The 57,671-nt window shown below is 35.7% G+C and carries 55 protein-coding genes, 3 pseudogenes and 1 riboswitch (2 of these 59 only partly in view); of the genes and pseudogenes, 13 read left to right on the top strand and 45 right to left on the bottom strand.

All coding sequences use genetic code 11. The annotated features are described in order from the left end of the window. The 11 genes from ABM34_RS02470 to ABM34_RS02420 all read right to left on the bottom strand — a co-directional run. Positions 1-91 carry the start of an HU family DNA-binding protein gene (locus ABM34_RS02470; RefSeq protein ID WP_048702990.1) on the bottom strand. It extends 185 nt beyond the left edge of the window, so only the first 91 of its 276 coding nucleotides appear in the window; the start codon lies at positions 89-91; the stop codon falls past the left edge of the window. Between the two features lie 188 nt (positions 92-279). Beyond that, the gene (gene der / locus ABM34_RS02465; protein ID WP_048702989.1) at positions 280-1,593 is read right to left on the bottom strand and encodes a ribosome biogenesis GTPase Der; all 1,314 of its coding nucleotides are present in this window, start codon (positions 1,591-1,593) and stop codon (positions 280-282) included. A gap of 12 nt (positions 1,594-1,605) precedes the next feature. After that, positions 1,606-2,265, bottom strand: a complete 660-nt coding sequence (cmk, locus tag ABM34_RS02460) for a (d)CMP kinase (protein WP_048702987.1) — start codon at positions 2,263-2,265, stop codon at positions 1,606-1,608. Between the two features lie 63 nt (positions 2,266-2,328). Further along, positions 2,329-3,363: a LysM peptidoglycan-binding domain-containing protein gene (locus ABM34_RS02455; protein WP_048702984.1), complete on the bottom strand. Its 1,035-nt coding sequence runs from the start codon at positions 3,361-3,363 to the stop codon at positions 2,329-2,331. Positions 3,364-3,448: 85 nt separating this feature from the next. Next, on the bottom strand, positions 3,449-4,003 hold the full coding sequence (locus tag ABM34_RS02450) for an ECF transporter S component (protein WP_048702981.1): 555 nt from the start codon (positions 4,001-4,003) through the stop codon (positions 3,449-3,451). A gap of 70 nt (positions 4,004-4,073) precedes the next feature. Beyond that, positions 4,074-4,194: riboswitch (FMN riboswitch) on the bottom strand. A 29-nt stretch (positions 4,195-4,223) separates the two neighbouring features. Beyond that, positions 4,224-4,952 carry a pseudouridine synthase gene (locus ABM34_RS02445; protein WP_048702980.1) on the bottom strand — a complete coding sequence of 243 codons (729 nt, stop codon included), beginning with the start codon at positions 4,950-4,952 and terminating at the stop codon, positions 4,224-4,226. A gap of 143 nt (positions 4,953-5,095) precedes the next feature. Then, positions 5,096-5,653, bottom strand: coding sequence for an SMC-Scp complex subunit ScpB (scpB, locus tag ABM34_RS02440; protein ID WP_048706327.1), 558 nt, complete (start codon positions 5,651-5,653; stop codon positions 5,096-5,098). Between the two features lie 20 nt (positions 5,654-5,673). Then, positions 5,674-6,399 carry a segregation and condensation protein A gene (locus ABM34_RS02435; protein WP_048702979.1) on the bottom strand — a complete coding sequence of 242 codons (726 nt, stop codon included), beginning with the start codon at positions 6,397-6,399 and terminating at the stop codon, positions 5,674-5,676. Next, the gene (locus tag ABM34_RS02430; protein WP_048702976.1) at positions 6,400-6,783 is read right to left on the bottom strand and encodes a hypothetical protein; all 384 of its coding nucleotides are present in this window, start codon (positions 6,781-6,783) and stop codon (positions 6,400-6,402) included. It abuts the gene before it with no gap. 9 nt (positions 6,784-6,792) lie between these two features. After that, positions 6,793-7,680 (bottom strand): site-specific tyrosine recombinase XerD, encoded by an 888-nt coding sequence (gene xerD / locus ABM34_RS02425; protein ID WP_048702975.1) that lies wholly within the window; start codon positions 7,678-7,680, stop codon positions 6,793-6,795. A gap of 44 nt (positions 7,681-7,724) precedes the next feature. Then, positions 7,725-8,591 carry a CvfB family protein gene (locus ABM34_RS02420; RefSeq protein ID WP_048702973.1) on the bottom strand — a complete coding sequence of 289 codons (867 nt, stop codon included), beginning with the start codon at positions 8,589-8,591 and terminating at the stop codon, positions 7,725-7,727. Positions 8,592-9,646: 1,055 nt separating this feature from the next. Here ABM34_RS02420 and ABM34_RS02415 point away from each other — a divergent pair. Then, positions 9,647-10,780, top strand: a pseudogene (locus ABM34_RS02415) (IS110 family RNA-guided transposase); the annotation flags it as partial. Between the two features lie 245 nt (positions 10,781-11,025). On the opposite strand, the gene rhaD reads toward ABM34_RS02415, so the two are convergent. The 5 genes and pseudogenes from rhaD to ABM34_RS02390 all read right to left on the bottom strand — a co-directional run bounded on the left by rhaD (position 11,026) and on the right by ABM34_RS02390 (position 16,296). Beyond that, complete coding sequence (gene rhaD, locus ABM34_RS02410) at positions 11,026-11,856, bottom strand: rhamnulose-1-phosphate aldolase (protein ID WP_048702971.1); 831 nt, start codon at positions 11,854-11,856, stop codon at positions 11,026-11,028. Positions 11,857-11,886: 30 nt separating this feature from the next. After that, on the bottom strand, positions 11,887-13,167 hold the full coding sequence (locus ABM34_RS02405) for an L-rhamnose isomerase (RefSeq protein WP_048702969.1): 1,281 nt from the start codon (positions 13,165-13,167) through the stop codon (positions 11,887-11,889). Positions 13,168-13,198: 31 nt separating this feature from the next. Next, positions 13,199-13,513, bottom strand: coding sequence for an L-rhamnose mutarotase (rhaM, locus tag ABM34_RS02400; protein ID WP_048702967.1), 315 nt, complete (start codon positions 13,511-13,513; stop codon positions 13,199-13,201). After that, positions 13,510-14,982 (bottom strand): annotated as a pseudogene (gene rhaB, locus ABM34_RS02395) (rhamnulokinase). Before rhaB ends, rhaM begins: the two are co-directional and overlap by 4 nt. Before the next feature lie 3 nt (positions 14,983-14,985). Further along, positions 14,986-16,296: pseudogene (locus tag ABM34_RS02390) on the bottom strand (MFS transporter). 133 nt (positions 16,297-16,429) lie between these two features. Here ABM34_RS02390 and ABM34_RS02385 point away from each other — a divergent pair. Continuing rightward, the gene (locus ABM34_RS02385) at positions 16,430-17,398 is read left to right on the top strand and encodes an AraC family transcriptional regulator (RefSeq protein WP_048702964.1); all 969 of its coding nucleotides are present in this window, start codon (positions 16,430-16,432) and stop codon (positions 17,396-17,398) included. A gap of 98 nt (positions 17,399-17,496) precedes the next feature. Further along, on the top strand, positions 17,497-18,618 hold the full coding sequence (locus ABM34_RS02380; RefSeq protein WP_048702962.1) for an NAD(P)-dependent alcohol dehydrogenase: 1,122 nt from the start codon (positions 17,497-17,499) through the stop codon (positions 18,616-18,618). Positions 18,619-18,667: 49 nt separating this feature from the next. Here ABM34_RS02380 and ABM34_RS02375 read toward each other — a convergent pair whose 3' ends face one another. The 4 genes from ABM34_RS02375 to dnaE form a co-directional block, all read right to left on the bottom strand. Beyond that, entirely contained in the window at positions 18,668-19,471 is an 804-nt protein-coding gene (locus tag ABM34_RS02375; RefSeq protein ID WP_048702960.1) for a DUF4931 domain-containing protein, read from the bottom strand. A gap of 106 nt (positions 19,472-19,577) precedes the next feature. Then, positions 19,578-21,347: a pyruvate kinase gene (gene pyk / locus ABM34_RS02370; protein ID WP_048702958.1), complete on the bottom strand. Its 1,770-nt coding sequence runs from the start codon at positions 21,345-21,347 to the stop codon at positions 19,578-19,580. 41 nt (positions 21,348-21,388) lie between these two features. Beyond that, positions 21,389-22,348 (bottom strand): 6-phosphofructokinase, encoded by a 960-nt coding sequence (gene pfkA / locus ABM34_RS02365; RefSeq protein ID WP_048702957.1) that lies wholly within the window; start codon positions 22,346-22,348, stop codon positions 21,389-21,391. A 100-nt stretch (positions 22,349-22,448) separates the two neighbouring features. Further along, positions 22,449-25,775: a DNA polymerase III subunit alpha gene (gene dnaE / locus ABM34_RS02360; protein ID WP_048702955.1), complete on the bottom strand. Its 3,327-nt coding sequence runs from the start codon at positions 25,773-25,775 to the stop codon at positions 22,449-22,451. Between the two features lie 102 nt (positions 25,776-25,877). Here dnaE and ABM34_RS02355 point away from each other — a divergent pair, with 102 nt between their 5' ends. Both ABM34_RS02355 and ABM34_RS02350 read left to right on the top strand, forming a co-directional pair. After that, on the top strand, positions 25,878-26,066 hold the full coding sequence (locus ABM34_RS02355) for a YjzD family protein (RefSeq protein WP_048702954.1): 189 nt from the start codon (positions 25,878-25,880) through the stop codon (positions 26,064-26,066). A 29-nt stretch (positions 26,067-26,095) separates the two neighbouring features. Further along, positions 26,096-26,335 carry a VOC family protein gene (locus ABM34_RS02350; protein WP_053084442.1) on the top strand — a complete coding sequence of 80 codons (240 nt, stop codon included), beginning with the start codon at positions 26,096-26,098 and terminating at the stop codon, positions 26,333-26,335. A 29-nt stretch (positions 26,336-26,364) separates the two neighbouring features. Here the strand turns inward: ABM34_RS02350 and ABM34_RS02345 are convergent, their stop codons facing one another. The 7 genes from ABM34_RS02345 to obgE all read right to left on the bottom strand — a co-directional run bounded on the left by ABM34_RS02345 (position 26,365) and on the right by obgE (position 32,741). Further along, the gene (locus ABM34_RS02345) at positions 26,365-27,093 is read right to left on the bottom strand and encodes a hypothetical protein (protein WP_048702952.1); all 729 of its coding nucleotides are present in this window, start codon (positions 27,091-27,093) and stop codon (positions 26,365-26,367) included. Between the two features lie 55 nt (positions 27,094-27,148). Beyond that, a complete protein-coding gene (rpmF, locus tag ABM34_RS02340) occupies positions 27,149-27,337 on the bottom strand; it encodes a 50S ribosomal protein L32 (protein WP_048702950.1) in 189 nt (62 codons plus the stop codon). A gap of 88 nt (positions 27,338-27,425) precedes the next feature. Next, positions 27,426-27,749, bottom strand: coding sequence for a LapA family protein (locus tag ABM34_RS02335; RefSeq protein WP_048702948.1), 324 nt, complete (start codon positions 27,747-27,749; stop codon positions 27,426-27,428). A 15-nt stretch (positions 27,750-27,764) separates the two neighbouring features. Continuing rightward, on the bottom strand, positions 27,765-28,562 hold the full coding sequence (locus tag ABM34_RS02330) for an SDR family NAD(P)-dependent oxidoreductase (protein ID WP_048702946.1): 798 nt from the start codon (positions 28,560-28,562) through the stop codon (positions 27,765-27,767). Positions 28,563-28,577: 15 nt separating this feature from the next. Beyond that, the gene (gene rnz, locus ABM34_RS02325; RefSeq protein ID WP_048702945.1) at positions 28,578-29,507 is read right to left on the bottom strand and encodes a ribonuclease Z; all 930 of its coding nucleotides are present in this window, start codon (positions 29,505-29,507) and stop codon (positions 28,578-28,580) included. A 13-nt stretch (positions 29,508-29,520) separates the two neighbouring features. Then, entirely contained in the window at positions 29,521-31,446 is a 1,926-nt protein-coding gene (locus ABM34_RS02320) for an acyltransferase family protein (protein ID WP_048702944.1), read from the bottom strand. A gap of 20 nt (positions 31,447-31,466) precedes the next feature. Then, positions 31,467-32,741 carry a GTPase ObgE gene (obgE, locus tag ABM34_RS02315; RefSeq protein WP_048702941.1) on the bottom strand — a complete coding sequence of 425 codons (1,275 nt, stop codon included), beginning with the start codon at positions 32,739-32,741 and terminating at the stop codon, positions 31,467-31,469. A 212-nt stretch (positions 32,742-32,953) separates the two neighbouring features. Between obgE and ABM34_RS02310 the strand changes: the two genes are divergently transcribed. From ABM34_RS02310 to ABM34_RS02300, 3 genes are read left to right on the top strand one after another with little or no spacing between them, the layout of a single operon-like run. Then, positions 32,954-33,706: a DeoR/GlpR family DNA-binding transcription regulator gene (locus tag ABM34_RS02310; RefSeq protein WP_048702939.1), complete on the top strand. Its 753-nt coding sequence runs from the start codon at positions 32,954-32,956 to the stop codon at positions 33,704-33,706. Continuing rightward, entirely contained in the window at positions 33,707-34,630 is a 924-nt protein-coding gene (pfkB, locus tag ABM34_RS02305; RefSeq protein ID WP_048702937.1) for a 1-phosphofructokinase, read from the top strand. A gap of 12 nt (positions 34,631-34,642) precedes the next feature. Next, on the top strand, positions 34,643-36,613 hold the full coding sequence (locus ABM34_RS02300; protein WP_048702936.1) for a PTS fructose transporter subunit IIABC: 1,971 nt from the start codon (positions 34,643-34,645) through the stop codon (positions 36,611-36,613). Positions 36,614-36,654: 41 nt separating this feature from the next. Here ABM34_RS02300 and uvrC read toward each other — a convergent pair whose 3' ends face one another. After that, entirely contained in the window at positions 36,655-38,475 is a 1,821-nt protein-coding gene (uvrC, locus tag ABM34_RS02295) for an excinuclease ABC subunit UvrC (RefSeq protein ID WP_048702934.1), read from the bottom strand. Positions 38,476-38,626: 151 nt separating this feature from the next. Between uvrC and ABM34_RS13330 the strand changes: the two genes are divergently transcribed. Together ABM34_RS13330 and ABM34_RS02290 are read left to right on the top strand one after the other, a co-directional pair. Beyond that, positions 38,627-38,779 carry an SPJ_0845 family protein gene (locus tag ABM34_RS13330; protein WP_198141159.1) on the top strand — a complete coding sequence of 51 codons (153 nt, stop codon included), beginning with the start codon at positions 38,627-38,629 and terminating at the stop codon, positions 38,777-38,779. A gap of 194 nt (positions 38,780-38,973) precedes the next feature. Next, on the top strand, positions 38,974-39,801 hold the full coding sequence (locus tag ABM34_RS02290) for an alpha/beta hydrolase (RefSeq protein ID WP_048702932.1): 828 nt from the start codon (positions 38,974-38,976) through the stop codon (positions 39,799-39,801). A gap of 168 nt (positions 39,802-39,969) precedes the next feature. Here the strand turns inward: ABM34_RS02290 and ABM34_RS02285 are convergent, their stop codons facing one another. The 7 genes from ABM34_RS02285 to ABM34_RS02255 form a co-directional block, all read right to left on the bottom strand. Continuing rightward, on the bottom strand, positions 39,970-40,869 hold the full coding sequence (locus ABM34_RS02285) for an IS3 family transposase (protein WP_048702931.1): 900 nt from the start codon (positions 40,867-40,869) through the stop codon (positions 39,970-39,972). Continuing rightward, on the bottom strand, positions 40,866-41,540 hold the full coding sequence (locus tag ABM34_RS02280) for a helix-turn-helix domain-containing protein (RefSeq protein ID WP_157023198.1): 675 nt from the start codon (positions 41,538-41,540) through the stop codon (positions 40,866-40,868). The genes ABM34_RS02285 and ABM34_RS02280 overlap by 4 nt, the downstream gene beginning before the upstream one ends. A gap of 298 nt (positions 41,541-41,838) precedes the next feature. Beyond that, a complete protein-coding gene (locus tag ABM34_RS02275) occupies positions 41,839-42,453 on the bottom strand; it encodes a hypothetical protein (protein ID WP_157023196.1) in 615 nt (204 codons plus the stop codon). A 45-nt stretch (positions 42,454-42,498) separates the two neighbouring features. After that, positions 42,499-43,206: an MgtC/SapB family protein gene (locus ABM34_RS02270; RefSeq protein WP_048702929.1), complete on the bottom strand. Its 708-nt coding sequence runs from the start codon at positions 43,204-43,206 to the stop codon at positions 42,499-42,501. Positions 43,207-43,283: 77 nt separating this feature from the next. Then, a complete protein-coding gene (locus tag ABM34_RS02265; protein ID WP_048702927.1) occupies positions 43,284-43,736 on the bottom strand; it encodes a low molecular weight protein-tyrosine-phosphatase in 453 nt (150 codons plus the stop codon). A gap of 10 nt (positions 43,737-43,746) precedes the next feature. Next, positions 43,747-44,142, bottom strand: a complete 396-nt coding sequence (locus tag ABM34_RS02260) for a helix-turn-helix domain-containing protein (protein WP_048702925.1) — start codon at positions 44,140-44,142, stop codon at positions 43,747-43,749. Positions 44,143-44,712: 570 nt separating this feature from the next. Continuing rightward, complete coding sequence (locus ABM34_RS02255) at positions 44,713-45,591, bottom strand: LysR family transcriptional regulator (protein WP_048702923.1); 879 nt, start codon at positions 45,589-45,591, stop codon at positions 44,713-44,715. Between the two features lie 101 nt (positions 45,592-45,692). Between ABM34_RS02255 and ABM34_RS02250 the strand changes: the two genes are divergently transcribed. Together ABM34_RS02250 and ABM34_RS02245 are read left to right on the top strand one after the other, a co-directional pair. Further along, positions 45,693-47,315 (top strand): malolactic enzyme, encoded by a 1,623-nt coding sequence (locus ABM34_RS02250; RefSeq protein ID WP_048702920.1) that lies wholly within the window; start codon positions 45,693-45,695, stop codon positions 47,313-47,315. 32 nt (positions 47,316-47,347) lie between these two features. Further along, positions 47,348-48,310 (top strand): AEC family transporter, encoded by a 963-nt coding sequence (locus ABM34_RS02245; protein ID WP_048702917.1) that lies wholly within the window; start codon positions 47,348-47,350, stop codon positions 48,308-48,310. Positions 48,311-48,368: 58 nt separating this feature from the next. Here the strand turns inward: ABM34_RS02245 and ABM34_RS02240 are convergent, their stop codons facing one another. Beyond that, entirely contained in the window at positions 48,369-48,656 is a 288-nt protein-coding gene (locus tag ABM34_RS02240; protein WP_048702914.1) for a DUF1828 domain-containing protein, read from the bottom strand. A 69-nt stretch (positions 48,657-48,725) separates the two neighbouring features. Here ABM34_RS02240 and ABM34_RS02235 point away from each other — a divergent pair, with 69 nt between their 5' ends. Further along, positions 48,726-49,457, top strand: coding sequence for an alpha/beta hydrolase (locus ABM34_RS02235; RefSeq protein ID WP_048702911.1), 732 nt, complete (start codon positions 48,726-48,728; stop codon positions 49,455-49,457). Between the two features lie 62 nt (positions 49,458-49,519). On the opposite strand, the gene ABM34_RS02230 is transcribed toward ABM34_RS02235, so the two are convergent. From ABM34_RS02230 to menD, 9 genes are all read right to left on the bottom strand, one after another. After that, entirely contained in the window at positions 49,520-50,725 is a 1,206-nt protein-coding gene (locus tag ABM34_RS02230; RefSeq protein ID WP_048706322.1) for a NupC/NupG family nucleoside CNT transporter, read from the bottom strand. 171 nt (positions 50,726-50,896) lie between these two features. Beyond that, positions 50,897-51,433: a citrate lyase holo-[acyl-carrier protein] synthase gene (gene citX, locus ABM34_RS02225; protein WP_048702909.1), complete on the bottom strand. Its 537-nt coding sequence runs from the start codon at positions 51,431-51,433 to the stop codon at positions 50,897-50,899. A gap of 277 nt (positions 51,434-51,710) precedes the next feature. Then, positions 51,711-52,934, bottom strand: coding sequence for a lipase-like domain-containing protein (locus ABM34_RS02220; protein ID WP_048702907.1), 1,224 nt, complete (start codon positions 52,932-52,934; stop codon positions 51,711-51,713). A gap of 224 nt (positions 52,935-53,158) precedes the next feature. Next, the gene (gene dhaM / locus ABM34_RS02215) at positions 53,159-53,527 is read right to left on the bottom strand and encodes a dihydroxyacetone kinase phosphoryl donor subunit DhaM (protein ID WP_048702904.1); all 369 of its coding nucleotides are present in this window, start codon (positions 53,525-53,527) and stop codon (positions 53,159-53,161) included. Positions 53,528-53,530: 3 nt separating this feature from the next. Next, on the bottom strand, positions 53,531-54,115 hold the full coding sequence (gene dhaL / locus ABM34_RS02210; protein WP_048702902.1) for a dihydroxyacetone kinase subunit DhaL: 585 nt from the start codon (positions 54,113-54,115) through the stop codon (positions 53,531-53,533). 10 nt (positions 54,116-54,125) lie between these two features. Beyond that, positions 54,126-55,118 carry a dihydroxyacetone kinase subunit DhaK gene (gene dhaK / locus ABM34_RS02205; RefSeq protein ID WP_048702901.1) on the bottom strand — a complete coding sequence of 331 codons (993 nt, stop codon included), beginning with the start codon at positions 55,116-55,118 and terminating at the stop codon, positions 54,126-54,128. Between the two features lie 147 nt (positions 55,119-55,265). After that, positions 55,266-56,087, bottom strand: coding sequence for a Cof-type HAD-IIB family hydrolase (locus ABM34_RS02200; RefSeq protein WP_048702898.1), 822 nt, complete (start codon positions 56,085-56,087; stop codon positions 55,266-55,268). Positions 56,088-56,170: 83 nt separating this feature from the next. Continuing rightward, positions 56,171-56,986, bottom strand: coding sequence for a 2-succinyl-6-hydroxy-2,4-cyclohexadiene-1-carboxylate synthase (gene menH / locus ABM34_RS02195; protein WP_048702896.1), 816 nt, complete (start codon positions 56,984-56,986; stop codon positions 56,171-56,173). After that, positions 56,967-57,671, bottom strand: the end of a protein-coding gene (menD, locus tag ABM34_RS02190) for a 2-succinyl-5-enolpyruvyl-6-hydroxy-3-cyclohexene-1-carboxylic-acid synthase (RefSeq protein WP_048702894.1). It continues 996 nt past the right edge of the window; only the last 705 of its 1,701 coding nucleotides appear in the window; its start codon lies off the right edge, out of view; its stop codon occupies positions 56,967-56,969. Before menD ends, menH begins: the two co-directional genes overlap by 20 nt.

Here is a 57,671-nt window from a genome sequence, read left to right as displayed (position 1 = left end):
CAAATACTGCGTCTACTGCTGAAGTAGCGTCTTTCTTTGTCAATCCTGTTTTAGTAGCAACACTATCGATAAGTTCTGCTTTGTTTGCCATATGTGATAACCTCCGGAGATAAAAAAATTTTTTTAGAAACTATGAACAATTGACGTGGTGTTCATCATTCCAATAACAAAAATACCATAGCAATGGGCATTAGACAAGCGTTTAACCGCCAAAAGCTCCAAAATTAAGTATTTTTATTAATATTTTCATCAATTTTCTGAATATCCACTCAAATACTGCTACTTACGCTTTCTTGGTAAAATCTTGATTGGTGTTCCTTCAAAATCAAATGTATCTCTTAATTGATTAATCAAGAATCTTTCGTATGAGAAATGTAATAATTCATTGTCATTAACAAAAACAACAAATGTTGGTGGTTGAATTGCAACTTGAGTCATGTAGTAAATTCTCAATCTTTTACCATTAACTACAGGAGTTGGTGCAATTGAAGTTGCTCTCAACAATAAATCATTTAGCATTGCAGATTGAATTCTACGATGACGGTTATCATAAACTTTTGTAACCAATTCTGGAATCTTTTCTAATCGTTGACCCTTAATGGCAGATGTAAATAGAATTGGTGCGTATGACAAATATTGAAATTGATCACGTATTTGGTTCTCAAAGTCCCGCATCGTGTGAGTATCTTTTTTCAAAGCATCCCACTTATTAACGACAATAATTACACCCTTACCGGCGTTGTGTGCATATCCTGCAACTCGCTTATCTTGTTCACGAATACCCTCTTCAGCATTAAGAACAACACAAACTACATCTGATTTATCGATGGCACTTAACGCACGGAGTACTGAATACTTCTCAGTATTTTCGTAAACTTTACCACGTTTTCTAATACCAGCCGTATCGATCATAGTGAATTCTTTTTCTAAACGCTCATCGTAATACTTTGTATCAATAGCATCACGAGTTGTACCTTCCATATTAGAAACGATAACACGATCGTCACCCAAAATGGCATTTACCAATGATGATTTACCAACGTTAGGACGACCAATAAAACTGAACTTGATTGAATCGTCAACTTCGTGAGTGTCCTCAGTTGGAAACGCCTTTACCACTTCATCCAGCAAGTCACCTAAACCAGTTCCCTGTGAACCTGATACTGGATTTGGATCGCCGAACCCAAGAGAATAGAAGTCATAAATTGTTTGACGTTGCTCAGGATTATCAGCCTTATTAACTGCTAAAATAACTGGCTTTTTTGTACGATAAAGGATCTTAGCAACATCTTCATCTTCTTTGGTTACACTGTTTTGACCATTAACGATAAAGACGATGACGTCTGCTTCATCAATAGCAATTTCAGCCTGATTCTTAATTTGTACTGTCATTGGTTCATCTGACATATCAATACCACCGGTATCGATAAGTCTGAATTCTTTACCCAGCCAACTTGCTCGGGCATAGATTCTGTCACGAGTAACACCTGGAGTGTCCTCGACAATTGATAGTCTTTCATTGATAATTCGATTAAAAATCGTTGATTTACCAACGTTTGGTCTACCTACTAAAGCTACTACTGGAACGGCCATATGCATGCCTCCTTATTTCTTTGAATTTACAATTTCTGAAACTTTATTTACCACTTGTTCAATACTCATATCTGAAGTATCAACTTCGATTGCGTCTTCAGCCTTTTTAAGGGGTGAAATTTTACGATGAGAATCTTTATAATCTCGCGCTTCAATTTCATCCTCCAAAATTTTTAGAGAAGTATTAATTCCACGTTCAACATTTTCTTTATATCTACGTTCAGCTCTAACTTTTACACTAGCAATCAAAAATATTTTGACTTCTGCATCAGGTAAAACTGTAGTTCCAATATCTCTTCCGTCCATAACAATATTTGCATCATTAGCAAGTTTTCTTTGCATTTCAACCAATTGCTCACGAACTTCTTTGATGGCTGATACTTGGGAAACGTTATTCGTAATTACCTCACTACGAATTTCATTGGAGACATTTACATCATCTAATAATACATCTTGACCCTTATCAGTATTAAGGAACTTGATGCTATGTTTGTTCATTAAATCTAAAATTCCAGACACATCACCATAATCTATTTTATGGTTTTTTGCAAGTAACGTCACTGCACGATACATTGCTCCAGTGTCACAATACACGAAATTAAGGTTTTTGGCTATTAATTTTGCGATTGTACTTTTTCCAGCTGATGCTGGTCCATCGATTGCTATTTGCATAATTATTTACACCTACTTAAAAAAAATAAAAAAGACAGGAAATCACCTGTCTTTCATTTTACATTATTTTATGCGTAATTGTGTACCTGGAGCTAAGTTTGTCACACCAGGATTCAATCCTTTAAGTTGTTCAATTGAAAGTCCGTTGTTTACCGCAACACGATACCAACCTTGACCTTGTCCAACTGTGGCATAACTTGCACCACTTTGACCAGAGCCAGATGCTGATCCAGAAGCATTATCAGAAGCAGCAGTTGAAGAACTATCTTGAGTCTGTTGTGCTGAGTTATCAGTTTGTGCAGCTTGGTTAGATTGGTCAGCAGCTGTACTATTATCAGTATTTTCGTTTACAGTACCTGAGCTTGACTTACTGCTAGATTTCTTCTTAGTACTACTAGCCTTTTTCTTAGGAGTTGTCTTTTTAGTAGATGACTTCTTCTTTGAAGTTGACTTTTTTGCAGTATCTTTATCTTGCTTTTCAACTGATTGTTCAGTTTGATCACTACCAAGATTACTTCCATTGTTGTCACCACGGACAAAATACAAAGTAACGGGAATGAACATTAATGCAATCAAAATGATGACTAAGATAGCAACTAATGTGTGATTACCACGCTGTTTGCTTTTACTTACAGCACGAGAAACATGACCTGATTCATCTTCATCAGAATCAAATTTGTTTTCCCATGGCTTTCCACCATCGGCCTCTTCACGTGTATCTGGTTGTGAAGTAGTTGAGTCAGCTTGAGTGTTATTATTCTTGCTCATAGCAGAACCAGCTGCGACTCCGGCACCAACTGCTGCTGCAGTCTTCATTTCGTCATTTTGTTTGCTTGCTTGTAAATGATCGATGTTTTCATCTGAGTTTTGATTAGCCGTATTGGGATTTGAACGAGGAACGTTATTAACAAAATCTGAACTAGTTCCTACATCCTTACCAACAACACTTTCAGTGTTTGCTGGAGTTGTATCACTATCTGAAGGTACTAAATTGTACTTTCTTAAATCCTCCGGGCTGACTGAACCCTTTCGACTCAAACCCTCTGTTGAAGCAGGGACTTTTGAACCGGAAGTATTTTTATTGTTATTCTCGGGCATTAAAATTCAACCTCCTAATTTCTATCCTACTAAGGATAGCATATTAAGTTAAACTTTTTATTAAAAGAATGTTAAAAATGCCTTATTAGTACTGAAAATTCAAATGACCTTTCAGTCTTGGATAAACAATGATCGTACCTGCACAAGCGATTAATGACTTAATGATATTAAATGGAATAACTCCGGTAGCAACATATTGCGGAATACCCATATTTAGTTTCATACCAACAACATTGATGTACAAAGGCATTACGACGAATAAGTTGAGTAATGACATGATGATAGTCATTGTAATTACACTCGAAACTACTGCCATAACTTTTTTGTCACGCTTCCAAAAATAAGTAAAAGGAATTAATAAACTAACTCCACCAACAAAATTTGAAAAATCGCCTATCATCCCTGCGACGCCTTGACCAGTGATGATCCAGTGGCACAAAGCTTTAATGAATGCAATTGCTGTACCGCCAACTGGACCAAATGTTAATGAACCAATAAGCGTCACAATATCGCTTAAATCGACTTTCAGAAATGGTAACCAAATTAATACTGGAAACTCGAAAAACATAATAATGGCAGCTAACGCTGACAATATTGAAACTCCAATTAAATTGTGAAACTTCGTTGTACTTTTTCCCATAACAATCAACCTCTCTCGTTGATCCCCGAAGAAAAAAAGACCCATTTTGGGCGTACCAAAACAGACCTTCCTCTGTTTTCTTCCATCTAGACTTTAACTATCGGTATAGGAGTTTCACCTATTCAACCAGTAAAAACTGGGTAGCGGACTGTACCGCCGGTCGGGAATTACACCCTGCCCTGAAAACCAACTATTTAATTAATAACTTCACTATATCAGATTACTTTCTTTCCTTCAACAGAGCAACTTCTTGACGTGTTAAGTTACGATATCTTCCAGAAACTAAGCCTTCCAAATTCAAGAATCCATATTGCTCACGAGCAAGTTTTGACACTGGATGTCCAACGGCTTGGAACATGTTTTTTACTTGATGATTGTGGCCTTCATGAATTGTCAGTCGAACAATCGAAGTATTCTTTTTAGTATCTTTTGACATCACACGTAATTTAGCTGGTGCTGAAGTATAATCTTTAAATTTGATACCAGCTTCAACCTTTTTGATCTCTTCAGTTGATAAAAATCCCTGAACTTTTGCGACATAGACCTTGTCAACATGATACTTAGGATGCATTAGTTTGTTCGCAAAATCCCCATCGTTAGTCAAGAGAATAATCCCCGAAGTATCATAATCTAGTCTTCCAATTGGATACACACGTTCAGGAACGTCTTCTTTTAGCAAATCGGTAATAACCTTACGATCCTTGTCATCTTTAACGGCCGAGATGACGCCTCTAGGCTTGTACATCAAAATGTAACGTTTTTTCTCAGATCTTATCGGAACACCATTAACCTCAATCTTATCGTGACTATCGACCTTGACGCCCATCTCTCTGACAACTTTTCCATTAACAACTACTTCGCCATCAGCAATCATTTGCTCGGATTTCCTTCTGGATGCAACTCCGGCATCAGACATCGCCTTTTGTAAGCGAACTTTTTCTGTATTCATTTATTTACCCCTCAACGGAAATTTATAATTTAACTTAATTTCTCTTCTGTTTCATTGTATAGATTGCAATCTACTAGTGCAACAATTCCCACCAACTTAAAAACGCCACATCCAAGACTGAATGTCGCGCACTTTTATAAAATTTATTCTTGTTGATCATCTGAATTAGTGTCACCAACATTATCAAACAAATCAATATTACCTTGAGGAGTCTCAAAGTTTTCAATCTTAGGCATTTCATCGAGGCTTTTAATGCCAAAATAATTAAAGAAATAATCTGTCACAACATACAAATTAGGGTGTCCAGGAACATCCTTTTTACCATTTTCTTTAATAAGTTTTCGAGCCACCAAAGTATTGACGCTTCCCGAGCTTTGAACTCCACGAATATCATCAATTTCAATTCTTGTAATAGGTTGCTTATATGCAACAATTGACAACACTTCTAGCGCAGCCTGACTAAGTTTTGTTCCTAATCCAGATTTGAAAAATCTAGTCAGAATATCAGCATATTCACTCTTAGTAACCAGTTTATAGATTTTATTATAGTTAACTAATTTTATTCCTGATGACTTATCGTTTGTAAGCTTAATCTCTAACTGTTCTAAATTTTGTCTAATTGCTGATTTATCTATTTCAATTAGTCCAGCAAGATCACTTTCACTTACACCTTGATCTCCGGCAACAAATAATAATGCCATAATTTCTGCTTGATACACTATTAATTCCTCAATTCAATAATTAACTCACTCTCAAGGCTCTCTTGATGAGCGATTATTTGTTGATTACGAACCATCTCCAAAATCGCCATAAAGTCGGTAACCACTTCTTCAACCCCATGTCCAATTTTGAGTAATGATTTAAATGTAATTCGTCTGTGTTTAGATAATTTCGATAAAATCGATTCTTGAGCTGCCTCAATTGAAATAGTTTCATTTTCAACCATTTCGGTTTTGGGACCGTGCTTGATTTGGTTTTGTAGTAATTCTGAATAAACACTAGCCAAATCAGAAATTGCGACAGAACCTGGCAACAAAAACTGTTCCAATTGTGTTTTAGGAACACTGGGTTCTTTATCATGTAGCTTACTTCTAGAGGCTTCTTTTTCTTCAAAATATTCTGCAACATGTTTGAAGGTTTGATAGGTTAACAACTGTGATACTAACGCATCACGAGGATCTTCGACATCAATATTTTCATCTATCTCATCCGGAGCCTTTGGTAACAAAAGTTTACTCTTAATGGACATCAAAGTAGATGCCATAACCAGATAATCACCAGCGATATCGAGCTGCAGCACTTTCATATTATTTAAGTAGTCCAAGTATTGTTGAGTAATATCAGCAATAGGGATGTCATAAATGTCTATCTTTGATTCTTTGATTAAATGTAATAATAAATCAATTGGACCCTCAAAATCAGTTAATACTAATTTCAATTTTTCCATTTAGTCAGATTCCGTTTCTTCTGATTGGTTATTTTTTTCTGACCAAAGTCTAAGTTGGTCTACTAAACTAAAACTACCAAGAATGGTATATTTTGGAAATTTTCGTTTGATATCATCAAATATCTTGAAAGTATTAGTTTGTGAGCGGTACGAAGGAGTTAATGAAATATAATCGATAAATACAGTTTTGGTTGAAAAAGATAATGCGACTATTCCTGAGTAATCCTCCACATTACTTTTCCATAAATATAACTGGCGATTCTCGTCTTTATCATATAAATTCAGTTCTTTTTCCAGATTATTCATATCTTTTAATTCAGAAATATAAGACATGAATCCCATGGTAATCTTTTTATTTTCATCTTTATTATATTTGGTTAACATTTTTACCTCCTAAGCCCGGGGATGCGCTTGCTCGTACACTTGTTTCATTCTTGTTTGATTGATATGCGTATATATTTGTGTCGTTGATATATCCGAGTGACCTAGTAATTCTTGAACAACCCTTAAGTCAGCACCATTGGCTAATAAATTAGTAGCAAATGAATGTCTCAAGGTATGAGGGGTCACGTCTTTAGTGATTCCAACTTGATTTATATATTTTTTGATCATTCGCCAAATGGATTGTCTAGTCAAATGTTGCCCACGGAAATTTAAAAAGACTTGTGTCTTTTGTCCATACCTCTGAACTAAATCGTTACGAGTATCTGTGAAATACTTTTTGAGCCAATTAATAGCTGTATCACCAATTGGCAACAATCTTTCCTTATCACCTTTACCGACAGTTTTTATTAACCCCAGATCAAGATGAAGATCATCCATTGTCAAGTTGATCAATTCACTAACACGCAAACCAGTCGCATACATCACTTCAAAAATGGCTCGATCTCTGATTCCAAGTGGTTTACTAATATCTGGTGACTCGATTAAAGAGACAACTTCTTCCATTGATAGAACAACTGGTAAATGTTGTGCTTTTTTTGGAGCATCTAATTCAGTCATTGGATTAACATTGATGTTTCCCATTAATTCCATCCACTGATAAAATTTTCTTAATGTTGAAAAAATTCTAATCTCACTCGTTTTTGACTTTCCAGCTTGATCCTGGAACGCAAAAAAATTAGTAATCTGAAAATGATCTTCCGGATATTTTTTCATCCCATCTTTTTCCAAATAATGGCTGAACTCTAGTAAATCTTGTCGATAAGACAAAATTGTATTTTGAGACAATCCCCTATCAAGTCTCAAATACCTCGAATAGTCACTGATTATATCTTTCATATATTGGCAGTTTACTTGTACCTTTTCACTCACTCAAATCATACCTACGACTTTTTTAAATATGTGTATCCATCTTTTTGTTCGATTTTTCTTTGTTTCATTAAATTACCAAGTGCACGTTTAAAACTACCTTTACTAATTCCAAAATAGTCCTTAATATCTTGAGGATCACTTTTGTCAGTATAAGGAATCTTATTATCACGCGCATGTTCTAATACTGCCATAATCATTTCCGCATCTGGTGTAATTTCTTCAAACGCACGAGGACGCATTGATAGATTGAGTCGTCTGTGACTTGAACCAATAACTCTGGTTTTTACTTCCTTACCTATTCTTAATGGTCCGTCTTGTTCACTAGTATAAATGAATCCCATGAAATAACTGTCGGTCATAACAAACGTTCCAGAATCACGAATAGCAATAACATGACCAGTTTCATCACGGTTTTTTTCATTATCACTAGCACTTCTAGCCAGTTGTGTATATAAATTGATATCAGCCAACTTACCCCAGAGACGACCCTTGTGATCAACTTCTAATTCAACCATAACTTGATCGCCTTTTTTAGGCCATTCTGAATGTTCTAGTGGTAATTCATCAAGTGACACAACGATATCTTTGTCCGGAAGACCCGCATCAACAAATACACCCAAGTCAGAACGAACATCCTTAACTTCGGCATAATCCCAAATACCTTCCATAACCTTTGGCATCACAGTAGTAATTTTATTTTTATGGCTTTGAGTTTCATAAACAAAACCACCGATTTCATCCCCTAATTCAGGAAGTTCATCGAGTTCACTTAAGTCCAAAGCAAATGTAATTCCCTCAATTTGAACAAATGCTTCTTCTTTATTTAAGTCAGTAACAGTACCGGATAGCACTTTACCATACAAGTCTGAAGTTTCCATAATTCACCAGTTTTCTATAATTTGCTACTCTATTTTAACAGTAAATTTGGTTCATTTCTCGATTTAACATAAATGTTAGGAGATATTAATAATTAGTGGTTTTTTTGGGGGGTGGAGCACTATTGCCGATTCCGAACGGAAATAGATTTTTTTAGGCTGGAACGTCGCCGGTACATTTGGAGCCTTTTCAAAGGGCGAAAAGTCTCCAAACTGCACCTTATACTAAGTCGAGAAGTTCACTCGACTTAGTATAATTTGGCCACTGAGCCAAAAATCTATTTCCGTTCTCCATCTACGATAGTGCTCCTTGATAAGTTGGTGTCTTTTTCCGTATACGCAGTGTTACATCAATATTTTATTCACTTGTTAGAGTGCTCCTCCATATTTTACGTTCAATGATTAACGAACAATGAGTTAAGAGAACATTGTAAATTGATGGACATTACATACTGTATTAGCAATTTTCAAATACTCAACAAATTCATTACTTGCACCAATTGTTCACTTTTATCGATACAAATGTTCATGGAATTAATCCATCTGATAAATTAAGTGCGAATTAAATCAATATCAATACCATTGTTATTCAAAACTAACCACGAGATAAATTTCTTTATTAAACAACACCAGTCGCAAGAGCTGAGAAATATTCGAAGGCAGTGAAAGTGGCGTTAGGGCGGAAAAGCCACCCTTACACCACCGGGCGAGTTTGAAGACTTTCGCGAACTTCGAAAGGCTCCAAAACAACCTAAGATTAGTTCTGAGTAAATATTCTTTACTCAGAACTTTTTTGTACACTGAAGGTAAAGCTAAGACCGATCATGGGCCTCGGGACATAATAGTCCGCATTCAAAAATGGTCTCCGTTATCTTCATTTCTCTAATCAGGTTTTAGGCTGTGGGACTTCGAGTCCGTGTATAGGAAATGAGATCAGAAGTGTTGATACGGACAGCTTTAGAAAGGTGATAATCATGTCAGATATAATTGCTTTAGATGTTTCCAAAGGACACAGCTATTGTGTCTATTAACGTAATGATAGCTGTGTTACTGAATTTAATTTTCAACACAACAAGTTAGGCTTTGATAGATTACGTGCCACCGTTAAATGTGCAACCAATCCAACATTCTACTTTGAGGCGACAGGTATATATTCCCGTCCCATTGAGAGATTCTGCAGAGAGAACAAAATTCCATATGCCCTTCTAAATCCTCTTGAGCTACATCTTAAAACCGAGAATTTACGTCGGGTTAAAACCGATGATAAAGATGCACATAAAATTGCATTGAGTGCTTTTAATAATCACTATCGGTTGGTTCAATTTCAAGATGAAAAATATTTAAAACTAAGAGAACTGAGTCGGTTCTATGAGAAAGTTGAGAATTCTCGTAAGTTGTATAATTTACAATTACATAATGAAATCCAGCAGACTTTCCCGGAGATAGAGCATTTCTTTGCCAAGAAAACATCGTTTCTAGCACTGATTACAATAAATACATTTCCTCATCCCGATTTGATTTCAGGGCTTTCAAGGACAAAACTAAAGAATGCTTTAATAGGCGAGACCAATAAGTTCATATCAAAAGACAATGCTTTAAAATATGCAGATAAATTATTACGTCTTGCTAAGAACAGTTCCCCTGCAGTACATGTAGACGATATTCAAGTGCAAGAAGTTCAATATTATTCGCGTCTATTAATCAATTTGACTATCCAAAAGAACAAGTTGAAAAAGCAAATGATTGAGATGGCAAAGAAACTTCCTGACTTTGAGATTATTTCTTCAATGCCAGGTATCGGCCAGATGACAGCCGCTATGTTATTGGGTGAGATAGGTGACTTCACTAGATTCGATAATGCGAATCAACTGAATGCATACGTAGGGATAGATCTTATTAGATATCAATCAGGTCAGTATTTGCGAAAGGATCATATAAACAAACGAGGGAATCCTAAAGCACGAGAACTACTATTCATCGCAGTAAGAAACATGATCAAACAACAATCAGCGGCACCTAATCATATTGTGGATTACTATTACAAACTAAAAAAGCAACCCGTTCCCAAGAAGGATAAGGTTGCCACAGTAGCTTGTATGAACAAGACACTGAAATGTCTATTCTCTATGATCGAACATAGAGAGAAATATGCTTACGCATATACGGACTCGAAGTCCACAGAGATAAACTGATATCTCTAAATTGAATATTAACACTTACCTCCATAATTTAAAATGCAAGTTATGAAGTACTATTTGTTATACACTCATTTTTAGATATCCTACTTGACTAATCGTAGGAACCGAGGTCCGAGACCGCACTGAGGCTCTGACCGTCCCGCACAGCCGAAGAATATTTCTCAGCTCTTGCGACGGCATATTTCCCCAACAAAAAAAGACGAAAAACAAGTTTTCGCCTTTCCCTACTATATATAAACCTATTTAACTGTTTCCATCGATAAGAAATCAGGATTAGGTGTTACGCCAAATGACTTAGCCAAATCACGCAAATCATCGTCAGTAATACTTTGTTCAATATTTCCACCTTGTGATTGAATAGCAGTGTAAATCATGCAAGCTTTTTCAACAGTTTCAATCAAGCCATATACTTCATCCATACTATCACCACAAGCGAAGATTCCGTGGTGTGGCCACATAACAACTCTAAATTCATTCATTTTATCAGCAGTTGCTTGTCCAATTTCGTTTGTTCCTGGAGTCATGTAAGGGATAATTCCTACACCTTCTGGGAATACAACTAATGATTCTGCTTGCATCTTCCACAATAAGCGGCTGACACTTGCTTCATCTAATTCATGTGTGAATGACAATGCTACCCAGTTAGTTGGGTGACAGTGCATTACAACTCTTTGATCTGAATCTACTTTTTGACGAGCAATATGTGTCATTAAGTGAGCTGGAAATTCACTTGTTGGTTGTCCGCCATCGTTGAATCCCCAAATCAAATCAACTGAGTTTCCTTCGTCAGTGATACGTACTAATCCAGCATCACGTTCTGGATAGTTGTGAACATTCTTGAAGTAACGCCCTGTACCTGTTACTAGATAATATTGTCCTGCTAGAGGGGATGCATCAAACTTGATAGGAATATTTCGAATGGTACCCTTCAAGTCATCAAATTGATCCACTTCTTCTTGAGTTAATCTAAGACTGACGTTTCCACCATTTCTTTCATCCCAGCCGTGTTTGTATAATTCATTGGTGATTTCTGACATCTTTTCAACGTATTTTGAATCGATAAATTTCATAATAAATTTTTGCTCCCCTTCTATTTTTAACTAAGCATTAATTAGATTTGAACGTTTAAATTGAACATCTTTTTCATATTGGTGAATATTGTTTAACCAATCAGTGCCAACTGGTACATCATTTTGGAGACAGAATTCATCCCAAACAGCACCAAATGGATATGATTTAAGTTCTTCTGTTTCTGCCAATCTTGTTGTGAAGTCAAAGTTTAATTCAGCTTTCTTCAACTGTTCGATTGGTTCAAGCATTGCTTGTAACAATGCCTTTTGTGTAGCACGTGCACCGATTACCCAAGCTGCAACACGGTTAATTGTTGCATCGAAGAAATCAAGTCCAATATTTGTCTTGCTGAGTTCATTATCACGAACAAGTGAACGAGCAATACGTACAAGAGCTTCATCGAAGATAACAACGTGATCACTATCCCAACGAACTGGACGTGAAACGTGAAGCATAAGTCCTTTACCAAATGGTAGGAATGCTGAAAATTTATCAGAGACATCTTCTGTTGGGTGCCAGTGTCCAGCATCAATTGTCCATAGCTTATTTCTGCTAATTGCGTAGTTGTTGTAGAACAAATGTGAACCTACAGTGTATGATTCAATACCTGTACCAAACAACTTACCTTCAAAGGCTTCGATTGTATTCTTTTCGTCATAAGGTTTCTTGATGATTTCATCAAGTGAATCGATTAAACGAAGACGTGGATCTGCTTTGTCGATAGGGTTATCCTTGAATCCATCTGGAATCCAGAAGTTATTAACTGATTGTTGACCTAATTCTTTACCAAAGTAGTTGGCAATAGTACGTGATCTCTTACCATGTTCAATCCAGAAGTCACGAACATCCTTATCAGGACTTGCCAATGTAAAGTTATCTTTAACCATTGGATGTGAGAAGAATGTACCATTCATATCCAAACCAACTTTTTCTTTCTTAGCCCAATCTACCCAGTAACTGAAATCTTCTGGTTCAAGATCGGTTAAATCTTTCTTTTTATCAGTTACAGCGTAAATAGCGTGTAGTTGAACTTTGTGTTGACCAGGAATTAGTGAAAGAGCTTCACTCAAATCACCTGACAACTCATCTGGTGTTCTAGCAATACCAGGATAATTACCACTGACACCAATACCACCTGTTAATTCTTGGTTAGGGAATAAGAATCCATGAATATCATCCCCTTGCCAGCAATGTACTGACAATTTAACTTTCTTTAATTCTTTTAAAGCTGCATCTGTATCAACACCTAATTCAGCATATCGTTCTTTAGCAACCTTATATGCTTGTTCAACAGTTTCTGATTTTGTCATTAGTATTTCCTCCAATTAATTTTCAAAATATTTAATCTAAGTGGAAAAGTTCATCCAGATCAACAGTTACAGGACTCTTATCTGGATTTGTATCCATCAAAGGCTCCATATATGCCCACCATTTCTTGGCAGCATCAGTTTTAGCTATGTCATTGTATTTTTGAATATCATCAACTTCCAAATATGCAAACAACATTCCGTTTTCCTTATTTAAAAAGATCGAATAGTTGTGAGCACCGGCTTCTTTTAAAGCTTTTCTCATATCAGGGAATAGATTGTTGTGTCTCTTCTCATATTCAGCATATTGATCTTTATGTAAATACATCACTTGACCTAATCTTTTCATTGAACTGTTTCCCTTCCACCGTTTTTTAGAAACTCTTGATATTTTTCAAGAATATTTCCATATTTATTGCTTTCAGGAAGGAAAGTTTTTACTCCGAATGAATCTCAAATAAGCTTTCTACCTTCAGCAATATTGTTAACATCATTTTTAGTAATCATTTGAACGATCAAATTACCAATTGCGGTTGCCTCACTTGGACCGGCGTAAACAGGCAAATCGGTTAAAGTACTTGTCAATTGATTCAATAGTTTGACGTTTGAACCACCACCAACGATGTTTAATGCTTGAAGTTTACAATCAAGAATCTTATTTAGCTCTTGAATCTCATTGGCGTAATATAATGCCAAATTGGAATAAATAGCCATTGCTAATTCTCCAGGAGCTTCAGGAACTTTTTGATTCTTCTCGCGACAGTAATCTTTAATTTCATCAATCATGCTATCTGGATTGGTAAATCTGTCATCATTAACATCGATAAATTGTTGAAATGGTGTAACTTCTCCGGCGAGTTGTGCCAAATCAGCAAAACTATACTCATCATTTAATTCATGTTTGAGACATTGAATCATCCACAATCCCATGATGTTCTTGAGGAAACGATAGGTACCATAAGCACCCCACTCATTTGTGTAATTTCCTTTAAATGCTAATTCACCATTTTCTGGCACATTCAATTCAGTCCCAAGTAATGACCAAGTACCTGAGCTTAAGAATGCCCAATTGTCACCTTCACCCGGTGCACCAAGTACTGCAGACGCAGTATCATGGGTCGCCACGGTAACAACTTCAGTTTCCGGCAAGTCATAAAGCATGTGCCACTTGTGTCTGATATTTCCTAAAATCGTTCCTGACTCAACAAGTCTTGGGAATTGATCTTGAGAAACATTAACTTTATCAAGCAAATTCTCATCGAATAATCCTTCACGCAAATTCAACATTTGTGTCGTTGAAGCATTTGTGACTTCCGTAACCGCATTACCTGTCAAAACATAACCTATATAATCTGGAATCATCATGATCTTGTCTGTCTTTTCAAGATCTTTATGACTCTCCTCATATAGTTGATACAAAGTATTAAAGTTTAAAAATTGAATTCCAGTTTTTTTGTAAATGTAACTCTTAGGTAAATCAGATGTTAATTCTTTCATTGCATCCTTTGTCCGAGAATCACGATAGCTAATTGGGTTTTGAATCTTTTCTCCATCCATACCAACTAATACGTAATCAACAGCCCAAGTATCAATACCTAAGTCAACATCGTCATATCCAGCAGCCTTAACTTTTTCAAGGCCCTTAAATATCTCATCAAGAATTGAATCGATTGCCCAACGATCATGACCGTTCTCTTTGGAAAATCCATTTTTAAAACGATGTATTTCTTGCAGCTTTAATTTTTTATTTTCTAATGTACCGAGCATCAAACGTCCGCTTGAGGCTCCAATATCAACTGCTACATATGCTTTTGGCATGAATTAAGCCTTCTTTCCTGAAGAGTTATCACTTAAGTTAGCATCCACTGAACCTTTGTGGTTATATCTCTCATCGGTGATTTCATCCAATGACTTACCACGTGTTTGGGGAGTCCAAATTGTTCCGATTACTAGTGAAATAAGAAGCAATGCTATCATGAACATTCCGGCTGCCTTGAATCCCATAGTTGATAAAATAGTTGGGAAAATAATTGACCAGACACCTGCTGAAGCACGTACAACGAAGAACATAACACCTTGTGAACCTGCACGATATTTAGTTGGGAATAATTCTGTTGCCCACAATGCGTACCATGCTTGTGCACCGATACCAGCTGAAATACCCCAAACTGCAACGAAAATCCAAAGGCTAGTCCAACTCATACCTGTAAATGCAAGAACGATCCATGAAACAACTCCCATTGCTGAACCAACAAAGTAGAAGATTCTGTGGTTAACTTTGTCTCCATACTTAGCAAATCCAAAGTATGTAGCAACAGCGGTAAATATCCAAAGAATAGATTGTAACAAGTTAGCTTGTAGATTTGTTAATCCACCAGCTGTTTCGTATACATATGGCATAAAGAATCCCATAGCACTTGCTACTAAGTTCCAGAACATATATACACCGACTAAGAATAATAGTGATTTAACACTTACTGCACTTGAAAATAGATCTTTGTAAGGATGTGGTTTCTCACCTGTTAACTGTTCCTTAGCTTTTTGCTCTTCCCATTCTTCTGACTCGTGAAGTTTTCTTTGAAGAATTCAAGCAATTAAAGCGACAACGAACAATACTCCAAATAAAATTCTGTTACCTAATAAACCTAATGGTGAAAATGCAACACCTAGTGCGAAGATAATTGCTGGTCCCATTGACCAAGCAAATTGTGAAATACCAATATTCTTTGCACGACTGTTACTTCCAGAAGTCTCGGAAATGTATGTCCATGATGCAGGAACACCAGCACCAACAGCAATTCCGGTAATCGTAAATCCTAATAGAAGCATTGGGAAATTAAATGAAAACATAACGATCAATGCACCTAACATATAAATCAACATGTCCCAAGTATAAATAACTTTACGTCCATACTTATCTGACAGATGACCACCGAACAAGGCACCAATTGCTGCGCCAAACGCATTAGCACTTAAAGCACCCAACAATCCAACTTGGAAACTGGATAAATTAAATTCCTTCGTCCATAAAGTTAACCCGCTGGCTCCGGCAACGATACATCCTGAATCAAGGAAGTTCGTTAACGAAACTGTAAAGGTTGACTTTAAGGAACTCTTTTTTGAATCAGCCATAAATACACCCCATTGTTACGATTTTTGAAGAAAGCGTTACCAACGTTTGCGAGATAAATATAACCGTTTTCATACTCGTGGTACAATGGCAGTTGAACAGTTGTTTAGTAACAAATTTACAGGAGGCATGTTAATGAATTCACGAGTATTAAGTCGTTTGAAGCAACATGAATTAGTAGAAAATGAACAATTAAAAACAGGCCTACACGTTGAAGACCTGCCAATTAAAGCTATTAACAAACAAAGTTCGACTAGGAACTATAAGGTATTAAACAATTACTTTTTCAGAAATAGAAATGTCTATATTAGTAAGCATTTACGTTTTGCCCCATATCCAGAGCATACACATCAGTTTCTTGAAATGAATTATATGTTGAGTGGATCTTGTGATCAAATAGTTGATGGTCACAATGTACATCTAAACAAGGGTGACTTACTGTTATTAGATGTTGGATGTACGCATTCCATCAGTAGGTTGAACGAAAATGACATACTAATTAACTTGTTATTTAGAGACCAATCTATCAGTATCAATTTTTTAGATGATATGCGCAGAAGTAACTCGGTCTTATATGACTTCTTGCTTAACAGTGCCTCTGGGGAAAAGAATTCTCTGAAATATATTGTCTTCAACAATAACGTTGATTCAGATATACAAGATACCATGGAACAAATAATTTCTGAGTATTATTTCAAGCGTGAATTCTCGGACACAATAATCAAATCATACTTATCCATTCTATTAACCAAGCTAGTCCGTCATTATCATGTCCCAACTGATAAAAAGAATCCCCAACAACAACTAATGATTCGAATTCTAAGAGACATCTCAGAAAACTATCAAGATATCGATCTAACGACTTTGGCTAAAAAGTATGGCTACAATAAGAACTATCTCAGTAATTTTATTAAAAAAGAGTCTGGCAAATCATTTAGTACATTAGTCACCAGCCAACGTTTAATTCAAGCACACAGTTTAATTACTACAACTACCCTTCCAATTTCTGAAATAATCGAGAAAATAGGGATGAAAAACGGAACTAGTTTTTATAAAAAATATAAATCCTACTACTTAACTATGCCTGGTGATGAAAGAAAATAGGGAAAACTGGTTTGCATTTTCTGGAAAAATGTGAAATAATACACAACTGAAGAAAGCGATACCATAATTTAATTAAAATTTTGAGGTGGAATTATATTATGAAAATTAAAGCAGCAGTTGTAGACAAGGTTAATGATCCTTTTGTTATTAAGGATGATGTTGAGTTAGCAGGCGTTGAAGATGATGGTCTTCAAGTAAAAGTTGTAGCTTCAGGTATTTGTCACTCAGATGAAGCTCTCAGAAAAGGTGACGCAGCATTTAGTTTCCCTGTTGTTCTTGGACACGAAGGTTCAGGAATTGTTGAAAAAGTTGGTAAAAATGTAACAAACTTTAAACCAGGTGACCACATTATCATGTCCTTCTATTCGTGTGGTGAATGTGACAAGTGTCTAAAAGGTATTCCTACACAATGTCGTAAATATGCCGCATCTAACCTTTCAGGTACTCGTCCTGATGGTTCAGATCATTTTACTGAAGATGGTCACCATGTTAGTGATATGTTCAACCAATCTTCTTTCACTACTCACACAGTAATCAATAAGAGAAATGCCGTTAAAGTTCCTAAGAATCTTGATCTACGTAAGCTTGGACCTTTAGGCTGTGGATATGTTACTGGTTCTGGTACAGTATTCAATACTCTTCAACCAAGACCTGGTGATACAATTGCCGTATTTGGTACAGGTGCTGTTGGTCTAGCTGCTATGATGGCTGGTAAGATTTCAGGTTGTGTTAATGTTATCGCTGTTGATATTGTTGACTCACGTCTTGAACTCGCTAAGAAATTAGGAGCTACAGATGTTGTAAACAGTAAAAATGAAAATGCTGTTGAAGCAATCAAGAAAATCACAGGTGGTCTAGGTGTTGACTGGGCCGTTGACACAACTGGTGTAAAGCAAGTTATGGAAGATTCTATTACTGCACTTACACAAGGTGGAACTAGCGCATGTATCGCTGTTACTCCAAATAACATTGACTTAAGCACATGGAATGACCTCTGTGTTGACGATAAAAAAGTTGTTGGTGTTAATATGGGTGATGCAATTCCTCAAGTTGATATCCCTCGTTTAATCAAATTCTATCAAATGGGTTCATTCCCATTCGACTTAACTGAAAAATTCTATGACTTCGATCAAATTAACGAAGCCGATGCAGATTCAGTTAGTGGTAAGACAATTAAACCAGTTCTAGTTATTGATAAAGATTATCAACCAGAAAACTAAATTTGACACTAAATAAGGCACATCCAGGCGGATGTGCCTTATTTTTTTATTATTTTTCGGATATTTCATTACATTGTGCATGCTCTTGTAAACGTGTTAGGAGAACTTCAGCAATTCCCCTAACCTGTTTGTCACCATCTCTTTGAGAAAGTCTATAACCTACAAAATATGGAGATACAACATATCTTGGAACTACTTTACATATAATTTTTGAATATTGCTTATAAAAGAAAATATTATATGAATCAAATTTACCACCGTAAAAATCGTCAAGTACGTATTTGACTGTCACTCTGGCAAATTCTGCCAAATCATCAATATACTTCGCATCTGTAATGACAATATTAAATTCGACAAATCCCATAATTGGCTTTTTTGAAATATTCAATTCAATTCGATCAGACTTATAAACTTTCATGCCATTAAAGTTTTCCGCTTCAACATGCTTATACCCATTCACTTCATCCAAACCGATAATTTGGAAATGGGGATGACGTAAGCTCCCGCCTGACAACGGACCAAAATTTTTATACATCAGAACACTGTTATATTTCTTACTTTGAATCATTTTATTCCAACACTGATAAATATATTCAAAAACTTCGAGATTCTTCTTAGACGTATACGTAGAAATATCAGCATTATGATCACTAGATTCAATTAAAACTGTTTGATTTGTATCACTTAGAGTTTTGTACTTATTCTCTAACCAAATCATATCCTCCTTTTGATCAATGATATTCTCTAAATGCTCAGTATCACAAAATGGGCAGTAACCTGAAGCATGGTGAATATTTTCTGGCTTTCCTTTAGCTTGCTCTATTTCAAAAACAAGCACATCCTTATTTGACAAGTGCTTCACCTCAAAACGTTTTCAATAAAAAAATCATACCACAAAAAAAACTGAAAAAGACTCGTCAGTCTCTTTCAGTTTATTTTATTACAATTAAATTTAAATATTAAAGTGAACGTGAAGCACCTTTGTAAACTACACCACGTCTTGAATCAACTGTAACTGTTTCGCCATCTGAGATAAGTGATGTTGCGTCTTTAGCGCCAACAACAACAGGAAGTCCCATAGCAATACCAACAACAGCTGCGTGTGATGTCAAACCACCGTTTTCAACAACAACGGCACTAGCTTTTTCAAGTGCAGGAAGGTAATCTTTGTCAGTCATTTCTGTAACAAGGATGTCACCTTCTGAAACTTTTTCGTTAGCTTCTTGTGCTGAGTGAGCAATTACAGTCTTACCAATAACTGCTTCTTCACCAACACCTTGGCCCTTAACTAGTTTAGAACCAATTAATTGAACCTTCATAACGTTTGTAGCACCTGATTCACCAACTGGAACACCAGCAACGATAAGAATCAAATCTCCTTCTTTAGCAAAGCCAAGTTCTTGAGCTTTCTTAGCAGCTAATTCGAACATTTCATCAGTGTTTTCTGGTCTTTCAGTAACGATAGGATCAACACCCCAGTTAACTGTTAAACCACGTTGTGTCAATTCATCAAATGTGATAGCTAAGATATCGGCACTTGGACGATATTTAGAAATCATACGTGCTGTGTAACCTGAAGAAGTAGCAGCAACGATTGTGTTGATGTTTAATTCTTCAGCAGTTCTAACAACGGCTTCACCGATTGATTCTGTGATGTTTGAGCCCTTGTAATCTTCGAAACGTTGGATAGCAAGTTGATTGTTTTGATCAAGTTGTTGTTCAGTACGTTCGTCAATGTTAGCCATTGCAGCAACAGCTTCAACAGGGTAATCACCATTAGCACTTTCACCAGAAAGCATAGTTGCATCTGTACCATCAAGAACAGAGTTAGCAACATCAGTAACTTCGGCACGTGTAGGACGTGGGTTTTCTTGCATTGAGTCAAGCATTTGTGTAGCTGTGATAACTGGTTTACCAAGAGCATTACACTTCTTGATCAAACTCTTTTGTACAAATGGAACGTTTTCAAATGGAATTTCAACACCCATGTCACCACGAGCAACCATTAAACCGTCAGATACTTGCAAGATTGAATCGATATTGTCGATACCTTCTTGTGATTCGATCTTAGGGAAGATTTGTACATATTCACAGTGTTTTTCTTCAAGGATTTCACGAATATCAAGAACATCTTGAGCTTTACGAACAAATGAAGCTGAGATGAAGTTGATTCCATTGTCACAACCAAAACGAATATCTGAGGCATCTTTTTCTGTGATACCAGGGAGACGGATTTCAACACCAGGAGCGTTAACACCTTTTCTTGAACCAATCATACCGTCGTTTTGTACTTCTGTAACTAATTCACGATGTTCGTCATCTTTTTCAGTAATCTTCAAGTCAACAAGACCATCATCGATTAATACGTGACCACCAACATGTGTATCGTCGTATAGACCTGGATATGTAACAGCAATTCTTTCAGGGTTACCAGTCAATGAATCATCCATTGAAATACGGATTGTTTGACCAATTTTTGCTTCGAACTTGTTACCTTCTTGAGGTGTAGTACGAATTTCAGCACCCTTAGTATCTAGAACAATACCAACAGTCTTGCCAGTAATTTTTTCTGCTTCATGAACCATCTTCATACGTGATAAATGTTCTTCATGATCACCATGTGAGAAGTTGAAACGGAAAATGTTAGCGCCGGCCTCGATTAATTTTGTAATTGTTTCGACATCATTACTTGCGGGTCCAAGTGTACTTACGATTTTAGTTCTTTTCATTAGAATCCTCTTTTCAAATTTTTTTAGTTTTTACAACTAAATTATCTACTCAATGATTTGTTAAGATCATATAAATCAAGATCTGGTTTGTGCTTGCCATCAAATAAATCAAGCATGTTATGGTATGTCAACTGGTTGTTTTCGATACCAATAGCAACTCCACCCTTGCCTTCTTCAAGCAAGTCAACAGCATAGGCACCCATTTTACTTGCCAATACACGATCACGAGCAGTTGGAGAACCACCACGTTGAACATGTCCTAGCACAGTAGCACGAGCTTGGAAATCACCATATTGATTAAGTTTTTCCATGAATTCATCAGCGTGCATAACACCTTCTGCCAAAACAACAAGCATATGCTTTTTACCTTTTTCACGACCACGTTTGATACGGTCAGCGATTTCAGCAACATCGAATTCACGTTCTGGAACAACAATTTCTTCGGCACCACCAGCAACACCAGACCATAAGGCGATGTCACCAGCTCCTCTACCCATAACTTCAATAACGAAAGTTCTTTCATGGGAAGTGGCTGTATCACGAATTTTATCGATTGATTCAATAACTGTTGAAACAGCAGTATCAAAACCAATTGTAAAATCTGTGTATGGAATATCGTTGTCAATTGTACCTGGCAAACCAACAGCGTTGTATCCATGTTCTGTTAGACGCAATGCACCGTGGTAAGAACCATCACCACCGATAACAACTAGTGCATCGATTCCAAATTTTTTAAGTTGTTCGATACCTTTTAATTGGCCTTCTTCTTGGGCAAACTCGGGATATCTTGCAGAATACAAGAAAGTTCCACCACGTTGAATACGGTCAGATACATCAGATGCAGTTAATGGGAAGATATCACCAGCAACTAATCCAGCATATCCATAATTGATACCAAACACTTCAAGACCCTTGTCTAGGGCTCGACGTGTGACTGCTCTAATAGCAGCGTTCATACCAGGGGCATCTCCACCACTGGTCAATATACCAATACGCTTCATTTATTCACACTCCAAATTTATTTGTTTCTAAAACAAAACCTAATAAAATATAACATTTTTTTCACATTCTTTGTAGAGCTGAAAACGTTTTAATCAGAAATTAGTCACCTTTTTTTAGGAAAACGTTCTTTTCTCCCAAAAAAGTAGTCAATTTCAACTTAATATCGTCACTAAAATTAATCCATCGATTAGATTTTAATAAAACTGCTTGTTTTTCTGTCTCCCGATAAACGATTACCGGAGTCTTTCCTGGTGACGTTTCAATCAAATCATACAATTGTGTCAATTTATTCGAATCATCCAAGTATTTCGGTACTCGAAGATACAATACAATCTTAGGTAACGTAACCATATATTGACTTGGATTTTTAATTTGATCTGCTATAAACTCCAAATCACCCCTGCGTCCATCATTCGGATTACCGATTATTACCATTATTTGGCCTTCGATAGGATCATTCTCGATTTTTTGATACATCCTCGGGAAAATTGTCACAGAAATTGAGCCGGTTTCATCCTCAACTGTTGCAAAAGCCATTCGCTGACCCTTCTTAGTTCTGATTACACGCATACTTTTGACTAATCCAATAATGTAGACATTCCTACCTTTAAAGTTGCCTAAATGGCTAATTTTTACTGTATCAGTGTTAAGCAATTTTTGTCGATACTTCTCAACTGGGTGTCCAGAAACATAAATTCCCAAAAATTCTTTTTCTTGATTTAATTTTTCTGTTAGCGTGTAATCGTCCATTTGATGTTTCTTTGGTTCTAGTGCATCAAACAACGAAATATTATTACCTGCCAACTGAATGCTTTCAACTAAATCCCGAATGTCGTACAACATCTCTTTACGGTTACGATTGAATCCATCAAACGCACCAGTTAAGACTAGTGGCTCGATGTAATCATCTTTGACAAATCTAACATCTACTCGCTGCAAAAAATTTAATGTGCTTGAAAATTGACCGTGTTGAGCTCTCTCGTTTAGAATTCCTTGAGAAAAATCTCTTCGCATCCCCTTGATACTGAGAAAGCCAAATCTGATTGAATCACCAGAAACTTGAAAATCATAACCACTTTTATTTATATCTACATTCTCAATTTTAATTCCACGATCCTTGGCTGCTTGAACATAACTTGCAGTCTTAGTCTCGTTATTCAAATTAGAATTCAGTAAACAAGTAAAGAAAATACTTGGATAATGTACTTTAATGAATGCTAGCCAAAAAGCAATCATAGAATAAGCCACTGAATGAGATTTATTGAAACCATAATTACCAAAAGTCTCGATATAATCATATACATTCTCTGCTGAGGTTCTATCATGACCTAGCTTAACCGCACCCTCAACAAACTTGATGTGATTCTCGTCCATCAGTTTCTTCTTTTTCTTGCTAATTGCCCGACGTAACAAATCGGCGTCAGCAAGTGAGAATCCAGCCATTTCAGACGATGCTTGCATAACTTGTTCTTGATAAACTAGGATTCCATAGGTTGGACGAAGAATTTTTTCAAGTGAAGGATCTGGATATTCAACAGGTTCCTGACCGTGCTTTCTAGCAATAAATGTAGAAATATTTTGCATAGGACCAGGACGATACAGCGCATTTGTTGCAACGACATCATTAAATGCAGTCGGCTTTAATTGACGTAATACGCTTTTGATACCATCTGATTCAAATTGGAAAACCCCATCGGTATCACCTCTTTGGAACAATTTCAAAGTCTCTTGGTCATCTAGCGGAATTTGCTCAGGTTTAAACTCTTTACCAGTGGTTTCAGAAATAAGCTGAATGGATTTGTCTAGAATCGTTAAGTTTCTCAATCCAAGAAAATCTATTTTCAACAATCCTAAACTTTCAACATTATTCTTAGTTTGTTGAGTAAGATTGATTCCATCTGACTCTAACTGGACTGCGACAATATCAGTCATATTCTTTTTACTGAGGACAATCCCGGCCGCATGAGTGGAATAATGTCTTGGTATTCCTTCAATTCTTCGCGCCACTTTGTAAATCAATTTATTTTCTGCTGAACTGTTCACAAGTTCTCGGAAGCTATCGGACTTCTCATAAGACTCTTTCAGAGAAATATTTAATTCCTTTGGTATTGAATTAGACCACGTTGTTAACTGAAATTGTGTTTGCCCAAATGTTCTTCCAATATCACGCAAAGCCATTTTGGTTGCTAATGTTCCGAAAGTGATAATTTGTGCCATATGATTTTCGCCATATTTATCATGCATATACTGCACCATTTCGTCACGTCGATCATCAGGTAAATCCAAATCAATATCGGGCATATTAACACGTTGAGGATTCAAAAATCTTTCAAAAAGTAAATCATACTTGATAGGGTCAACTTGTGTAATGCCTAACGTATATGAAACCAAAGAACCGGCAGCAGAACCTCTCCCTGGACCAGTCTTTATTCCAACCGAATGTGCATGTTTAATAACATCCCAAACTATTAAGAAATAATCAGAAAAACCCATTTCTTCAATAACACCTAGCTCATAAGTCAATCGTTTTTGGTATTCCTCAGGAACATCATTATTGAGTCTTTTCCTAAGTCCTCGTACTGTAAGACTTTGTAGAAACTGTTCTGAGTTGGTTCCATTCGGAGTTTCAAATTCAGGCAATTCTGTCGATTTGAATTCAACAACAACATTACAATGTTTGGCAATCGTATCAGCATTTTTAACCGGCTCTGGCATATCAACGTTATCAAATTCCGCATCCATGCTGTCTGCTTCGCGCAAATAAAATTCACCATTTTCAGACACTTGGTCAGTATTCTCAATTTTTTTACCAGATCGAACATTGTTCAATACTTGATACGCTAAGTTATCATTTTGATTAATGTATCTAACATCTGACAGAGCAACTAGTGGTGTATTGGTTTCGTCAGCGATACTTTTTATTTGTCTAACATTGTTTATTTGTTCTCCAAATAATCCCACACCTAGATATACCGAATTCTTATCACAATTTTGTTTAAGCAATTGTAAATATCTAACATACTCACCAGTTATGAGAACCTCAGAACCTGCTGCGGGAGTTATCACAAATAAATCTGAAAATCTATCAAACAAATCAGACAGTGGCACAGCTTCTTCGTTGGACATAATTTCAGACGATATTTTAAGAAGATTATCATAACCTACCACCGTTTTTGCCAATAGTATTAAGGGATAGACTTCTTCAGTGTTATTTAAACCCTTTGTATTGATGGTCAAACCAATTATTGGTTTAATTCCAGCATCATTACAATATTTATAAAAATCTATTGATCCATACAAATTATTATTATCAGTCAAAGCAAGCGAAGTATACCCACGCTCTTTAGCACTATTAACTAACTCCGGTAATTTTATGGGACTCTGCAGTAAACTATAACTGCTCATTACTTGTAATTGTGTTTGCAATTTAAAGCCCCCTTCAGTTAAAATTATAACAAAATTGATTGAAACATTATTGGGCAAATTCTTTATTTATGTTAAACTACTCAAGAAAGCGAGATGGAAATGATGAGATATGTTGCTGTTTTATTTTGGGCAATCGTTTTAGGACAAGTCGCAGGATTTATTGGTGGTGCACTAAACCAACAAACATATAATTTCCAAATGACATTAATTGTCTCTATAGTTTTTGCTATTATTTTCACTATTGTTCCACTTATATTAAAAGATAACACTAAGAAGAAAGACGCTAACTAGGCGTCTTTTTTGTTTTAAGGAGATTTGTTTTGAATATTGTTGAATTAGACCATCTGGTCCTTACTGTAAAAAACATCCCAACTCCAGAATCAGGAGATTTATGCTTAATCAGTGATACTGCGATGGATCAAATTATTGCAGAGCTGTCTAACAATAAAGTGAAAGTCACAACTGGACCTCTGAAAAAGAGAGGTGCCAATGGGCCAATTACTTCCGTTTACGTCAGAGACCGTGACCAAAACCTAATTGAAATTTCAAACTATAACTAAAAAGAGACTTTCGATGAAAGTCTCTTTCTCTATTTAGTGATATAGATATAAAATGCATCACTACTCAAATTAATATTAAATTTGATACCACGCGACTCAATTTGCGACATGGTCGTCTTATTTCCATCTTTAGCATCCTTGAGCTGCTTATTTAGATTTTTTAGAACTGATTTACTGTCAGCTCCCGATAATGCTGCTAAGGTTGCTATACTACCTTCAAAACTCTTAATTCCAGCTTTAGTCTTCATCTGTTTAAAAGTACCAACAACAGATATTCCCATTAAGGAAGTTCCCTGAACATTGAAGTACAAAGTCGTACCATTTGGACGTTTGTACTTAAAAATACCATCCTTTGCTACCAATGGAATCTGATCTGTAGGTGCACCTGAAACAAAAGCAGCATAGTTATACTCTTGACCAAACGAAGTGTAATCCCCTATTGGTTTTGCCGCCTTAATTGTCACAATTTTTGTGGAAGTCTCCTTGCCATTATTAGCAACAATTTTCACATCTTGATTATTTGATGACATAGGAATAGAGAAGACGAAATGACCATCATTCATCTTCAACTTTGTTTTTTGACCATTGATTGAATATGTTAACTTACTTGCTTTAGTTGCCTTACCTTTTACAACGGCAACCAAACCGTCTGCGCTATATTCATTTTTTGTAGTATTAACGGAAAGACTTGAACATCCGCTCAATACCATGAAGAAAATTGGAATAAGCAATATCAGAAAATACTTTATCTTTTTCATAGTAATTCCCCATTTATACAAAAAAAGCCAAGCCATTACGACTTGACTTTTTTAATTAAGCTTCTTCATCATTTGTTGTATTGATAACTTTGTTACCTTTGTACATACCTGATGGTGAAACATGGTGACTAATACGATATTCACCAGTAGATACATCAAATTGCATGTTTGGAACTGTCAATTTAATATGTCCACGTCTTGAGCGTTTTCTTTGTTTTGATGTTTTTCTCTTTGGAACAGCCATGTGTAATAACTCCTTTATATTTATATTACTTAATTAAATCTAACGTTTAATATAATACTATCATAATACCCCTACGGCAAGCAAAATTCTAATTTTGTTTATTTTTTGTTGTATTATCCTTTAATGCATCAGCAATTTGATTGTCATTAGAAATTTTTACATTAGATAATTGTTTCTTTGCGGAACGTGATAATTTTTTAGTATCTTTTTCTTTCGTACCAGTATTTGCAAGCAACACTGTAATTAAGGCTCCAAGAATCAAGGTTACTAAAATTAAAACGATTAATGGCAATTTAACATGTGTAAAACCAAAACTAATAGTAACCGGGTTAACATTTAATATTGCAAAAATAACAACAATTAATGCAATTACCAAACCAATAACGAATTTCCATTGTTTCTTTTTATCCATAATAATTTAAATCCCCTATTTTCGATTTCCTAACGTCCCTGCTAAATAGTCTCCCACATATGGTGCCATTTTGTAAAGAACGCTAGCTAGTTCCATATAGCGAGGTCGATTAATCTCACGTTTTCTTCTATTGAATGTATTAACTATCTCAACGGCCAACTTATTTGTATCTAATACAAATTTCTTAACAGAATCCAAGTATGTTCCACCGTGATCGGCAACGTCAAAGAAATGAGTCGCTACTGGACCAGGATTGACCGTAGTAACAAAAATATTGAACGGTTTGAGTTCCAATCTCAAACCATCTGAAAATCCGATCACAGCTGCCTTGGTAGCTGAATAAGCGGCAGACTTTGGAGTTGAAATTTTTCCAGCCATGGAACCCACGTTGAAAATATGTCCATGTCCTTCATTAATCATATGACTCGCAACCAAACGAGTCATAAGCATCAATCCAAGTACATTCACTCGAAACATTTTCTCAACCGTATCAAAATCTGTATCCAGATAATTTGAAAAGTCACCGAATCCAGCTGCATTAACTAATACATCAATATTGTCAAAATCAGCAAAGATAGTTTCAACGCCATCACTTATAGCCTCAGGATTCGACATATCAATGGATAAATAGTAGTGATTCGAATACTCGCTACCAACTGAAATGCACTCTTGTTTAACTTCGGCTAGTTTATCAGAATTTCTAGCAATTAATATTACGTTAGCACCTGAAGCAGCTGCATTAATCGCTACATCACGTCCAATGCCAGAAGATGCACCGGTAACTAAAACATTTTGATCCAACAAATTTACCATGATAATTCCCCTTTTCTATTGATTAAACGGAACTTCATAAATGTCAAAATCATTAACTACTCGACTATTGTCAAAAATTTTACGTGCTTCATTTTGTAATACTAAGGCAGATTTCCCAGTATATCTAGCGGAAATGTGTGTTAACAATAATCCTTTTGCATGACATTTCTTCGCAACTTTAGCGGCTGAAGTTGCTGTTGAATGGAAATAATTATAAGCCAATTTCTTATCATCATCTGAAAAAGTCGATTCATGAACAACTACATCAGCATGATCTGCTAACTTATCAATCTCAGGAGTATAGCGTGTATCAGAAATGATAGCAACTGTTTTACCAGGCTTATCAGGACCAATAAAATCTTTACCATCTAACTCTGTTCCATCAGACAGTGTAACCTTTTCGCCAGCTTTTAGCTTTCCATAAACTGGTCCATTTGGAATATGATACTCAGCCAATTTATCAACTAGTAACTCGCCTGTACGAGGCTTTTCAACTACCCGGTATCCGAAACAAGTAATTCGATGTTCAAGTTTACCAGCGGTTACTGAGAAAGTCTTGTCGTTAAAAATTTCTCCACCATTTTTCAACTCAACATAGTTAATCTTGTATCCTAATTTAGTACCTGTAACTGAAAGTGAGGTTTCGACAAACTTTTTGATCCCTACTGGCCCATATAAATCTAAGGGAGTGTTTCCACCTTGATTTGCACGGCTAGATAACAAACCTGGAAGCCCAAAAATATGATCACCATGCAAATGAGTAATAAATATTTTTGTGATTTTCCGAGGCCTAATAGTGGTCTCTAAAATTTGATGTTGTGTCGCTTCACCAACATCAAACAACCAGACTTCATTACGTTCATCAAGCAATTTTAATGCTGTACTTGAGACGTTTCTTCCCTTTGACGGTACTCCAGCGCCTGTTCCTAAAAATTCTAATTCCATACAAAAATCCTATCTATTTTTTGTCTAAGCCAGTTAATATTTGTTTTACAACAAATGAAGAATAGTACATTGATCCGTCTGGGTTTGGATGAACTTGATCATCATAGAACCAATCCGGATGTCCTTGTGCTTCTTTGTTCCAATTAATCACTGAAAGATTCTTATACTTCTTAGTTGATTTATCAAGCAAACCATTAACTGTCTTTTCCCATGGTCTAGTTGGTACATATGCATTAATCCAGAAAACATGACGTTGTGGTCCAACTAATTTCATTACTTGTGCCAATTGATCTGCATCGAAAGGACCATTGGTACCTAAACCAATCAAAACGTTTGGTGCAAGAACACCCTGGTCTTTGTAATGTTGCAATATATCAATACTTGAAGACAATTGACGGCTAACAGCGGCATCAATAACTACATTCTTGTCGTTAAACAATTTATTAAAATTATCCGAACCATCAGCCATAACCGAATCACCAACACCAGTCAAACGAATGTCCTGAAGGCGTTGTAAATCAAACTGTGAAAGCCCATATTTTTCAAAATCTTTATTAATTGGATGAGACTTAGCGAGTTTCTTATACTTTTTAACTTGATCTGGAGTCATTTCACTACCGTCTGAACCTTTATCTTTGTTCTTTTTAAGGTTCTCAATAGCCTTTTTCTTTCGCTGATCATTGTTTTTAGTATTTTTATTAATTGTTTGGGCAAGCTTGCTACTATTTGCGTCAGGTTTTGGTGCTGTCGTTGCTTTAACGACACCATAGCCACCAGTTACACAAATGATTGCAATGACGATTGCCAAGATACGACTAACAGCCTTTGATGATTTAAAGAAGTTCTTAACATCTTGCCAGTTTGCATGTCCGAGTGGTCTCTCAACAAATCTGTACGAAAGCTCAGATATTAAGAATATGAGAATTACTTCAATGACCGGATACAACACAGGATGATCGGCAACGTTTTTAAATTTAGATTCAAAGAAAATCATCACTGGAAATTGATAAAGATATAATCCATAACTTCTTGAACCAACATAGTGGAACAATTTGTTTGACAAAATCTGATTCCAAAATGCACTTGGATGAGCGACAACACCGATAAAGATACAAGTAACGATAGAAAAGATTAACATCCCTCCACGATACAAGAATGGTGATGAATCTTTAACTGTGAATATCATGAAGATCATTAATGCAAATGATAATAACCCTACAATATTCAAGATTGCCTTGTCACTCTTTACTACGCCCGCTTTTAATTTCTCTGCTGGCCAAATAATTGCTAGTCCACAGCCAAGTAAAATTGAGAACAATCTAGTATCAGTACCATAGTAAATACGGCTAGGATCAACACCTGGTTGGTATAATGCTGCCATTAAAGCAGCAGAAGCGAGTGAAACAATCATTGCAAACCAGAAAATATTGCTCTTTTTAACTCCAAATTTAACAAACAGAATCAATAAGATTGGCCAAACAATATAAAATTGACCTTCAATTGAAAGAGTCCATAAGTGAGTAAATGGAGATTCATTATTCGCAAATCTTTCAAAATAGGATTGACCATTAAAAATTTGCCACCAGTTGTATACATTCAAAACATTTGTAACAAAGATTTGATCTAAGTGGTAAAGCAAATCCTTTAAGAACAATACAATGTACGCAGCTGACCCCAATAATACAAACAGTAATCCTGGATATAATCTGTGAACTCTTTTGACATAAAAATTCTTTAATGAGAATTTTTGACCTGCATCGACAGTATTAAAAAAATGGTCAGTGATCAAATATCCTGATATCAAGAAAAAGATGGGTACACCTAGGTACCCACCAGAAAAGAGCGTCGGATTTAGATGGTACATAATAACGCCAATTACACCTAAAGTCCGTAATCCATCGAACCCGCCGATGAATCTTCTTTTTGGTGACTTATTCATAATATACTTACCCCTAATTACTAAATAAACTCAAACGTGAAATCAAGAATTGTAACAGAATCTCCTGTCTGAGCTCCTGCTTTTAACAAACCATCTTCAATACCCATACTCTTTAACTTACGAGCAAATCGCATGATTCCATCTTGGTGATCTAAATTACTCATCTGTAGCATTCTTTCAACTTCATCACCTGTAACTTCAAAGTCATGTTCACCTGTCTTGGTAATCTGAAACTTATCAGCTTTAGGTTGATAGTTGTACTCAACAGTCTCATCACTGACAACATCGAAGTGAATTGGTTCTGCCTTAGATAGAACTTCACTAGTGTGGTTGAGCAATTGCTGAACACCAGTATGTTGAATACTTGAGATTGCAAATATGTCAGCATCATCTGGCAACTTTTCTTTAAACTCTGCTAAACGTTCATCTGAACCTTCAATATCTAACTTTGTAGGCACAATAATTTCTGGGCGGTTTAAAATATTTTCATCATAAGTTCCTAATTCTTTTCGAATTGCCAAATAATCAGTATATGGATCACGTCCATTTTCAGGATCCATATCAACTAGATGTAACAACACTCTAGTTCTTTCTACGTGTCTTAAGAACTGAATACCTAAACCAACACCATTAGATGCACCCTCAATAAGTCCAGGTAAATCGGCAATAACAAAATCATTACCGTTATCTAGTTTAACCATTCCCAAATTAGGATTTAATGTTGTAAAGTGATATGCAGCGATTTTTGGCTTTGCAGAAGTTGCAACTGATAACAATGTTGATTTACCAACAGATGGGAATCCAACTAGTCCAACGTCCGCAATCAATCGAAGTTCAAGTCTAATATGTTTCTCTTGACCCGGTTCACCATTTTCGGCAACTTCTGGTGCACGATTTTTAGAATTGGCAAAATGAATATTACCTCTTCCACCTTTTCCACCTTTTGCAATAACTAATTCTTGATCATTATCAATGAGGTCGCCAATTAATTTACCATTATCCTCGTCATATACCGAAGTTCCTGTAGGAACGACTATATATACTGGATCTGCCTTTCGTCCATACATTGACTTAATTTGACCGTTTTGACCTGGGTCAGCTTTGAAGATTCGTTTGTATCTGAAATCCATCAAAGTGTTCATACCTTCGTTTGCGCGTAAAATAATATCTCCACCGCGACCGCCATCTCCACCAGCTGGTCCACCGAGAGGAACATATTTTTCATGTCTAAACGCTACTGAACCGTCACCACCCTTACCGGATTTGACAGTAATCTTTACATTATCAACAAACATTTGACCCCTCCTTTCTACCTATTGTTTATAAATTTGATTATCATTTTTAAATTCTAGCACAAAAACACCCCTCATCATACTTCAAAACACAAAAGACTGTCTAGTGATTTAATTCATTAATGAATGGTTTTGAAACATTTTGAATGAATATGAAAGATTTTGGTTGATTTTGAATGATTTTGATGTATTATTATTTCAGGAGGTGAATGTAAGTGCTTACCGAAGAGAGACATCAAATAATTTTGAAGCAACTTAAGCTTCATAATATCGTTAAATTACAAGATTTGATACCCCTCACGGGCGCATCTGAATCTACTTTAAGACGTGACTTACAAGACTTAGAGGAATGTCATAAATTACTACGCATTTATGGAGGAGCCCAAAGTGTGGTTTCCTTCCATGATGAACCTGCATTATCTCAAAAGGCTACTAGCAATACCGATCAAAAAGATCAAATTGGTCGAATTGCTGGGGAATTAGTTAAAGACAACCAAGTAGTTTTCCTTGATGCCGGAACTACCGTTCAGGCGGTTATCCCATATCTTGCAAAACTATCCAATCTTTTAGTAATCACCAATAGCGTTGTTAATGCATCTACATTATCCGACTATTCAATAGAAACTTTTGTACCAGGAGGTCGTTTGAAATCCAGCACTAAAGCACTAGTTGGTTCCACAATGACTAATGCACTTGAAAGTTACCATTTCGACATCGCTTTTATAGGAACAAATGGGTTTTCAGCAAAATCTGGATATACAACTCCTGATCCTGAAGAAGCATCTACTAAGGAAATAGCAATTCAAAACTCCGTTAAGAAATATATTTTAGCGGATAGTTCCAAATGTGGACAAGTTAGCTTCGCCCGATTCGCAAATTTATCAGCAGCAAATTTGATTACAAATGAACTTCCTGGTAAATCAGCAGATCTAATCAAAAAATATACCAATCTTACGGAGGTTAAATAATTGATTTACACAATTACTGCCAACCCTTCCATTGATTACGTGTTACAAGTTGATACGTTAGCCACTGGTAAGGTAAATCGTACTACCACTGATGTAAAGTTACCTGGTGGAAAAGGAATAAACGTTTCGAGAATCCTCAATGAATTACAACTTGATTCAACCGCTCTTGGCTTTGTAGGTGGAGCAACTGGTTCAATGTTCGAAAATCTTTTAAAACAACACAACCTTAAAACTTCATTTACTAAAGTTACAAACGATACACGTATTAACGTGAAAATTAATGCAACTAAGCAAAATGAAGAAACTGAAATAAATGGTACCGGTCCTGAAATCTCAGCCGAGGAAAAACAAAGTTTTCTCAATCAACTTAAGTCTGTTGGTAATGGTGATGTTGTCATCATGGCTGGAAGTCTACCACAACAAGTTGAAACCACATTTTATTTAGACATTGCCAAAGTGATTAAAGATCAAGGTGCTGACTTTGTTATTGATACCACAGGTCAAGCTTTACTTGACACATTGCCACTCAATCCATTGGTAGTAAAGCCAAACAATCATGAACTTGCTGACCTATTCAATGTTACATTCAATAGCGAACAAGACATCGTTGATAATGCTCGTAAATTACTGGACCAAGGCGCAAAACATGCGTTAGTCTCAATGGCTGGTGATGGTGCCCTACTGGTTACTAAGGATCACGTTTACAAAGCAAATGCACCTAAGGGCCAAGTTATCAACTCTGTCGGTGCTGGTGATTCTATGATTGCTGGTTTCGTTGGAACATTCATGAAGACTAAGGATCCAATTGAAAGTTTTCATGAAGGGGCAGCATGTGGATCTGCCACAGCATTTAGTCAAGATATTGCAGTAAAAAATAAAATCGATGATGTTTACAAGAACATCAGTATTAGCCAATTAAGTTAGGGGGAAAAATTAATGGATCTGAACGAATTACTACTAAAAGATGCCATGATCTTGGATCTTAAAGCTACCACTAAAGAGGAAGCCATTGATGAAATGGTCGACAAGTACTACGAAGTCGGCGTTATTGATGATAAGGAGCTTTATAAGGCAGATATTTTAAAGCGTGAAGCAGAAACAAGCACTGGTATTGGTGATGGAATTGCTATACCACATGCACATGACAAGGCTGTTAAAAGAGCTACTGTGCTATTTGCAAAAAGTCAATCTGGTTTAGACTATAAATCATTGGATGGTCAACCAACCTTCCTATTCTTTATGATTGCTGCACCAGAAGGTGCTGATAACCTTCATCTTCAAGCTCTTGCCGCTTTGTCATCATTACTTATTAACCCTGACCTAGTTGCCAATTTAAAAAACGCAAAAACTGCTGATGAAGTACAAAATCTTTTCAGCGATGCCATGGCAAAAAAAGAAGCTAAAGACAAAGCTGACGAGGAAAAAGAAAAGGCTCGGGAAAAAGCTGCAGCACAAGAAGCCGCTCAAACTGCCGCTGCTTCCGATAAAAAGCCATTCATTGTTGCTGTAACTGCCTGCCCTACTGGTATCGCACATACATACATGGCTGAAGCTGCCCTGAAAGAACATGCTGAAAAATTAGGTGTAGACATTAAAGTTGAAACTAATGGTTCAGAAGGTGTTAAACATAAGTTAACCGCAGCTGACATTGATCGCGCAGATGGTGTTATCATCGCTGCCGATAAGAAAGTTGATATGCCTCGCTTCGATGGTAAACACTTAGTTAACCGTCCTGTTACAGATGGTATCAACAAATCTGATGAATTAATCAATCTAGCTGTTGAACAAAAAGCTCCTGTATTTCACGCTCAAGGTGGAGCTGCTTCCGAGGAAGACGACAGTTCAGAGAAGAAATCACTTTGGTCAAAAATTTATGCTGACTTAATGAATGGTATTTCCAACATGCTTCCATTCGTTGTTGGTGGTGGTATTTTAATGGCCATCTCATTCTTACTTGAATCATCAGTTGGCGCCCATTCACAATGGTTCCTGTTCTTTAATAACATTGGTAATTACGCATTTAGCTTCTTAATTCCAATCTTAGCTGCTTATATTGCCGAATCAATCGGTGATAGACCTGCTCTATTACCCGGTTTCGTTGGTGGTTTCATGGCATCTCAAGCATCTGCTTCCGTAATTTCTTCAAAGAGTCCTGCCGGATTTATCGGTGGTCTACTTGCTGGTTTCATCGCTGGTTGGATCGTCGTTGGATTAAAGAAATTACTTCAAGGTTTGCCAAAGACTTTAGATGGGCTTAAGCCTATCTTGCTTTACCCTGTTCTTGGATTACTTGCAACAGGTGCAATTATGTACTTTGCAATAGATCCAGTATTCGCCATTGTTAACCAAGCAATCACACACTTCCTAGAAAATATGGGTACCGGTAATGCCGTTATCTTAGGTACTATTCTCGGTGGTATGATGTCAATCGATATGGGTGGTCCTTTCAACAAGGCTGCTTATACATTTGCAATTGGTACATTTACAGCAACACAAGATGGTGCACTAATGGCTGCCGTTATGGTTGGTGGTATGGTTCCACCTCTAGCAATTGCCATTGCAACAACATTCTGGAAGAGTAAATTTACAGAACAAGAAAGACAAGCTGGCCTTTCAAACTATGTTCTAGGTATTTCGTTCATCACTGAAGGTGCTATTCCTTTTGCTGCCGGAGACCCACTTAGAGTTATCACTTCAAGTGTTATCGGATCTGCAATTGGTGGTGGATTAACACAATTATGGAAAATTAATGTTCCTGCTCCTCATGGTGGTTTATTCGTTACATTACTTGCTAACCACCCATTACTTTATATCCTCGCAGTAATAATTGGTGCTGGTATCGCCGGTGTCATTTACGGATTATGGAAACCCTCAGCTAAGAAAGCTGCATCAGTTGAAGCAAAATAGTCATAAAAAATAACGATATCCGCATGGATACCGTTATTTTTTTACATCTTTTTATATTTTTTATGAGTTTCAATATTAGATAAAGTTATTTTAATTGTCTGTGCGGTTGTCTGAGGAATTCCCAAGCAAATAATTTCATCAACTGGGGCTTCCTTGATTTTCTTAACAGAGCCATACTTCTTCAAAAGTTTGGTTCTGGTCTTTGGCCCAACGCCTTGAATATTATCAAGTTGTGATGACAAGGCGTTTTTACTACGTGTCTTTCTTTGGAAGGTTATCGCAAATCTATGGACTTCATCTTGGATACGTTGCAATAAATAAAAGCCTTGACTCTTAGGATCAAGAGTAACAGCCTGACCATCTTCACCAAAAATCAAATGTGAAGTATTATGATGATTATCTTTCACCATACCGGCGACTGGTAAATTGTCGATTCCAAGTTCATTATGTAAAACATCCATAACTGCCCTCAATTCAATTATTCCACCATCCATTAGAATTAAGTCAGGAAGGTTCTTTTCTTCCTTTAAAAGTCTAGAATAGCGACGATAGATAACCTCACGGGTATTAGCTGCCTCATCAGCACCAGAATGATTTTCTAATTCATCTTTTATTTTATATTTTCGATACATACTTTTCTCAGGTCGACCATCTTGGAAAACGACCATTGCTGAGACTGGGTTCGTTCCTTGAATATGTGAATGGTCAAATGATTCAATGACGTGACCATACGGTAAATTTAATGCCTCAAAAATCTGTTCTTGGGCACCGTAAGTTTGACGATTGTCTAATTCCATTAAGCGAAATTTCTCTTGTAAAACAAGCTTAGAATTTTCCGCAGCCATGTCCATCAGCGCCTTTTTCTGACCACGTTGTGGAGTCCTAAATGGAACATTCAACACTTCAGAAAGTGTATCTTTGTCGATATTGTTTGGAACAAGGATTTCCTTTGGCAACACCTGATTTCGACGATTATAAAATTGCAGGATGAACGTTGATAGTTCCTCCTCAGGAGAATTTACACACGCAAACACTCTTTTTTCTCGTTTCATCAATCTTGCTTGACGAATAAAGAAGATTTGGATTGAAATCCATCCCTTTTCAACATAGTAATTAAAGATATCTCGAGGTGTACTGTCATTTGAAATGATTTTTTGTTTCTCAACGGTTGCTTCAATATATTGTATTTGGTCTCGTAATTCAGCAGCTCGCTCATATTCACGATTCTTAGCTGCATCAAGCATTTTTTTATTCAAATCCGATTTTATCTCACCGACATTTCCTGATAAAAATCGCTTGATTTTTTCAATTTGACTATTGTATTTCTCCTCAGGGACTTCTTTGAAACAAGCTCCCAAACACTGCCCCATATGGTAATACAAACAAGGTCTACCAATATGACCCTGGCAACGTCTCAATGGATATACTTTTTGCAAAAAGTTTAACGTACCAGATGCTGCATAAACATTTGGATATGGTCCAAAATAATATGCGCCATCTTTTTTTATTTGTCCGGTTATTTCCATTTTAGGGTCACGTTCATTAGTTATTTTAATATATGGATATCCCGTACCCTTTTTTAGACGAATATTGTAATAAGGCTGGTGCTTTTGAATTAGAGTTATTTCGAGTAAAAAAGCTTCTTTATCATTCGATGTAATAATTGTTTCAAAATCACGAATTTCAGAAACTAATTTAGCAGTTTTTCCTTCGTGCGAACTTTTAAAATACGATCTAACTCTATTTCTTAAATTCTTAGCTTTACCAACGTAAATAATTTTTGAATTAATATCTTTCATTAAGTAACAACCTGGGCGGGCTGGCAATAAACTTAATTTATGTTCCAAATATTCAGTTGCCATTTAGTTACCTCATTTCTTTATATTTAACTTAAATATGCTTATATTATTTTAATCTTATATTAAAGAGTTGCAAGCAATTGAGATTTTTTTCTAAACGTTTTATAATGAAGTCAAATAAGAATTAAGCCAAACCTGAAAGGGGCTGATACCGATGGGCTTAACAGTGAAACGAGAAAATGATTTTGGAAGTTTATTTGATAAGTTTGCCTCACTTCCCGATGATGTTAAAAAAAATGTAGAACGTGTAGATTCTGCAGATAAGAAATCTTCTAAAAAAACAAAAGATTCAAAAGAAAATAAATAACTAATTCTACTTAGTCATATTAACAACCTGCCTGAATTGTCAATATTTCTAAAGTATGATAATTATCGTTAGTTCTAAACAAAACCCTTTTGATAGTTTTTTAAAGACACCATTCTTTAATTAGAATGGTGTTTTGTTTTGATTAAAATTTGTAGTAATATGGAATTGAAATCGATTTCAGGAGGAGACATAACATGGATTTTGTGGATAGAAATTTAAGTAGACATTTCGAGGAAATGATTGAGTCATCTACTAAGGGAATCAATTTATATCAACATACTGATTTAACTGATTTTCCATATGCCAATATTGTAATTGCTCATGGATTAGCAGAACATTCTGGTCGTTATGAAACACTTGCCAACTTCTTCTTGGCACATCACATGAACGTTTATAGATATGACCAACGTGGCCATGGTAAATCTGAAGGTAAACGTGGAGATCTAACAAATACAGATGAATTACCTGACGATTGTAAAATTGTAATTGATATCGCCAAAGAACAATTTCCTGATCTACCAACATTCTTGTTGGGACACAGTATGGGTGGACACACTGTTTTGAAGGTCGCTACAAAGTATCCAGGCTGCGTTGATGGAATTATTGCTACTGACCCACTTTCAATTGAATTTGGCCAAAAAATTGAAGGTTCTCCTGAATCATACGTTCCCAATAATCTTGGAGACGGAGTTTGTTCCGATCCTAGAGTTACTGCAAAATATGACAATGATCCACTAAACTTGAAGAAGTTCACTGTTCGATTAATGAGTACACTTCAAGATAGTGCAACTGAATTAAAGAATGATTTAAACAAAATTACCGATCCAATACTTTTGCTACAAGGTGCTGATGATGGAATTATTCCGGCTGCTGACACTATGTCTGTCTATCAACAAATTCCTGCTAAAGATAAGGAACTTCATGTTTATCCTTTCTTGATGCATGAAATTCTGAATGAACCATCAAAGAAATGGGAGATTTACGAAGAAATTTTGTATTGGGTAAAGAAACACAGCTATTAGTTTTTGAACTTTGTTACCGATTCCGGAAGGAAATAGATTTTTTCAATGAACGTACACGCCTTCGGCATGTGCGCAACAGTCTTGATGTTGGCTACGCCAACAAACTATCTAGGAAGGGAATGAACTTGCGTTGTCAAGTTGACATTTAAACAATTAAAATATTATAAACTACTTTGCAATGGCTTTATTCCAGCATTCTTCTGGAGTAAGGCCATTTTTTGTTGGCAATCTATCAATGTTATTGAAATAATCAATTCCATCTTGTACTAGCTTAATCAGTGCTTCTAAAGTTGCTGGTCTTGGATGACTATCCATCCAGATTCCCTTAAAATTACTCCACCAGCTCTCCATTGGTGAATTATCATATGGGGTGCCTGGTCTTGAAAAACTTCTTATTACTTTGTGTTCATCCAACAATTTATTAAAGCTAACGGCTGTGAATGCAGGTCCACGATCAGTATGTACCATTGGATGAACGTCGCCCATTTCCTCAAAAGTTTCTTTGAACATCGCAATTTCAGCTTCTGCAGTCTCTGATGGACTTATAAAAGATCCAATTATTTTACGACTGCACAAATCTAGTATTCCACTGAGTTTTACTTTGTGTGTTTCTTTGATTCCAAATTCCAATTGGGTTGAATCAGATAGCCAAACCATGTTTGGTTTTTCCACTTCAAAATTCTGGTTTAATACATTGTCTTTTTCATGCTGATCATTGTCATCTTTACGACTTCGCTTTTTTGCTTTTGATTTACAACTAATACCTTCACTTCTCATTACACGCCTAACTTGGTAGTACGTGACCTCAAAATCTAGAAGGTGTTCCTTTGTAATATGAGAAAGAATCTTTCCCGCACCAATTCTTTGAAAATGATCTTTATATGTCTTAAGAACAACTTCAGTCAATAAATCATTTTTGTGTTCCCAATCTGTCTTCCTATGATGTAAGAACTTATTTAACGCTTGTCTAGAAACACCTATATGGTCTAATAGAATAGATTTCCATCCATGATTACCTTCGCTGACCTCCATTATTGCCTGGTAAGACAGCTTTCGTTGTGAATTCACCCCCTGTGCTGAAGTTCGTTTAATTTTTTTTCAAACGCCGCAATGGCTTCTTGTTCATTCAATTTTGCTTTGAGTTCACGGTTTTCAAGTTTCAATTTCTCTAGTTCACTAATCTCTTCTGCTTTATGATGAATCCTATGGCCACGCTCATCTACGAGAGCTTTATAGCCATCACCTTGGACTTTCATAACCCAAAGCCGAGCTTGTTGATAAGAAACATCAAATCGTTCAGATGCTTCTGAATAGGAATGATGTTTATTAAGAATGAATTCTACAACTTCAATTCTTTCATCTATCGTTGTTTTTCTTGGCACAGCAGTGACCTTCTTCCTGACAGGCGTAGCCTTAAGAGTCTTGCCATTATTATACTGTATCAACCACATTCTGAGTTGTTTAGATGATTTCACTCCGAATTTTTCACATACTTGCTTTAGATTACCTTCACCATTCGCATATGCACGAACAGAGTTGATCTTTGTTTCAGCACTATAAAACGTACGTGATTTACTATTCCTTAGTCCTTCATAACCATTCTCTTTGTAGTAATTATTCCAGTCCCTAAACGTTTCGGGACTGATTCCTTTGGTTTTCGCAAATGTCTGTCGAGGTAAATCAGATTTTTCAAATTCCTTGATAAGGTTATATTTTTCTTTTTGAGTATATTTCCACATATTAATACCTCCGAAGTGATCAAAATTATTACATTTCAAATGTCAACCACATCGTAAGTATCTCAGAACGTGGTGAATCGACTTGAAGCTAATTGCACAAACCGCAATCATCTCCAAGCTCGATTTTATTCTAAGTGTGCTTCGCGCACTAAGAATAACGCCACCACTGAGCCAAAATCTATTTTCTTCCTGCATCTAACTCCGTTCAAACATATGTTTCTCATTTTGTGTTTTAGATGTTTTTTTTTCAAAATAGAAAAACTAAAAAGTACGAAAACCTTGGTTGGTTTTCGTACTTTTATTTTGTTTCGATGAAGTGTGCGTCTATTACTGGCATTGTGCTTTTGTTTTCATGTTCTGCGCCTTCACCGTATATTTTTACTCGATCATTCTTTTTGATATTCGGATTTCCGGCTGCGAGGTCACTTAGATGATAGTTTACTTTTATTGTATCCTCGTGATTTGACTCGTTTAAATCTAGGATTATTTGTCTTCCTAAATTATCATTTGCAATTACTTTTTTAACCTTGCCCCATTGATTTATTAATCTTCCACGGTACAAATCATTATTTTCACTCAGTTCTGTATATGTGACATAATCATAGTCCTGGGCATTTTTTTTAAAATCCTTGCTTGTAAGCTGAACTTTTTTATCATTCAAATCAGCTTTTACGGTTGTAACTCTTTGGATGAATGGATAGGTAGACGTTACTTGAATTTTCGATGAGTTTACCGTAAAAAAAGAGACCACCCCAAAGCTCATTAACACTAATAAATACATAACAATCTGTACTTTTTTTATTTTAACAATCTGCAGCAAAGCTAAAACTATTAATGTTGCTAATAATTCCCCAAATAATACTGTTAGTAGCATATAATCCCCTAATCTTTGCTTTTGTAAGCTTTTTCTCACAATTTAATACTCTACCAAAAGTTAAGCCATTTGCCAAATTTCAACTTACCCTGGCGTTATTGCATTAACCTTGGTGATGTTGTTGTTAGATGACAAATCTTCCACAACTTTTACGTAAGTTAGTTTTCTGGGAAGTTTAACTTCATACGTGTTTGTATAAATATAGTTATCATCAATTTTATTGGCTTTGTAGCTTACATTATTGACAGTAATTTCATGATCTTTAAAATACGTTTCGATGTATTGTTTAAATTCAGATTTCTCTAAATATTGAATCTCCAAATTTCTAACTGGACTAACTCGGACAATTCGCTTCAAAAACGCAATTACTCCATATACAACTACGAAACTTGCAATAGCAATTACATAGTTTACCATTCCTACTGCTAAGCCTAAACATGCTACAACCCACAAACTAGCTGCCGTTGTTAATCCCTTGATTGAATGGTGTTCCACAATGATAGTACCAGCACCTAAAAACCCAATACCACTAACAACTTGAGCTATTAATCTAGCATCATCTGCTCTTACGATTCCTTTATATTGTGGATACTGTTTGGCTATTTGCAGTGCGTCAAATCCAATTTCTTTCTGAATCAGCGCAATGATACATGCACCTAAACAAACTAGAATATGTGTTCTAATACCTGCTGGACGATGTTTCTGTGCCCGATCATAACCAATAACTCCTGAAATTACTGTCGCCAATAATAATCTGGCGACTATTGTCACTGCATCTAATTGAAATGCCATATTAATTCCCCCACTATTCCAACATACTATTCTAAAACTAAAAAATTCAATAGTTACCTATTGAATTTTTTTGGCAGTTATTCTGTTAATTTTTTCATCCATTGTGGTAGAACTTCGGACAATTCAGTATATGTTCGATCAAATTTGTGATCAAACCATGGATCTTGAATTTCTTTGTGTATTCCCATAACATCGTATGCTTGATGAATTTTGTTTTCAGTCCCTGAAGGGGCTATTTTTTTTAAATCAACAATATTTTGATCATCCATACCAATGATTGCATCGGCGGTTTCGAAATCCTCTGAACTAATTTGCTGAGCAACATGCGAAATAATCGGAATATGTTGTTTCCTAAGTTCAGCAACTGCACCTGGATGAGGAGCATTTCCAATTTCATAATTCGCAGTCGCCATTGAAGAAATATCGAGCTGTTCATTCAATCCAGATTTATTTACCATATCGATAAACATCATCTCTGCCATTGGTGAGCGACAAATATTACCAAGACAAACAAAAATAACCTTCTTCATGGCTGACTCCTTATTTAATTAAGCCTAATCGACGTTTAACATCCTCAAGTTGCTTTTCCAAAACTGGATCTCTACGACTCAAAACATCCAAAGTAGAAGTTTCATTTGTTTGCTTTGATGATTCTTCAACTTTTTGTCTACTTGTTGATTCTTTCTTTGTTGTAGTTCTTTTTGAGGTTTTCTTTTTATCTGATTTTTTAACAGACTTTACTGGCGTTTTTTTAGACGAAGTCTTTTTTGATGAAGTGATTGAAGCGGTTTCTGACAATTCAGTTTTGAATTTTCTAACCCAAGCGGCTACTTGTTGATATGTAATATCATACTTTTCGCCTGTCTCTTTATAGTTATTGTCATGTTCAATCGCATATTTCGCAATTGCTTTTTGTTGATCAGTCGTAAATTTCATTTAATTATTACTCCTAAATTGCTTTGTACCAAAATTATACCATAAGGGAAAAGTTTGTTTTTTAATTTATCACTCGATTATTCAAAATAAATATCTTTTACAATTTTATCTATTTTAAGAAAACAAAAAAAGAGGGGTAATTTTCTACTCCCTCTTTCTCAACATCAATCTCTATTTGATATGAACTATCCCCGAATAACATTTTAATAGGATTTAGAGGTATCTGCCCCCTATTGATGTTTCCAATGATTATATTTACCCAATTAGTTTCTTTTATCGTCTTACCACCAGACTCATAATCATTAGTACTTCACAAGTATATTATTCATAAACAATTTTGTATAGTACGAATAAGTAATAACTTATGATTTAATTTTTTATATTTTAAACAAAAAAACCGTCACCTTACGGTGACGGATAAACGGTCTGTTATCTGATATTGATTATGAAATAGATTATATAGGAGTTAGTATTGTTTTCTAAATCTGTTTAAGTAATCATTTCTGATTACGACTGTATAGTACAAGCATTTAAGAAATACTGCAATTATTTAGTCCTCAATATACAACCTTAATTGTCAGACAAGTCGCTAAATACATCAATCAATTTTTGAATGGTAGGATCAATCTTCATTGAACTGCGATATATCAATATTAAATAAAAAGATGGAAAATCCACATCAGTTACATTTAAGGTTTGTATTCCACTGACATCCTTTAAAGCAGTTTCGGTAATAAAACTTATGCCCTTATTACTTGCGACTAAATCCAATAACAATTTATAATCACTGGTTTGATAAACAACATTTGTAAAAACATTGTATTTTTCAACAAGATTTGCGGCCAACAACTGATGTACTGAGCTCTCATCAAGCACCAAGGCATCTTCATTTTCAAGATCTCTAATCTTTAATTCCTTTGGAAAATCACGTTGAGCACTAGCGATAATTTTAAACTTATGAGTTTTCAGAACTTTGTATTGATATTCTCCACTTTCCGGCAGATGTGTTGTTCCGGCCAAAGAAATGTCAATTCTCCCATTGTGTAATTCATCCAGTAGCTCCTTTGAACCAGATCTCTTGGGACGAATTTTATCCAGTACTTTTTCTTCCTTTAACGAATCAAATACCAAAGGCATTAAATAATCACTGATAATCGGTGGAAATCCCATAACTACATCATTACTCTGAAATCGTTCAATATCTTTTTTTGTTAGTTCGTCTTCACGCAAAATCTTTTGAACATGAACGAGAAATTGCTCCCCTATTGAAGTTAATTGTACCGAATTTGCATAGCTTTTTCGCACGATTAATTCACAGTTGTATTCATTCTCCAAACGTTTAATTGCATATGTAATAGTTGGTTGACTTACTCCAAAAAAATGAGCCGTTTCAGAATAATTTTTTAACTCAGTTAATTTTCTAAAGTAACGCAAATCTTTAAAATTCATGTAGTTTCACCTATAAATTATTTTTATCAATTATAACATATTTGACTATACTTTTTATAAGAGTTTATAGTGATTTCTGAAATCAATTGGAGGACAAATTTATGACAGATAAGGGATTTAACGTATTAAACAATCCATTTTTAAATAAAGGTACTGCATTTTCTGAAAATGAGAGAAAAGAATTATCACTTGAAGGATTACTTCCTCCACAAGTTCAAACTTTAGACCAACAAGTTGAACAAGCATACGCACAATTTCAAATGCGTTCATCTGATTTGGCAAAAAGAATCTACTTGATGGATATTTTTAATGAGAATCGTGTATTATTTTTCAAATTATTTAGTGAGCATGTGAATGAATTCATGCCCATTGTATACGATCCAACAATCTCTGACACAATTGAAAATTACAGTCGACTTTTTGTTGACCCACAAAATGCTGCATATTTATCAATCAATAATCAAGATAATATCGAGCAAGTTTTAAAAAATGCTGCAGGAAATCGAGAAATTAAACTTGTTGTTGTAACTGACGGTGAAGGAATTCTTGGGATTGGCGATTGGGGTCTACAAGGTGTGGATATTTCTGTAGGAAAATTAATGGTTTACACTGCTGCTGCTGGAATCGACCCAAAATCAGTTTTACCTGTAATTCTTGATGTTGGTACTAACAACCAGAAACTGCTTGATGATGACTTATATCTTGGAAATCGTCAAAAGCGAGTTGCCGGTGACGAATATTACCAATTTGTGGATAAATTTGTGAACACTGCTGAAAATGTGTTTCCTAACATGTACTTGCATTTCGAAGATTTCGGCCGTGATAACGCAGCAATTATTTTAGATAAGTACAAAGATAAAATTCTAACATTCAACGATGATATTCAAGGTACAGGAATTATTACGCTTGCAGGAATTTTAGGCTCCTTAAATATATCTAAACAAAAATTGACAGATCAAGTTTACTTATCATTTGGTGCGGGAACTGCTGGTGCAGGAATTCTTAAACGAATTTTTGACGCAATGGTTGAAGCTGGACTTCCTGAAGTTGAAGCTCGCAAACGCTTTTACATGGTCGACAAACAAGGCCTTCTCTTCAAAGATACTGAAGGACTTACGCCTGAACAAAAACCATTTGCTCGTGACCGCTTTGAATTCGATAATGCTGATGAGTTAACAAATCTCGAAGCAGTTGTTAAAGCTGTGCATCCAACAATTATGGTTGGAACATCAACTCAACCTGGTTCATTTACTAAAAAAGTCGTTCAAGAAATGGCTAGTCACACTGACCGTCCAATTATTTTCCCATTGTCAAATCCTACTAAATTGGCTGAGGCCAAAGCGGAAGATCTAATTAACTGGACCAACGGTAAAGCCTTAGTAGCAACAGGTGTACCTGCAGACCCAGTTGAGTTAAATGGTGTTACATATAACATTGGTCAAGCAAATAATGCTTTAGTTTATCCTGGATTAGGTCTTGGTGCACTAGCAGTCAATGCAAAACTATTATCTGATGGAATGATCAATCGTGCTGCTCACTCATTAGGCGGCATTGTAGATACAACAAAGCCTGGTGCTGCTGTACTGCCACCAGTAACCAAGTTAGATCAATTCAGTCTAACTGTTGCAAATGGCGTTGCACAACAAGCTATTGATGAGAAACTAAGTGATTCAACTGATGCCAAAGCTGCAGTTGAAAACCTTAAATGGGAACCAAAATACTAAATAAATTATAAATAATGAATTGGGGTATCGTAATGGGAGCTTTTGTTACATCAGTCGAAAGCGTGGCTGAAATTGTTATTGTTATCGCACTTGGATTTTGGTTAAGAAATTCAGGTCGCTTAAGTGATGAATTTAAAGGTAATATTTCTTTCTTAATTATGAATATTGCCTTACCTGCATCAATTTTTGTATCAGTTTTAAAATATTTGACCCGAGACAAACTTGCTAGTCTCTCTGGCGGTTTAGTTTTTGCCTTTGGAAGCTTTCTGGTTAGTTACATAGTTGCTTGGTTATTGACAAAAATTTTAAAGATTAGAAAAGGTCGCCGTGGAACTTTTATTAATATGTTTGCCAATGCAAATACAATTTTTATCGGATTGCCTTTAAATATGGCATTGTTTGGAACTAAAAGTTTGCCATACTTCTTGGTTTATTATGTGATGAATACCATCTCTACCTGGGCAATAGGAGTATTCTTCATTTCAAACGATGATCCAACAACGACTAAGAACGAGAAAAAGGATTTCAACTGGAAAAAGCTTTTACCTGCTCCATTAGTTGGATTTTTAGTTTCGCTGGTATTCTTGCTTTTGGCAATTCCAATTCCTGAATGGATAACAAAAACATTGGATATGGTCGGTGGAATCGTTACACCAATGTCACTAATTTACATCGGTATCATTTTAGCTGATGCAGGGTTAAGTTCAATTAAATTCGATCGTGATACAATTTGGGCTTTACTAGGTCGATTCGTCTACACACCTGCCATTATGATTTGCTTTGTTCTTTTTGGAGCTTATATCGGTCATGGCTTACCCACTCTTGAGGCCAACACCTTAGTTATTCAAGCGGCTGCACCAGGATTAGCAGTACTTCCGATTTTGGTTGATCAAGCTCATGGTGATGTTGACTACGCAACAAATCTTGTCACAACTTCAACCGTATTATTCGTTGTAGTCGTACCAATCTTAATGCAAGTTCTAAATTTCATTTAACAAAAAGTCAGCTATTCATTTTTTTGAATGGCTGACTTTTTTCACTTATAAATATTTTTTATTGTGCTTTTAATTCAAGGATTGTTTGAAGCATTCTATCTTTACCCATCTTTAGTTCATTGATTGGAGTTTGGATCTGTAGTTGATTATCTAACAGCTTAACCGAATATTTATCAGCAATCCTCTTTATAGCGTCATCCTCAACTTTATTTGCACGAAGAAATTCAATTATTATTCCATCGTCAGTTAATATATATTCGTTATTATTCCTAATTTTATGAATTCTTACTTTAGGAAATTCATTAAACTCAAACGGGAATATCAAATAATCATCTTCATTTATCATTGTTATCAACTTCCCTTTATTTCATTTTTGATATAATGTGTTCATGATTAAAAATATGGAGGTACTGATTTGTCATTAATTAATATTAGTTATCGTACAAATTATTTACACACTTATTTTAAAACAACTGTTGTGTTACCGGACACGAATGCAAAAAATTATAAGACATTATGGCTGTTACACGGATATACCGGTGATGACTCTGCTTGGATGCGTCACAAAAACATTGAAAAACTTGCTAGAAAATATAATCTGGCAGTTATTATGCCTGAAGCTCGAAATGCTTTTTACACTGATTCAGATTTTATACCCTACTACAGTTATTTTGTTGAAGAATTAATACCCAAAATTCAAGCTACATTACCAATCTCAACATTGCCTGCGGATAATTCTATTGCAGGATCAAGCATGGGTGGATATGGTGCATTAAAAATTGGCATGATGAACCCAAATATTTTTGACAATGTTGCGGCACTTTCTCCCATTACAGATATTCTTCATTTTCGAGACAATCCCCAATCACCTATGGCACATAATACATTTGACACGATTTTTGATAGTCCCCAAAAGATTGAAGACAATCAGTTAGTGAATATTGTTTCAAATAAAAATTATGGACAAAGAATTATGACAATCTGTGGATCTGATGATTACATGTATCAAGATAATTTGGACTTTGAAAAGTTTATGTCCGACAAAGTTGGTCAGAATTATACTTGGCATGAAGTCAATGGCAATCATTCTTGGGATACTTGGATTGAAAATATTGAGACAATTTTTGAATGGATTACAAATAAATAAAAAAAGGCTATGCGCATCTGAAAATTTCAAATGCAGCATAGCCTTTTTTGTGAAGAATAAATTTACCAGACAAACAATCCTACGAATGCTGCTGATAGTAATGAAACTAATATTCCTGAAAGTAACATGTACCCAACGTTTTTGGAAATAATGTCATTCTTTTCTTTGTCCACAATTCCTTTGAAACATCCAATGATCATACCTAATGTAGAAAAGTTTGCAAATGAAGTAATGAACACTGTTAGAACTGCTTTAAAATGCGGATCAAACTTATTAACTATTCCTGTAACTTTACCCATAACTACGAATTCATTGGTTACTAACTTTGTTCCCATATATTGGGCCATTTGGAATGAATCGTGGCTATTTAATCCTAGTAACCATGCAAATGGATACATAATTATGCCCAAGATGTGTTCAAGTGTTAGCCATGGATTTACTAGTTGCAATACTTTATCAATCAATGCTGCTAACGCAACAAAGGCGATAACGTTTGCTGTAATAATTAATATAAGTTTTCCTGCCCCAAGAATTGAATCTCCAAGGAATGAGAAAAATGGTTCTTTCTTGCCGTTATCGGCTGTACTGCTAATTGTTGCAACTGTATCTTCTGAAGCTTCAACATGGACGGGATTTAATAAACTGGTAACTATAATTGCATTAATAATATTAATTGGAATGGCGGTTAAAATAAACTGCCCGGGCATCATCTGAATATATGCACCAATAATTGAAGCTGTGACACAACTCATCGACATCATTGCCAACGTAACATCACGTGCTGGTTTCATCTTCTTTAATTGAAGGCCAGAAACTGCTAACGCCTCTGTATTTCCTAAAAACATCATCTCAACTGCAAAGAATGATTCAAACTTGGGCTGTCCAGTTATAAAGGACAAACCTTTTCCAATCCATTTAATAATAAATGGTAGAACACCAATATAAGTCAAAATATCAAAAAGTGGAACAATCAACAATATTGGTAGTAAAGCACTAGTTACAAAATCCATGCTCTTGACATGAACCCAACTAGGTAACGCAAATTCAATACCTACATAAGCAACTTGAACTAACCAGTTGAAGCCTGCCGCAGCACCAGAAACAATGTCACGACCGATACTCATACTCGTCAGAAACCATGCCAATGCAAGGTTAAGTACGACCATTATGATAATAGATTTCCATTGGATTTGCTTTCTATTTTTCGAAAATAGTACCCCAATAGCTAAAAATACCAATAGACCTATGATATTAACAACTAAATACATATTCATACGTTTTTAATCTCCTTTGTAATCCCTCCAGTTGTTTAAATCATATCATCAAATAGTTATTAGTTTAATCAAAAAGTATATTTTAATTATTATATTGAGTAAAAAACAAAAAAGCCAGATGAAAACTTTGCTGTTTTCCACCTGACTTAATTAATTTATCCGAAGCTAAAATGTAATATTCTCATTAATTATTTTCGCAATTGTTTCTCGCATTTCTTCTACAGAATGATTGTGATCTCTCTTGCAATCATTAGCATGTTTGTCACACACTAAACATTTCCTTGGCTCTAGTCCCAATTCCTTACGCGTGATCTGGGAAACTGAATTATCTTCAACGGCATATACATTAATATCCACTAACGTTCCCAAAGGTTCTTCTGATTCATACTTAATTGTTTCTTGTTTTAAGAATCCCGGATCTTTTTCTACAATCAAAAATGCCTCTGGACCTGTGCTTACGTCCCAACGGACTTCTTTAACTACAGAATAAAATTTCATAAATTTATCAACGATCACATTGAATGTTCTACTTATGTAACGATTGTTTTTAATTTCACCTGGTATGCGCATAGTAATACTTACTAATGCACAATTTTCGGGAATCTCGTCAATCAAATAATTTAATTCTTCGGCTGTTGAATTCTTACTTTTATTAATTTGTTCTTTGGTTTGTTTGAAACCTTCAGAAAATACTTCGACCATTTTAATACTCCAGTTAAATTTATTAATTATTGTTTATATTGTAATAATATTTTTTTGATAGTTTCAATAGTATTATTTTAACACGAAACAGGTCACGAATGCCGACATCTCGGTAATTTTAATGTTTTTTAAACCAATACATCATATATGACGTGATAATAAAAAATTGCTCTGAAGATAGGGGGTGGTCCATCTTCAGAGCAATATATTTATCTAAACGAATATTTATTGAATATTTGAGGTTGGAATATAAATTCAAGAAGGTTAATACAAATAATTAATTCAAAGCGTGTAACTTGTTAATAATACCTGAGTAAAAGTCAATCATTGGATCCTTGAGACTTGCAGCTTGATCAGTATCAGCTAAGATAAAGTCTTTGTGGTCCCAACCCTTTTGAGGGTCATTGTATTGCCAAATACCTGTTTGTGTATCTGGAGCGGCATCATCACGAACAGATTGTTGATTTAATGGGAATTGAGCTGAAATAACTGGAACTTCACCATCATTTGGCCACCATCTAGGATCGTTACCGTGTGATCCGATAAATGCTGATCCAACAACATCAACGGAGTTCATTGTTGAGATTGGAACATAGTGTCCTAATGCATTAGGCTTAGAAGCTAAACCTGAATATGTAAAGTAATGTTCATCTGGAGCTAAGTCAGTTCTAGCGTTAATTGTGTTAGCACCTTTGGTAGTTAAATCATAAAGTGAGTTATCAGTTGTCTTCCATGCTTTACTGTGGACAGCATCTTTCAAGAATGACAAACTTGATTGACCTTGTTTACGAGTTAAGCCCCATTGATCAAGTTTATAATCGTTTGAGATTACAATCTTTGGAACTTTGACGCCCATGATGGCACCTGTATAAAGTAAGTTTCTTACTACTTGTAAGTTACCCATGTCTGTAGCAGTAGGTGTACCGTTTGAAGGTGCAGCAACTGTGACAACAGAATCGACCCAGTTCTTTCCACCTTGGAATAGTGAACCGGTATCAGCACCTGTAGCTTGAACCTCTTCTGGGCTACCGTTACGTAGTAATGTATCTAATTCACGAACTGTTTGTCCACCCATTGAGTGACCTAGCAAGTGAATTTTGTTAGTTCCATCCCATTGTGGGTAGATTCCTGGGAATGTTCTACCATAGCGGGCGTGACCGTATTTTTGAGAATGGACTTGACCATAATCAACAGTACCACCTTTAATGTAGTAATAAAGTTCAACAGCACGATCGTAATCTGAACTGTAAGGACTTACAGTACCTTCCAAAGCATTTGGATTAGCACCGGTTTTCCCAGCGTTCAAATCAGAAATGATATCTGTTGTTGTACCTCCCCAGTATAAATTATTACCATCTTCGCCACGTCCCCAGCCTGTTAAGCCATTGACAAAAACAACTGGGTAATCGTTGCTAGCAAATGTAGTGTTTGTTGCTCCGACAAATCCAATAATTGCAAAAACAAGACCAAATAATAAAGCCAAAATTGGTTTCTTTTTCATTGTGAAATACTCTCCTTCCCTATGACTAATAGAATACCTTATGTAAGCGTTTCCTTCAAGTGATTTCACAATTTTTTCGTTTCCATTTTACAAATATTATTTTCAGTATTTTGAATAAATAATCATAAAAGCCTAATTTTCAAGCATTGGTGTTCATAAATATTTTCATTTTACAAATAAAAAAGAGATAGGATTTTAACTAATCCAACCTCTTTGGTATGTACCTATTTAATTTTCAATGGTTCCAAACTATTTTCAATATTTTCTAATGGAGATTCAATTTCAGCTAAAGTTGCGGCCGTATAAGCTCCTTCAACTAATGCGACATCATACTTGTGTACATTTTTGTCAGTCATTTCCATATACATTTCGAGATTCATTTTTGAACTTCCTAAATCATAAAATGCCAGTATCTCATCACCAGTATTGTTCTCAAAAGCAGATTGAATTTTTTCAAGTGAAGAGCCAATCTCATTCTCATCAGTTCCACCCGCATATGTGATTGAAATACTTGGTGCTGCTTGGCTAATTAAATCGCTAACACCTTCAGCAATTTTAGATGAATGAGAGACGATTACGATTCCGTACTTCATCATTTAACCTCCTATTACTTCAACTAAAGATTCAAACAAGTATGCACTTGATTGTGAGCCAGGATCAAGATGGCCAGCTGATTTCTCTTCAAGATAACTTGCCCTTCCTTTAGTTGCAACCATGTCTTTAGTCGAATTCAATGCAGCTGTTACTTGGTCAGTACTTAATGATCCAGCTTGTAAATCATCCGCAACAGGTTGCCAAACATCAATCATAGTCTTCATTTTGACATCAGACTGTCCACGACGTTTGATACCATCAGCACCCACTTGAACGAGTGCTGCCAAATCGTCATTTTCCTTGGCAGCTTTTGACATATCGAGCAATGCTGTTCCATATAAAGGACCTGAAGCTCCACCAACTTTCTGAATCATGGCAAATGCCGTTGTCTTTAATAATTCTGACAAATTCTCAGGACTCTTCTTTGACAATGCCTCGGAAATTGCTTTGGCACCACGATCCATGTTTGTACCATGGTCACCATCACCAATCGCAGTATCAAGCTCATTCAAAGTAGCCGAATTATGTTCAATTTTTTCTACAAATGAATTAATCCATTTTGTTGCTTCATCTAATGTTAATTGCATAAGTACCCTCCTACCAAGCGATTGTTGTTGCTGGTTCGTTTAACCAGTCAATCCACTGAGGTTCAACTTTCATAATCGTTAAAGAGATTCCAACCATATCAAGCGAAGTAACCATGTTTCCTACACGACTATATCCAACATCAATATTTTTGGCTTTCAGATTATCAAAAGTATCGTTAGCAAAAATATATTGTTCCATGAGTGGTGTTCCACCCATTCCATTAATTAAAACTGCAAACTTTCCTGTCTTATCATCAAATTCATCAATAATTTTAGCTACTAATTCTTCTGATAACTGTTTTGAAGGTTGAATTTTTTCAACTGAGTATCCACGTTCATTATGAATCCCAATACCAAATTCAATTTCATCATCCTTTAAATCAAATCCTGGATGACCAACGGCTGGAACAGTGGCTGCCTTCAATGCAATCCCAATTGTTTTAGTATTATTGATAACACTCTTGCCAAGGTTTACGAGATCTTCGAGCGATTTTCCAGCACGAGCGGCAGCACCTAAAATCTTTTCTACTAAGACAGTTCCGGCAACTCCACGTTTTCCTTGAGTAAACTCACTATTTTCAACAGATATATCATCATCGACAATGACTGTCCCAATTTTAATATCTTCAGCCTCAGCCATTTCCTTTGCCATATCAAAATTCATGACATCACCAGAATAATTTTTAACGATCAATAACACACCTTTTCCTTTATCAACCGCCTTGATTGCTTCGTAAATTTGATCCGGAGTAGGAGATGTGAAAACCTCACCAGCAACAGCTGCCGAAAGCATACCGTCACCCACAAATCCAGCATGGAGTGGTTCATGACCACTTCCACCGCCAGATACAATCCCTACTTGATCAGCAGATGCAAATTTTGCATCTGCTCTCACAACTGCCGTCGTACCAGGAATTTCTTCAACCAAATCTGAATTAGATCTGACTAACCCAGAAACCATTTCAGGAACAATATTCTCAACATTGTTAATTATTTTTTTCATGCGCTCCTCCTCAAATTGAAGTTCTACAACAATTCAATTATAACGTAAACGCTTTAATTGTTGAAAAATACTTATTAATAGACTAATTATTGTAATAATTCGAAATAAATTAAAAAAAGCCATATCCATTAGGACATGACCTTTCATCTATTTAATTTCACCAGTTAGCACCTTATTGATTATCGAAGCTACACCATGTTGTTCATTAGTTGTAGTCACAAAGTCAGCAACGCTTTTTACTTCAGGTAAAGCATTATCCATGGCAACACCATAACCCACACCACGAATCATTTCGAGATCATTACCATAATCCCCGAAACACATGAACTCTCTAATAGGAATTCCAGCTACCTTAGAAATTCGTTGAAGAGCTGACAATTTAGTACAATCAAGAGAATTTATTTCGTAATAGGTATCCCCAGATCGACTGACTACTACTGGCATAGAAGCGAATGATTCAATTTTTTGAGTTAAAGTAGACAATCTGTCTTCACTCGCACTAAAACATACTTTATAAATAACAGAATCGGGTTTGTCATTGATTCTACGTAGTTCATCAATTGAACTAACTACAACGTTACGTTTACTGACACCACCATAATAAGTTGATCCACTTAATTCAGGATCAGTTACGTATGTGGAATCTAATCCGTCAATAACAGCTTTAAAACCATAACCATTCACACTACTCAAAAGTCGTTCCACCACAGCTTTTGCCATTGGACGATCACTGATTTTTCGATTATTAGGATCCAAAATAACTGCACCATTTAGCAATACTTTGTAGCCAGGTACTTGTAAATCATTTTCGAAATACTTTGCGACGGAATCAAGCGTTCTACCAGAACAAATTGCAAATGTAATTCCAGCATCAACAGCCAGACGGATGGCGCGAATATTTTCAATTGAAATGTTTTGCTGACTATCAAGTAATGTACCATCCAAGTCAGTCCCCATGAAACTGATCATAAAATAACCCCTAACTATCCCTAAAATAATGATTTTTCTAATATCAATATAATAACATTAGTTTTCAAGAATCTGACCAAAACTTATTTAGAATCATCAAAAATTGCTTTTTTAAAACTGTTGGGATGTTCAAAATGAATGTTATGACCAGCATTTTTGACAATTATTTCTGATGAGTTCGAAATTAAGGTCTGCAGTCGATGGCCAATTTTTAAAAATTTTTCATCCTCAGAACCAACAATTATTTTAACTTTTGGAATTCTTAGAGTTGATAGCTCATGCCAGTAATTGGGCTGCTTTCCAGTCCCCATATTTCTCAATGAGTTTGCAACGTTGATTGGGTTCTGCGTAATGCGTTGATTATGCATAAACTCAAAGGAACTCGGATTAACTTCCTTTTGAGTAGCAAACAGAGGTAAATTTTCCCAATTCTCAATAAACTTTTCTATACCATTTTGTTCAAGACTAGCTGCTAGTTTTTCATCATGTTCTCTTCTTAGTTTACGTTGATCATCACCATCAATACCAGCCGTTGTACTTTCTAATATCAATTCATTGGTTCGCCGTGGAAATTTCAATGCATAGGCTAATGCAAGCCTTCCCCCCATTGAATAACCTACTAAACTAATATTTTTGAGGTTTAGTTTTGTAAAAATGCTTTCCAAATCACTAACTTGATTATTTTGTAAAAAACGTTCAGGTGGAACATTTTGAAATCTATTTGCTCCAAAACCCAATAAATCCAAAACTAAAAATTGTTCGGGAAAATCTTCTATAAGTTTATGAAAATCAATTTTACTTCCTAAAAATCCATGCAGAAAAACATAAGTAGACTTGGCGGGATCAATAACGTTGCTTTGATAATTATAAATAATATTATTAACGATTAGTTTCGACATACTTATCAATTCCTTCACCAAACTGTTTCTCCAGCAGCTTATGGTTTGCAACATTGTCTGGACGAGAGCTCACAACTTCAATTATTTTTTGCTTTGAAGAATCACTGAGGGCTTTTTTAAATTCATTCTCACTCTCCACTCTTAGATATTCAAAGTCATACAAATTTGCGACATTTTTTATTTTAATATTTTGTGGAGTTCCAAATAGTGTTTCGAAATATTCATCAGCTTTTGCTTGAGGTAAAAACGAGAAAATCCCTCCACCATTATTGTTAACAACAACGATTGTAATGGGAATGTTGTATCTTTTTGCCATCATTAACCCATTCATATCATGGAAAAATGCGAGATCACCGATTACTAAATAATTATGTAGGAAATCTATTGCCACTCCCATCGCTGACGATGTAACTCCATCAATTCCATTTGCTCCACGATTGCAATATATATTGCGATTTTGAGTACCGAAATAATAGTTTTCAAAATCCCTAACAGGCATACTATTGCTCAAAAAGATATTTGAATCTGGTTCCACAGATTCATCCATTACTTGTGCAACGGACATTTCTGAAAAGTTTTGTTCAATTAATTTATTTTTAATTGATTCAGCTTTTTGATCAAGCTTCAATATTTCCTGTGAATAATAAACGTCAGTTTTGAAATCGAGTTTATTAATAGCGTCAAT

Source organism: Companilactobacillus ginsenosidimutans (assembly GCF_001050475.1).
Taxonomy (GTDB): Bacteria; Bacillota; Bacilli; order Lactobacillales; family Lactobacillaceae; genus Companilactobacillus; species Companilactobacillus ginsenosidimutans.
The sequence above is the reverse complement of the archived record's forward strand: the minus strand, read 5'-3'. Positions and strand labels throughout refer to the sequence as shown.

Excerpts from the sequence above, each read along its gene's own strand:
- ABM34_RS02445 (WP_048702980.1), bottom strand. The coding sequence starts at position 4,952 with ATGAATACAGAAAAAGTTCGCTTACAAAAGGCGATGTCTGATGCCGGA.
- rhaD (WP_048702971.1), bottom strand. The coding sequence starts at position 11,856 with ATGAAATTTATCGATTCAAAATACGTTGAAAAGATGTCAGAAATCACC.
- ABM34_RS02355 (WP_048702954.1), top strand. The coding sequence starts at position 25,878 with ATGAGATATGTTGCTGTTTTATTTTGGGCAATCGTTTTAGGACAAGTC.
- dhaK (WP_048702901.1), bottom strand. The coding sequence starts at position 55,118 with ATGAAAAAAATAATTAACAATGTTGAGAATATTGTTCCTGAAATGGTT.
- ABM34_RS02320 (WP_048702944.1), bottom strand. The coding sequence starts at position 31,446 with ATGAATAAGTCACCAAAAAGAAGATTCATCGGCGGGTTCGATGGATTA.
- ABM34_RS02430 (WP_048702976.1), bottom strand. The coding sequence starts at position 6,783 with ATGTTAACCAAATATAATAAAGATGAAAATAAAAAGATTACCATGGGA.
- ABM34_RS02280 (WP_157023198.1), bottom strand. The coding sequence starts at position 41,540 with ATGTGGAAATATACTCAAAAAGAAAAATATAACCTTATCAAGGAATTT.
- rhaM (WP_048702967.1), bottom strand. The coding sequence starts at position 13,513 with ATGAAAAGATTAGGTCAAGTGATGTATTTACATAAAGATCAATATGCT.
- ABM34_RS02200 (WP_048702898.1), bottom strand. The coding sequence starts at position 56,087 with ATGATCAGTTTCATGGGGACTGACTTGGATGGTACATTACTTGATAGT.
- pyk (WP_048702958.1), bottom strand. The coding sequence starts at position 21,347 with ATGAAAAGAACTAAAATCGTAAGTACACTTGGACCCGCAAGTAATGAT.
- rnz (WP_048702945.1), bottom strand. The coding sequence starts at position 29,507 with ATGGAATTAGAATTTTTAGGAACAGGCGCTGGAGTACCGTCAAAGGGA.
- ABM34_RS02290 (WP_048702932.1), top strand. The coding sequence starts at position 38,974 with ATGGATTTTGTGGATAGAAATTTAAGTAGACATTTCGAGGAAATGATT.
- dhaM (WP_048702904.1), bottom strand. The coding sequence starts at position 53,527 with ATGAAGTACGGAATCGTAATCGTCTCTCATTCATCTAAAATTGCTGAA.
- cmk (WP_048702987.1), bottom strand. The coding sequence starts at position 2,265 with ATGCAAATAGCAATCGATGGACCAGCATCAGCTGGAAAAAGTACAATC.
- ABM34_RS02420 (WP_048702973.1), bottom strand. The coding sequence starts at position 8,591 with ATGGAAACTTCAGACTTGTATGGTAAAGTGCTATCCGGTACTGTTACT.
- ABM34_RS02270 (WP_048702929.1), bottom strand. The coding sequence starts at position 43,206 with ATGGCATTTCAATTAGATGCAGTGACAATAGTCGCCAGATTATTATTG.
- ABM34_RS02450 (WP_048702981.1), bottom strand. The coding sequence starts at position 4,003 with ATGGGAAAAAGTACAACGAAGTTTCACAATTTAATTGGAGTTTCAATA.
- ABM34_RS02230 (WP_048706322.1), bottom strand. The coding sequence starts at position 50,725 with ATGTATTTAGTTGTTAATATCATAGGTCTATTGGTATTTTTAGCTATT.
- ABM34_RS02255 (WP_048702923.1), bottom strand. The coding sequence starts at position 45,591 with ATGAATTTTAAAGATTTGCGTTACTTTAGAAAATTAACTGAGTTAAAA.
- uvrC (WP_048702934.1), bottom strand. The coding sequence starts at position 38,475 with ATGGCAACTGAATATTTGGAACATAAATTAAGTTTATTGCCAGCCCGC.
- ABM34_RS02330 (WP_048702946.1), bottom strand. The coding sequence starts at position 28,562 with ATGGTAAATTTGTTGGATCAAAATGTTTTAGTTACCGGTGCATCTTCT.
- ABM34_RS02335 (WP_048702948.1), bottom strand. The coding sequence starts at position 27,749 with ATGGATAAAAAGAAACAATGGAAATTCGTTATTGGTTTGGTAATTGCA.
- obgE (WP_048702941.1), bottom strand. The coding sequence starts at position 32,741 with ATGTTTGTTGATAATGTAAAGATTACTGTCAAATCCGGTAAGGGTGGT.
- pfkA (WP_048702957.1), bottom strand. The coding sequence starts at position 22,348 with ATGAAGCGTATTGGTATATTGACCAGTGGTGGAGATGCCCCTGGTATG.
- xerD (WP_048702975.1), bottom strand. The coding sequence starts at position 7,680 with ATGAAAGATATAATCAGTGACTATTCGAGGTATTTGAGACTTGATAGG.
- citX (WP_048702909.1), bottom strand. The coding sequence starts at position 51,433 with ATGGTCGAAGTATTTTCTGAAGGTTTCAAACAAACCAAAGAACAAATT.
- ABM34_RS02250 (WP_048702920.1), top strand. The coding sequence starts at position 45,693 with ATGACAGATAAGGGATTTAACGTATTAAACAATCCATTTTTAAATAAA.
- ABM34_RS02435 (WP_048702979.1), bottom strand. The coding sequence starts at position 6,399 with ATGGAAAAATTGAAATTAGTATTAACTGATTTTGAGGGTCCAATTGAT.
- ABM34_RS02345 (WP_048702952.1), bottom strand. The coding sequence starts at position 27,093 with ATGAAAAAGATAAAGTATTTTCTGATATTGCTTATTCCAATTTTCTTC.
- ABM34_RS02300 (WP_048702936.1), top strand. The coding sequence starts at position 34,643 with ATGGATCTGAACGAATTACTACTAAAAGATGCCATGATCTTGGATCTT.
- menH (WP_048702896.1), bottom strand. The coding sequence starts at position 56,986 with ATGTCGAAACTAATCGTTAATAATATTATTTATAATTATCAAAGCAAC.
- ABM34_RS02455 (WP_048702984.1), bottom strand. The coding sequence starts at position 3,363 with ATGCCCGAGAATAACAATAAAAATACTTCCGGTTCAAAAGTCCCTGCT.
- der (WP_048702989.1), bottom strand. The coding sequence starts at position 1,593 with ATGGCCGTTCCAGTAGTAGCTTTAGTAGGTAGACCAAACGTTGGTAAA.
- ABM34_RS02385 (WP_048702964.1), top strand. The coding sequence starts at position 16,430 with ATGAATTCACGAGTATTAAGTCGTTTGAAGCAACATGAATTAGTAGAA.
- ABM34_RS02265 (WP_048702927.1), bottom strand. The coding sequence starts at position 43,736 with ATGAAGAAGGTTATTTTTGTTTGTCTTGGTAATATTTGTCGCTCACCA.
- ABM34_RS02245 (WP_048702917.1), top strand. The coding sequence starts at position 47,348 with ATGGGAGCTTTTGTTACATCAGTCGAAAGCGTGGCTGAAATTGTTATT.
- ABM34_RS02260 (WP_048702925.1), bottom strand. The coding sequence starts at position 44,142 with ATGAAATTTACGACTGATCAACAAAAAGCAATTGCGAAATATGCGATT.
- ABM34_RS02405 (WP_048702969.1), bottom strand. The coding sequence starts at position 13,167 with ATGACAAAATCAGAAACTGTTGAACAAGCATATAAGGTTGCTAAAGAA.
- scpB (WP_048706327.1), bottom strand. The coding sequence starts at position 5,653 with ATGGCATTATTATTTGTTGCCGGAGATCAAGGTGTAAGTGAAAGTGAT.
- ABM34_RS02220 (WP_048702907.1), bottom strand. The coding sequence starts at position 52,934 with ATGAAAAAGAAACCAATTTTGGCTTTATTATTTGGTCTTGTTTTTGCA.
- ABM34_RS02240 (WP_048702914.1), bottom strand. The coding sequence starts at position 48,656 with ATGATAAATGAAGATGATTATTTGATATTCCCGTTTGAGTTTAATGAA.
- ABM34_RS13330 (WP_198141159.1), top strand. The coding sequence starts at position 38,627 with ATGGGCTTAACAGTGAAACGAGAAAATGATTTTGGAAGTTTATTTGAT.
- dhaL (WP_048702902.1), bottom strand. The coding sequence starts at position 54,115 with ATGCAATTAACATTAGATGAAGCAACAAAATGGATTAATTCATTTGTA.
- ABM34_RS02380 (WP_048702962.1), top strand. The coding sequence starts at position 17,497 with ATGAAAATTAAAGCAGCAGTTGTAGACAAGGTTAATGATCCTTTTGTT.
- rpmF (WP_048702950.1), bottom strand. The coding sequence starts at position 27,337 with ATGGCTGTTCCAAAGAGAAAAACATCAAAACAAAGAAAACGCTCAAGA.